Below are 55,906 nucleotides of genomic sequence, written 5' to 3' on the forward strand. Positions count from 1 at the left end.
TCCCGTGCACCGGTGCACGGGAAGCCGGCGGGACGTCAGCGAGTGATCAGCGGGTGATCAACGGCCTTGGAGGGACCTCACGTTGTCGCCGAAGCTCCAGCCCTTCGAGCCGTCCCAGTTGAGCGACCACGTCATGAGCCCCTTCAGCGAACCGCCGAACGCGTTCCACGACTGGCCGACCAGGCCCGGGTCCATGTAGCCGCCGCCCGCACCGGGCTGGGCCGGCAGGCCGGGCACCTGCTTGTCGTAGGGCACCTTGACGGTGGTGCCCTGGATGGTCAAGCCGTTGTTCAGGCAGGTGGTCTGCGCGGTGAAGCCCTGCACGGTGCCGGCCTGGTAGGAGTCGCCGGAGCAGCCGTACATGCTGCCGTTGTAGTACTGCATGTTCAGCCACCACAGTTGCCCGTTGTCGGCGTACTTCTTGATGATCGGCAGGTAGGCGCCCCAGATCGAGCCGTAGGTGACGCTTCCGCCGGTCACGTACGCGGTCTCGGGGGCCATCGTCAGGCCGAAGCCCGCGGGCATCTGGGCCAGTACGCCGTCGATGATGCGCATCAGGTTGGCCTGGGAGGCGGACAGCGTGCCGATGCTGCCGCTTCCGGACAGGCCGGTCTCGATGTCGATGTCGATCCCGTCGAAGTTGTACTTCTTGAGGATCGGGACGACGGTCGCCACGAACCGGTCGGCGACGGTGCTGGAGCTCAGGTCGATGCCTGCGGCGGCACCGCCGATCGACATCAGGATCGTCGCCCCGGCCGCCTTGGCCTGGCACATCTCGGCGGGGGTCGAGACCTTGACGTTGGCGTCCATGCCGTCCTGCCACTGGACGGTGCCGTCCGAGAGGATCACCGGGAAGGCGGCGTTGATGACGTTGTAGCCGTGTGCGGCGATCCGGCTGTCCGTGATGGGGACCCAGCCCATGCCGGGGTGGACGCCGTTCGCGGCGCCGTCCCAGTTCTCCCAGTAGCCCTGGAGGACCTTGCCCGACGGCCTGGGCTTCGTGGGGCAGGTGTCGCCCGGCGCCGGGGTGGTCGGCGGCGGGGTGGTGGGCGGAGGAGTGGTCGGCGGCGGGGTCGTCGGAGGCGGAGTGGTCGGCGGAGGAGTCGTGGGCGGCGGGGTCGTCGGAGGCGGAGTGGTCGGCGGAGGAGTCGTGGGCGGCGGGGTGGTCGGTGTGGGGCTGCTGCCGCCGGGGCCGGTGAGCGACACGTCGTCCGCGTAGTACGCGGGCTGCCCGTACCAGCCGTGCAGGTAGACGGTCACCGAGGTGGTGTTCGGCCCGGTGGTGAAGCCAACGCTGAGCTGGCTGTACGACGCACTGCTCGGCGTCCAGGTGGACGGGTCGCTGCCGGCGCCGGTGCCGGTGGCGCCCAGGTAGACGTAGCTGCCCTGGACGTAGGCGCTCAGCGTGTACTGGGAGTTGGGCTGCACACTGACGGTCTGGCTGCACTGGGCGCTGTCCGGGCCGGTCGGCGTGGCCTTGAGCGCGGCGGCGCCGGAATGGACCGGACTGCTGACGACCGCGCCGGAGCCGCCGGAGCAGGTCCAGCCGGAGAGCCCGTTCTCGAAGCCGGGGTTGGCCACCAGGTTGGGGGTGGCGGCCCCGGCCGTGACGGAGCCGGCCACGGCGATGCCGACGCCGATGACGGCGACGGCGCTCACCCCGGCGAGGGAGCGCCGCAGGACGCTCGGCCCGCGCTGGGCGCGGCTGGTCCGGTTCACCTGCGCTGCGCGTTCCACGCTCGCCCGCGGCTGCGGGCCAGGGGCCCGGAGCGGCTCGCTCCCGGTCCGGTCGCCTTCGGGGCGGCCGGGATCCGGACAGGGGCGGACCTCGCCCGACGGACGTGGAGTACGCGACCTTCGACGGAACATGCTGCGTTCCCTTCCCGCCGAGCGCCATGGACATGACCGACGCGTGGGGGCGCGACGCCCGGCTGTGGGTGAGGTGGGGACATGTGGGGCTGTGCCGGACCGGATCGTAGGAGGGGCGGCGCAGCTCGTCAATAGGTCTGGACCAATCGCGGGGTACGACCCGGCCGACCGCAGCAGAACCCGACGTCAGGCCGTACGGCCCCGCCCGCCTCACCGGGCAGGGGCTCGGGTGTGGCCGACGGGCCGTCCGGGGCGGACGGCCCGTCGGTTCGCTACGGGGCGGTCACGGGGCCAGGCTCTCCGGGCTCCGCCAGCTCACCAGGCGGGCGCCGTCCGGCGGGAGGTCCACGACCTCGTTCCCGAAGACCCGGTTGATCGAGCTGCCCCCGTTCAGCGCGATGTCGGCGCCGTAGACGTGCAGGGAGACCGCGCGACCGGTGCCGCCGTTCGACACCCGGTGGATGTCCTCGTCGGGCGGCACCAGGAGCTGCACCCGGCCGGGAGAGCAGGTGGTCCGGCCGGACGGCACCAGCACCCTGCGGCCGGTCCTGGAGGGCCGCCACAGCCGGAACGCCTCGTCCACCTCGACGCCCTCCACCACACCGGACACGCACCAGGCGACGTGGTCGTGGATCGGGGTGGACTGACCGGGCAGCCAGGTCAGGGCCACCACGGAGTGCGTCCGTCCGGCATGCAGCAGCCGCTGCGAGTAACCGTCCGTGTCACCGGCGCACAGGTCGTCGGGCACGATCAGTCCGGCCCGCAGGTACTTGCGCAGGGTGTCCGCCGTGAGCTGGGCGGTCAGGACGTCCGCGGCGGCGTAGCGCGCGAGGTCGGAGAGGAACTCGTCGAGGTTGGAGCCCGGTTCCACGCTCTACCGCCCCACTCCGGTGAGCGCGCGGACCTCAAGCTCCTCGAAGCCGCGCCCGTCCGACTCCTCGTCGCGACGGCGGCGGCTGCCGACCAGGGAGCCGAGGACCGCGGCCGCGAACCCGATCGGGATCGAGACGATGCCCGGATTCTGCAGCGGCACCGGTGCCGTGGTGGTGCAGGAGATCAGCGCCGTGGCGTTGCCGACCTGCTTGCTGGACGCCTCCACCCCGCAGTCCTTCGCCTGGGCGGCCGTCAGCTTCACGGCGTGGACCGTGCCGGTCGCGCCGCCCCAGCAGATCGGGGAGAGCAGCACCAGGCCGATCGAGCTGACCAGGCCCGCGTAGATGCCGCACTTGGCGCCGACGGTGGTGAAGCGCTTCCAGAACAGCGTCAGCAGGATCGCCGGCAGGTTGGCCGAGGCCGCGATGGCGAAGGCCAGGGCCACCAGGAACGCCACGTTGAGGTCCCTGGCGAAGATCGACAGGGCGACCGCGACCGCGCCGATGACCACGGCGGCGATCTTCGCCGTGACCAGCTCCTGCCGCTCCGTGGCCCTGCCCTTGCGGATCACGCTGGCGTACAGGTCATGGGCGAACGACGACGACGAGGTCAGGGTGAGCCCGGCGACGACCGCGAGGATGGTGGCGAACGCCACCGCCGCGATGAAGGCGAGCATCAGGGAGCCGCCGGTGGTGCCCGCGCCGCCGCCGAGGTGCTCGGCCAGCAGGGTGGCGGCGGTGTTGCCGGACGGATCCTTCTCCTTGATCGTCGCCGTGCCGACCAGCGCGGCCGCGCCGAAGCCGAGCACCAGGGTCATCAGGTAGAAGACCCCGATGATGCCGATCGCCCAGTTCACCGACTTGCGCGCGTCGCGGCCGGTCGGGACGGTGTAGAAGCGGACCAGCACATGCGGCAGCGCCGCGGTGCCCAGCACCAGGGCGACGCCGAGGCTGACCAGGTCGAGCTTCGACCAGCCGTCGGTCGCCCCGTACTTCAGGCCGGGCTGGAGAAAGGCGTCGCCCTTCTTGGAGGCCGCGGCGGCGTCCCCGAGCAGGTGGCTGAGGTCGAACCCGTACTTCGCCAGCACCCACAGGGTCATCATCGCCGCGCCGGCGATCAGCAGCACCGCCTTGACGATCTGCACCCAGGTGGTGCCCTTCATCCCGCCGACCACGACGTAGACGATCATCAGGGCGCCGACCCCGACGATGGTCCAGATCTGCGCCGAGGCGCCCTTGACGTCGAGCAGCTGCCCCACGATCGTCGCCGCGCCGACCATCTGCGCGATCAGGTAGAAGATCGAGACCACGATGGTCGACACGCCCGCGGCGGTCCGCATCGGACCGCTGCGCAGCCGCGCGGCCAGCACGTCGGCCATGGTGAACCGACCGGTGTTGCGCAGCAGTTCGGCGACCATCAGCAGCGCGACCAGCCAGGCGACCAGGAAGCCGATCGAGTAGAGGAAGCCGTCGTACCCGGAGATCGCGATGATCCCGGCGATGCCGAGGAAGGAGGCCGCGGACAGGTAGTCGCCCGAGATCGCGATCCCGTTCTGCAGCGCGGAGAACTGGCCGCCGCCGGTGTAGAAGCCGCCGGTGCCCTGGGTGCTCCGCCGCGCCCAGAGGGTGATGACGAGGGTCACCGCCACCAGGGCGACGAACAGGCCGATGGTCAGGCCCTTGTGCGATGCCGCCTGCGCCGTCGCCGCGGCGAGCGGAAGGTGCTGTGTCATGCCTGGCTCTCCGTCAGTTCCTGGTTGTCGGCGTGTCCGGCCGATGCGGCCGGACGGGACGCCGCCGTGCTCCGCAGGGCCTCGGCCAGCGGGTCCAACCGCCGGGCGGCGAACCGGCCGTAGGCCAGGGCGATGCCGAAGGTCGAGACGAACTGCAGCAGTCCGAAGACCAGGGCCACGTTGATGCTCCCGACGACCTTGGCCGCCATGAAGCCGCGGGCGTAGGCCGAGCAGAGTACGTACGCCAGGAACCAGAGCAGGAACGCCGCCGTCACCGGGAACACGAACCTGCGGTAGGCGGCGCGCAACTCGGTGAATCGCGGATCGTCGCCGATCCAGGGTGCGCCACCGCGCGACGACGCGGCTTGGTCGATCATGGGAATCCTTTTGAGCGGTGCGGAACTTGCCGAAGGCCCGACCGTAGGAATCCGTGGCAGACAAGCGATCAACGCGCGGTCGGCGACGGCCGGCCTTTGTGCGTTCCCGCTGCGCGTTCCCGGCACATCCACACCCCTGCCGGCCCGCATTCACCTCAGCTGCATTTCGGCCAACTGTGCGAAAGGTCTGTTCGCAACCACGGCACCCCCCTAGAGTGGCGGCGATCCTCCACAAGTGGCCTTTTCTTCACGCCGGTTCACTGGATCTTCACACCATTGCACCGGCCTCGGGACGTTCAGCGCAGTCTGTTCCCACCATCGAGCCGAAAGGGCCGGGTCCGTGACACAGGCGTTCCAGTCCCCCGGCTTCGCCGCCCTGGCGGCCGACCGCGCGGTCGAGACGCGACTCGTCGACGAGCGCTGGCAAGCGGTGGCCTGGGACCTGGGGACGGATCGGCGCCGGGTGGTCACCGACCGGCCGGGGGGCGTCCACCTGAGCGAGATCGAGCCGCACGGCGACGCCATCTGGTGGTTCGACGCCGACAACGCCGGGGAGGGGCGGTGGCGGCGCGAGCCGTTCGCCGGCGGCGCGGGCGGCGAGGCGCTGTACGGCGTGCCGCGCGGGCGGGCGTACGGCGTCGCTTTCGACCGGACGGGCGCGCTCGCGGCGGTGGTCGTCGGTGTCGACGGCGCCTCGCACTGCTACGTCGGACCGCCCGCGGGCGAAGCCCGGCTGATCGGTTCGGCGCCGGGGTACCTGAGCCTGGCCGACCTGTCGCCGGACGGCCGGCTCCTGGCCCTCGGCGGGCGGCCCGACGGGGACGACTCGGTCGTCCTGTGGCCGACGGGCGTTCAGACGGACGCGCAGGCGAACGTTCAGGCGGGCACGCAGGCGGACGGTCAGGCGACCGTTCAGGCGGGCGCGCAGGCGGACGGTCCGCTGCGGATCGCCGGGCACCGCCGACTGCGGCTCTGGCCGATCGAGTTCAACCCGCTCGCGGTACTCGAACCGGAGCTGCTGCTGGTGGTCGAGGAGGACGAGCAGTACACCGTCGCGACCTGGCAGGCCGGCACGGGGCTGCGCAGGTACCCGGGGCTGTCGTTCGACTCGCAGATATCGGCCGGCTGGTACCAGGGGCCGCGCGAGGTGCTGATCCAGCACGAGCGGGCCGGGCGGAGCCGACTGCTCCTCGCCGACCTCGACCCGCCGGAGGGGCAGCGGACAACGCAGCAGGGGGCCGCGGGCCGAGGACCGGCCGAACAGGCCCCGCCCGTCCGGGAGATCAGCACCCCCGGCGGCACGATCCACGACCTGTCCTGCGCTCCGGACGGCACCTTGCACTGCGTCTGGAGCCGGGAGTCGACACCGCCCCGCCCGCTGGTCCTGCGCCCCGGCACGGAGACTGCGCACCACCCCGGACAGGGCCTCGATCCGGACCAGGGCGACACCTACCGCAGCCGCCGCTGGACGCCCCGGCCGTACGGGCGGATCCACAGCTTCGTCAGCACTCCGGCCGGCCAGGGCCCGTGGCCGACCCTCTTCCTGGTCCACGGCGGCCCCGCCACCCACGACCGCGACTCCTACGACCCGCGGGTGAACGCCCTGGTCGGCCGTGGCTACGCGGTGGTGCGCACCAACTACCGCGGCTCCACCGGCTACGGCGCCCGCTGGCAGCACGAGTACGGCCACCGGGTCGGGCTGGCGCAGATCGAGGACCTGGCCGCCGTCCGCGCGGAGCTGGTCGCCGACGGTACGGCGCTCGCGGAGCGCACCGGCCTGTGCGGATTCTCGTGGGGCGGCTACCTGGCCCTGCTCGCGATGGGCGCGCAGCCGGAGTTGTGGTCGCTCGGCATGGCCGCTCAGCCGATCGCGGACTACCCCGCCGCCTACCGCACCACCACCCCCGCACTGCGCGAGCTCGATCGCCAGCTCTTCGGCGGGACCCCGGACGAGGTTCCCGAGCGCTACCGCGCGGCCGACCCGCGATCGTACGTGCACCAGGTCCGCTCGCCCGTCCTGCTGGTCGCCTCGCGGACCGACGAGCGGTGCCCACCCGACCAGGTCGCCCGGTACGCCGCGGACCTGCGCCGGCTGGCGGTGCCGCACGAGCTGCTCTGGGTGGACGGCGGCCACTACAGCCGCCGGACCGCCGACCACCGATCGGTGCTGGCCACGATGGTCCGGTTCGCCGAGCACGCCTGGCCGGCACCGCTCCCCCTGCCACCCCGGGGCGACCGCCCCGAGGTACCCGCCGAACTGGTGGAAGGAGGTGAACAGCCATGAAGCGACGCAGCATTCAGAACGACCCGATCAGCACCCCGGAGCGTGACCGGGGCGCCGTGGTGGTCCAGGCCTTCGCGCTCGACATCACCAAGGCCGCAGTGGTCGCGCCTGCCCTCAAGGGGCAGCCGAAGCCGAAGGCCGAGACCAAGGGCAAGTGATTCACCGTCGCTCCGGGGCGCCTGCGGTGCCCCGGAGCGACACCTCACCGACCGCCGGCGAACAACAGAAGTGGCCACCATGCGTATCGTCCTGCTGCACATGCCCTGGGGCGCGATCGACGTGCCGTCGCTGGCGCTCGGGATCATGCACACCGCTGCCGCACGCGCCGGCCACCAGGTCGAAGTGCGGTACGCCAACCTGGACTTCGTGGACTGGGCCGCCGAGACCGCGGGTTTCGGCGTGGACGACTACCAGTACTTCTCCGAGAAGTCCTACTTCCAGGGCGCGGGCGACTGGGCGTTCGCCGGCGCGCTGTACGGTGACGACGGCCCGGCCCCCGGCATCGAGGCCGGCATCGACGGCGACGGCGACGGCGACGGCAGCGACATCGATGACCTCGACGGCGAGTTCGCGCCCTACTTCGAGTACCTGGCCACCAGCGGTGCGAGCGAGCAGGAGATCGCACTGACCCGGGCCACCCGCGCGATCGCCCCCGCGTTCATCGCCCGACTGGTCGACGAACTCGCCGCCGACCCACCGGACTTGGTCGGCTTCACCACCACCTTCCAGCAGAACACGGCGAGCCTCGCCGCCGCGAGGCTGCTCAAGCAGCGGTGCCCGCAGGTGCGCACGGTGTTCGGCGGCGCGAACTGCGACGGTCCGCAGGGCGCCGCGCTGCACCGCAACTTCCCCTTCCTGGACTACGTGGTGCGCGGCGAGGGCGAGGCCGCCTTCCCCGCGCTCCTGGCAGGCGGCGACCTCTCCGCCGTCCCCGGGCTCTGCTGGCGGGACGACTCCGGAACGTCGACGGCCAACGAGATGACGAGGCGCCCGCTGCCGCCCGCGGCGATCCTGGCGCCCCGCTACGACGGCTTCTACGAGCGGCTCGACGCCTCCGTCGCGGCCGGCTGGGTCGATCCCAAGCTGGTCGTCGAGGGCTCCCGGGGCTGCTGGTGGGGCGAGAAGCACCACTGCACCTTCTGCGGGCTCAACGGCTCCTCGATGGAGTTCCGCTCCAAGCCGCCGACGGACTTCCTCGCCGAGGTGCTCACGCTCGCCGAACGCCACCAGCTGTTGGACGTCTACGTGGTCGACAACATCCTGGACATGGGCTACTTCGACACCGTCCTGAAGTCACTGGCCGAACTCCCGGTCGACCTGCGGCTGCACTTCGAGATCAAGGCCAACCTGCGCCGCCACCAGTTCCAGCTCCTCGGCGACTCGGGCGCGGCCCAGGTGCAGCCCGGCATCGAGAGCCTGAGCACCCGGGTCCTGCGGATCATGGACAAGGGGGTGACGGGCTGCCAGAACGTCCGCGCGCTGCGGGACGCGCAGAGCGCCGGAGTGTCGGTGAGCTGGAACTACCTCTACGGCTTCCCCGGCGAGCAGCCGGCCGACTACGAGTCGGTGATCCGCCAACTGCCCCTGCTGCACCACCTGGACCCGCCGACCGGAGCGGGACGGATCGCGATCGAACGGTTCAGCCCGTACTTCGACCGGCCCGAGCTGGGCTTCGCGATCACCCGGCCGGCCTTCCAGTACGGCGCGACCTACCGCCTGCCGCAGAGCGAACTCGCCGAACTGGCCTACGTGTTCAGCGCGCCACCACGCGGGATCGGCGGCGACCTCGCGGAGCGGCTGAGCGCGGCGGTGGACACCTGGATCGCGCGGTTCCCCGACAGCCGGCTCAGCTACCGGGACGCGGGCGGCCGGATCGCGCTCGTCAACACCCGCCCCGAGTACGACTGGCGGGTGGTCGAGCTGACCGATCCGGTGGAGCTCGCCGCCTTCCGGCTGCTGAACCAGCCCCGCTCGACCGCCGCGCTGGCCGCCAAGGTCCCCGGCGGCGCGGCGGCGGTCGAGTCGGTGCTGAAGCGCTTCACCGCGCTGGGCCTGCTGTTCCACGACGGGGACAGCTTCCTCCAGGTCGCCGTCGAGTCCGACAACCAGGTGCTGATGCGGATGCAGCACCGGCACGGCCCCGCCGCCGCCCGCCCTCGCGCCGAGGAGGTGCTCGATGCCGTCACGATCGGCTGAACGGACCGATGCCGGAATGGCCGATGCGGGAAGGGCCGTTGCCGCCTCCTGGCGCGCGGCCGGCCCGGAGGTCGAGCTCTGGCTCGACTACGACCCCGCCGCCAGGGAGTTGCCGGGCTTCGCGCTCGGTCGCCGCACCCTGTCCGGCCCGGCGGAGGCGGAGGTCACCGAACTGCACCGCGCCGGGGTCCGCTGCCTGCGGCTGACCGAGCCGGTGCGGCTCTGCGCGGACGCGCCGGCGGCCTCCGCGCGGGCGCTGATGCTGCTGCGCGAGGCGACCGGGCAGGGGCTTGCCGTGCTCTGGCAGGCCGACTGCACGGACGGCTGCGCGGCGCAGCGCCGGTTCCACCACCTGTACCCGCCCGAGCAGTTGACCGGCGGCCCCCAGGACGTCGTCGCCGACTGGCGCGCCACGTACTACCCGAGCAAGTGCGTCTTCCGGCGCGGCCCCGGCTTCGTCGAGGTGCGCGACCGCCGGTTCGGGACGCTGGAGCTGTTCACCATCGACGAGCCGGGCCACCTGGCGCAGGTCGAGGCGCTGGCCGAGGGCGTCGAGGTCGGCCGGCTGCCGGACGCCGTCCACCAGGACTTCGCCGCGGCCGGCCTGATCGCCGAACAGGCCGGCCGCGCCTGGTTCCTGCCCATGCGGGTGCGCCGCTGGCCCTTCCCGTCGCTGACCGTGTAGTTGCCGGAGTTCGAGCCCGAGGAGTGATCCATGACCACCGCGGTCGACGACGCCGCCGCGCGGATGTCCGCCTTCATCCGCGACCCCTACCCCACGCTCGCCCGGATCCGCGAGGCCGGCGCGGTCTCCGTCGTGGAGTTCGGCGAGGGCCTGCCGGTTTACCTGGTGACGCGCTACCAGGACGTCCGGGCCGCGCTGATGGACCCGCGTTTCGGGCAGGACGTCCGCCGCAGCCAGGCCATCGCGAGCGGGCGGGGCTCCGGCCTGACGCTCGGTTCGGAGGTGGTCCACATGCTCAACAGCGACCCGCCGGACCACACCCGGTTGCGCCGGCTGATCCAGGGCGTCTTCACCCGCCGGCGGGTCGACCTGATGCGGCCGCTGGTCGAGCGCATCGCCGACGGCCTGCTGGACGGGCTGCGCGGGCGGGAGACCGCCGACCTGGTGACGGACTTCGCCTTCCCGCTGCCGATCATGATCATCTGTGAGCTGCTGGGCTTCCCCCCGGAGGACATGCAGGCCTTCCGCACCTGGTCGACGGCGATCCTCACCCAGGGCGGCGACATGACCTTCGACCAGGCCACCGCCGAACTGAACGACTACCTGCGCGAGTTGATGACGGCCCGGCGGGCGTCGCCGAGCACGGACATCCTGACCGACCTGGTACAGGCCTGTGACGCCGGTGAACTCACCGAGCGGGAGGTGTTCTCGATGGTCTTCCTGCTGCTGATCGGCGGCCACGAGACCACCGTCAACCTGCTCGGCACCGCGACCCTGGCGCTGCTCCACCACCCCGACCAGCTCGCCTGGTTGCGCGCCAACCCGGCGGCGATGCCGGTCGCGATCGACGAGTTCCTGCGCTACGAGTCTCCGGTGAGCATGGCCACGCTGCGGTTCACGAACGCCGACGTGATGGTCGACGACGTGGAGATCCCGGCGGACGAGCTGGTGCTGCTCTCGCTCGGCGCGGCCAACCGGGACCCGGCCCGCTTCACCGATCCCGACCGGCTGATCCTGGACCGGGGCGATCCGGGCCACCTGGCCTTCGGGCAGGGCCTGCACCGGTGCCTCGGCTCCTTCCTCGGCAAGTTGGAGAGCGAGGTCGCACTGACCGGCCTGCTGGAGCGCTTCGGGCGGATCGAACTGGCCGCCGCGGAGGAGACCCTGCCCTGGCGCAACACGATCATGCTGCGCGGCCTGGAGTCGCTGCCGGTCTCGCTCGATGGCTAGCGGCGCGGGAGCAAGCGACACGGGGACGGACAGCACGGGGGCGGGCGGCGCAGGGGCGGGCAGCACGGGGACGGGCCGCGCAGGGGCGGGCAGCACGGGGACGGGCCGCGCAGGAGCGCGCGGCGCCGCGGGGCTGTTGCGGTTCCGCCCCCGGATCAGCGTCGCGCCCCTGCGCGCGCGGGGCTTCCGGCTGCTGGTGATCGGGCAGGGCACCTCGGAGTTCGGCAACGCGTTCCAGGTGGTCGCCCTGCCGCTGCTGGTCTACTCCCTCGCCGGAGGCGCCCGCCAGCTGAGCCTGGTGGTCGCCGCCTACGGCGCGGGACGGCTGGCCGCCACCCCGCTCGGCGGGATGCTCGCCGACCGGTTCGGCGCCCGGCGGGTGATGCTGGCGGCCGACCTCGGCCGGCTGCTCGCCACCGCTGGGCTGTGCGCGATCGCCGCCGGCGGGGCGGCGAACTTCTGGCTGATCGGCGGGCTCGCGCTGCTGGTCGGCGTCGGAGCAGGGGTGTTCCTGCCGGCCGCCTGGGCGATCACCCCGACCCTGCTGCCCGCCGAGGACCTGCACGCGGGCAATGCACTGAACAGTACGGTCACCTTCGGCGCCGGTCTGCTCGGTCCGGCGCTGGCCGGCCCGCTGGTCGCCTGGCTGAACCCGGCCGCCGCCCTGGGCCTGGATGCGGCGACCTTCGCCGTGTCGGCGGCGACGCTGCTGCTGATCGGTCGCGGCAGCCTCGTCGCAGCACCCAGCCCGATCTCCGAACGTGCCTCCGTGCCGAAGAACTTCCGGCGCCTGCTGCGGGAATCGCCGTTGCTGCGCGCGGTGCTGACGGTGACGGTGATCGCGAACCTGACGGTGGGCGGCGCCACCCGCGTCGCCCTGCCGACCCTGGCCACCCACGGCTTCGACGCCGGCGCCGTCGGGCTGGGCCTGCTGCTGGCCGCGTTCACCGGCGGTGCGCTGGTCGGCGGCCTGTTCGCGGCCGGCCTCACCGAGGTCCGCTCGCGGGGCCGCACGGCGATGCTCTCCGGACTGGTGATGGGTGTGGCGATCGGCCTGGTGCCGTTCGTCGGCCTCGTCGGCGCCGTGCTGCTGCTCTGCGTGGCCGGCGGCGCCAGCACGGTGACCAACGTCCTGGTCGTCACCGGCGTGCAGAAGAGCACCCCGCCCGCCTTGCTGGCCCGGGTCATGGCGGCCGTCACCTTCTGCGCGCTGGGAGTCTTCCCGATCTCGGTGATCGCGGCCGGCGCGGCGGTGGACGCCTTCGGGAGTCAAGGGGTGTTCGCGACGACCGGGCTCTGTCTGACGGGCGCGTTCGGGTACGCGCTGACCAGGCGTGAGATCCGCGAGCTGTGAGCGCCCAGCCGACCGCCGAGCCCGCTCCCGCCACCGGCGGGCGGGGCGGGAGGCGGGCGGCGGGCGGCGAGGCGGGTCCGGGCGGCAGCCCCGTCAGCGCAGGGTCGCGGTGACGACCGTCGCGTCCAGGTCCTCGCACCAGGCGTCGGCGGCGTCGAGACCGGCCGCGCGGGCGACGGCCAGGGCCGTCGGGGTCTGCCGTTCGCTGGTCTCGAACAGCAGCGACCCGCCCGGGGCCAGCCAGTGCGGCGCCTCGACGGCCACCCGGCGCAGCACGTCCAGACCGTCGGCGCCGCCGTCCAGCGCCGGCCGGGCCTCGTGCAGCCGGGCCTCCGGCGGCAGCAGCGCGATGTCGGCGCTGGGGACGTACGGGACGTTGGCGAGCAGGACGTCGATCCGGCCGCGCAGGGCGGCGGGCAGCGCGACGAACAGGTCGCCCTCGAAGACCGGGGCCCCGGGCCCGGTGAGGTTACGGCGGGCACAGCGGACGGCGACCGGGTCGACGTCGGCCGCGTAGAGCTCGACCGGGTGCGCGGCGGCGGCCGCCACGGCGGCGCCGAGGGCGCCGCTGCCGCAGCAGAGGTCGACGACCACGGCGCCCGGGCCGGTGAGCTCGGTGGCCGTGGCGGCCAGGAACTCGCTGCGGCGGCGCGGGACGAACACGCCCGGGTCGACGGCGATCCGCAGCCCGGCGAACTCGGCCCAGCCGACGACGTGTTCCAGCGGCCGGCCCTCGGCCCGGGCGCGGACCATCACGGCCAGGTCGGCCGGTGTGGCGGCGGCGGAGAGCAGGATCCGCGCCTCGTCCTCGGCGAACACGCAACCGGCGGCGCGCAGCCGGGTGACGACCGAGGAACGGAGAGCTGCGGAGGCAAAAACCGACAAGAGGACCCCTTGGGGGAATCGGGAGGAGGACGAACGACTCCGTCAGGGCTCCCGCAAGGGCCGGCACCGCGCCGACGCGTCCGCGCTACGCGCGCGACGCGCCCGCACGGCCGCGCTCCGGGAGCACCCGCTCGGACATACCGGTAATGGGGCTCACCTCCTTGAGTCGCGGTCATACACGGCGTCGGCCACCCTACCGCACCCCCGGCGCGGGCGATCAACTGGTCTTCCGGGCCCAGGTCCTGCCCGGCCGGCCCGCCCACCGGGGCCGGCCTGGCGGAGCTAGCCGAGCTGCTCGGCGACCAGGGCGGCGAACTCCTCCGGGGTCATGACGGGCACTCCGAGTTCCTCCGCCTTGGCACGCTTGGAGCCGGCCTTCTCGCCCGCGACGAGAAGGGTGGTGCGCTTGGACACCGAGGAGGAGGCCTTGCCGCCGGCGCGTTCGATCAGCTCGTTCATCGCGTTGCGGGAGAGCTCGGCGAGGGCTCCGGTCATGCTGCCGGTGACGACCACGCTCTGGCCGGCCAGCGGGCCCGCCGCGGTGTCGTCCGCGGCCGCCGCGCCGCCGTCCGCGGCCTGGGCGGCGGGAGCCGTCGGCTCGGTCACCGCGGTGCCGACGCCCTGCGCCACAAGCCGGTCCAACAGCGCTGCCACGTCGGTGAGTTCGGCGACGATCACGGCGGCCTTCTCGACCCCGATGCCGTCCACGCCGGCCAGCGCCTCGACATCGGCGGCACGGATCGCGGCCATGCTGCCGAAGTGCGCGGCGAGTCGGCGGGACATCGTCCGGCCGGTGCCGCGGATGCCGAGGGCGCAGAACACCCGGTTCAGCGGGCGGCTGCGGGCGGTCTCGATGGCGGCGAGCAGGTTGTCGGCGCTGGTGTCGCCCATCCGCTCCAGGGTGAGCAGCTGCTCCCGGGTGAGGGTGAACAGGTCGGCGAGGTCGCCGACCAGCCCGGCCTCGACCAGCTGGACGGCGCGGGTGCCGCCGAGGCCCTCGATGTCGAGCTGGTCGCGCCCGGCCGCGTAGACCACCGAGGCGACCGCCTGGCAGGCCCGGCCGCGCACGCAGCGCCAGCGCTGCTCGGAGGTGTCGATGGCGTCGCCGCAACGTGGACAGACCTCGGGGAAGGCGATCGGCTGCTCGGCGCCGGTGCGCTGGTCGACCAGTGGCGCCTCGACCCGCGGGATCACGTCGCCGGCCCGGTAGACGAACACCTGGTCGCCGATCATCAGCCCGCGGCGCCCGATGTCGGCCGGGTTGTGCAGGGTCGCGTAGGTGACGGTGACGCCGTCGATCACCACCGGTTCGAGGACGGCCCGGGGCGCGATGATCCCGGTGCGGCCGACGTTCCACTCGACGCCGAGCAGCCGGGTGACCTTGTGCTGCGCCGCCAGCTTGCGGGCCACCGCCCAGCGCGGCGCGCGGGAGCCGGAGCCGGCCGCCTCCTGGTCGACCACCGCGTCCGCCTTCACCACCACGCCGTCGATCCCGAAGGGCAGTGCGGCGCGCAGGCCGGCGATCTCGTCGATCCGCTGCTGCACCTCGGAGAGGGCCGCGCAGCGGCGCGGCGCGGCGTCGGTGCTGGCGGCGGTGTTGGCGCCGAGGACGGCGAGCCGGGCGAGCAGGTCGGCGTGGTCGAGGCCGGGCAGGCCGAGGGCGTCGTAGGCGAAGAAGGTGAGTTCGACACGGTAGGCGCGGTCCTTGGCGCGCAGGGTGCCGGCCGCGCCGCTGCGCGGGTGGGCGAACGGGGTGGCGCCGTGCGCGGTGCGGACGGCGTTGGCCTGCTCGAACTGCTCGTGGGTGAGCAGCACCTCGCCGCGCAGCTCGACGTCGACCGGTTCGGCGAGCCGGGCGGGCAGGCCGAGCACGGCGTCGGCGGCGGCGGTGATGTCCTCCCCCGCCAGGCCGTCGCCCCTGGTCAGCACCTGGGTGAGCCGACCGGCCCGGTAGCGGGCGGCGACGGCGAGGCCGTCCAGCTTCGGCTCGACGCACCAGGCGGCGACCGGCCGGCCGAGCCGGCGCTCCAGACCGGCCGCCCAGGACTCCAGCTCCTCGGCCGAGAAGACGTTGTCGAGGGAGAGCATCGGCGCGCTGTGCGGGACGTCGCCGACCGCCGCGCCGCCGGCTACCTTGCCGGTGGGCGACTCGGGCAGCGCCTCGTCCGGGTGCTCGTGCTCGTAGGCCTCGATCGCCCGCACCAGGGCGTCGTACTCGTCGTCGCCGAGCGGGGCGGAGCCGTCGGCGTAGTACGCGGCGGCGGCCCGCACGGCGGCGGCGACGGCGTCGGCGTAGGCCTGCGGGGAGGCCAGGGCGGCAGGGGAGGCCAGGGTGGCTGCGTCCTTCATACCGCCATCATGGCGAGCCGCACTGACATTCGGCCCGCTCGAACGCGGCTCGCACGGACCGCGCCGGGGGGTGCGACCCGCACCGGCCAGGGGTGTCGGCCAGGGCCGTCGGCGAGGGCGCCGGTCGAGGCCGCCGGCCCGGTCAGTCCGGCTGGGGCCGGGTGCGCCGGGCGTAGGCGCGGGCCGCGCGGGCGCGGTCGCCGCAGCGGGTGGAGCACCAGTGGCGCCGGCCGTGCCGGAGGAGGTACCGGGTGCACGGGGTGGAGCCGCAGGCGGTGAGGCGGGCGGCTTCGGGCCCGGTGAGCAGGTCGGCGGCGTCGGCGGCGAGGGTGGCCAGGGCGTGGTCGACGATCTCGGTGGTGGGGTGGGGGGCCGCACGGTAGGGGCCGCTGCCGTCGTCCCACCGCAGCAGCCGGGCCGTGGGCAGGCGGGTCAGGGCGTCGTTGACGGCGGCCAGGGCGGAGGGGGGTGCGGGCAGCTCCGCGACGCGGGCGGCGAACAGCGTCCTGACCTGTTCGCGCATCGAGCGCACCTGCGCCGTGCACATCTCCTGAAGGCCCGCGTCGGCCGGGGCGAGGCCGTGCTCCAGGAGCCACTGGCCGGTGGCGGCCGGCGTGCCGAGGCGGTCGACGACGCGTCCGCCGGGCAGCGTGACGGCGCTGTTGACCAGGGCGAGCGAGGGGTACTGCTGCTCGCCCGGCGCGGGTGGCACGGCGGTCTCGTCGGTGGCGGTGTCCGCGGCGTCCGTCATGAGTCTCATGGTAGCGCTTGCGCTCATCCGTGAGAACCGGCTAGCGTTCCTCACGGATAAACCGCTCTCAACCGTGAGGTGTGCTTCACCATGGCTTCTTCCGACACGACCGTCGAGCAGTTCCCCGTCCGCCTCTTCGGCGGCCCGACCGCCCTCTTCGAGTACGGAGGCCTGCGCTTCCTCACCGACCCGACCTTCGACGGCCCGGGCGACTACCTGCGGCCGGACGGCCGGTTCCTGACCAAGACCGCGCCCTCCTCCGGGAGCCCCGCCGACGCCGGCCGCGTCGACGTCGTCCTGCTCTCCCACGACGAGCACCCCGACAACCTCGACCACTCCGGCCGGGCCCTGCTGGCCGACGTCCCGCTCACCCTCACCACCCCCGGCGGCGGCCTGCGCCTCGGCGGCACGGCCCGGGGACTGGCCGACTGGGAGTCGGTCACGCTGGACCGCCCCGGCGGCGGCACCCTCACCGTGACCGCCGTGCCCGCCCTCCACGGGCCCGGGGCCCGCGAGCAGGTGGAGGCCGTCACCGGCCAGGTCGTCGGCTTCGTCCTGACCGGGGAAGGGCTGCCCACCGTCTACGTCAGCGGGGACAACGCCTCCCTCCTCGCCGTGGGGGAGATCGCCGAACGCTTCGCCCCCGTCGACACCGCGATCCTCTTCGCCGGGGCCCCCCGCTTCGCCGCCCTCTTCGACGGCGCGCCCATCGTCCTGGACAGCGCCCAGGCCGCCGAGGCCGCCGCGATCCTCGACGCCCGCCGGGTCGTCCTCGTCCACCACGACAGCTGGGCCCACTTCACGGAGGACCGCGACGACCTGGTGGCCGCCTTCACGGCCGCCGGCCTGGCGGAGCGCCTCCACACGGCGTGACCGGCCCCGGGCGGGGCGCGCCGCACGAGGCGCCCCGCCTGTCCGCCCCCGAACCGCCCGCTCAGCCCGGCAGCGGCGCCAGCGGCCTGGTCCGGTAGGCGTCGGAGGAGCCCGGGGGGACGAGGCAGGGCAGCAGCCACTCCCACAGGGCGCCGACCCGGCGGGCGCGCTCCTCACCCGGGCAGCCGTCGCCGAAGACGACCTCCAGCCCGCAGGCGGCCGCCACCACCAGGGTCTCCGGGCCGGGATCGCCCGAGCGGTCGCGCAGCTCGCCGGCACGCCGGGCACCCGTCAGCAACTCCCGGACGACACCGGCCCAGACGCCGTGGAAGCCCCGCACGCCCGCGACCGACACACCCGCGACCGGCGCGCCGGGGGCGGACGTGGCGGGAGCGAACGCGGCGGTCCTCGACTGCCAGCCGCCCTCCCGGCCGAGGCGGAACGCCGCCCGGACCACCGCGTCCGACCCCAGGGCGTCGACCAGCCAGTAGCCCACGTCGATCAGCGTCTGCAGGGGGGAGGAGGTGGCCCGCAGACCGCCGCAGGCGCCCCGCAGCGAGCGCTCGGCCCGCTGGAACACCGCCTGTGCCAGCTCCTCCTTGGACGCGAAGTGGAAGTAGAGCGCACCCTTCGTCACTCCTGCGGCACCGGCGATCTCGCCGAGCGTGGCCCCCGCATAGCCGCAGCGGTCGAACAGCACCGCCCCCGCCTGCACCAGCCGTCCGCGTGTCCGTTCCGACCTCTCCTGCACCACCCGACCCACACCCCTCACAACGACGAGCACGTTCCGACCACACACGAAGCAGCGCCCCGGCAGCGACGGCGCCTTCCGCGCGTCCTCAGCCGACCCTGGTGAACCGGGCCACCGACGCCTCCGGCGAAGCGGTCGCGGCCGCCTCGCGCTCCGGGCGCTCCGGGCCGGCCAGCAGGATGGAGCGCTGGAGCCGTCGCAGTCCGGTGGACGGCTCCATGCCCAACTCCCGTACCAGGGTGTTGCGCAGGCGCTGGTAGGCCTCCAGGGCCTCGCCCCGTCGGCCGGAGCGGTGCAGGGCGATCATGTACTGGCCGTGCAGGCTCTCGTGGGTGCGGTAGCGGTCGACCAGGACGGTGAGTTCGGCGAGCAGGACGCGGTGGCGGCCCAGCCGCAGGTCGGCCTCGATCCGCTGGTCCAGGGCGCAGAGCCGGGTCTCCTCCAACCGCTTGGCCTCGACGGCGAGTTGACCGCCGGCCGGGATGTCGGCGAAGGCCGGACCGCGCCACAGGCCGAGCGCCTCGCCGAGCATCCGGGCGGCCAGCGGGTGGTCGTCGCCGTCCATGGCCCGGTAGCCCATGCCGGCCAGGCGCTCGAACTCCCGGACGTCCGTCAACCCGCCGCCGCTGTTCAGCATGTAGCCGCCCGGCGAGGTCACCAGCACGTCCTTGGCGCAGGAGACCCCTGCCGCCGGGCCGACCTGCCCGAGCGCCCGGTCGATCATGTCGCGCAACTGCAGCACGTACGTCTGCACCGTCGTGCGTGCGCTGCGCGGCGGGCGGCCCGACCACAGCTCCTCGGCCAGCACCCCGGCCGACACCACCTGGTCGGCCCGCAGGGCCAGCAGCCCCAGCACCTGACGCGGTTTCGGCGCCGATGGCACCACCGACACCCCGCACACCCGGACGTCCAATGCCCCGAGCACCCTAATTTCCACGATGACCACCCCAATCACACGGAACGCCGCAGGCCGATCCGCCGCGGCTGGCACCCGGGTCGACACCCCTAGGGCGACTGCCACCAGTCAAAAACAGGACGCGCGGTTTGTCAATACAAAACCGAACGTGCTGTTTGTTTCTTGGGATGAGCGGCCCGCCTCGGACAGACGGGCGCGGCGGCCACGCTGCGCCACGAACCGGCCACCACGCGCAGCGGAGTGCGGGCAAACCGAAGGCGGCGTCGGACCCCCATGGATCCCGCGCCGCCACCAATTCGCCCGCACTCCGCGCCCGCCGCCAGCCGGCCGATCACCGCCCGGAAACCGCCCGGACGGCCCCGGACGCCCCCGGACGCCCCCGCGAGCAGGGGGTCGCCGAGCCCCGGTCAACTCCGCACCAGCCGCAGCGATTTCCGGCCGGTGCCGGACCGTCAGCCCACACCGACCTCGTCCGCGACCGCCCGGGCCGCCGACCGCGCCCCGTCCTGCGTCCCACCCTGCGCCCCGGCGCCCTCCGTCGCCGCGCGGGCGGCCGCCACCTCGGCGACCACCTGGGCACCGCGGTCCGGGCCCATCTGCAGCGAACCGAGCACACCCGGCACCGCGATGCTCGGCATCAGGTGCTGGAACAGCCCGGCGGCCCGCCGCTCCAAGTCCGCGCGCCCGGAGAGCTTCTGCGACTGGATCTGCACACCCGTCCACGCCGCCGTGACCAGCCACGCGGTGTCGGCCGGGACGACGTGCGGCAGCAGTTCGCCCCGCTCGCCGGCCGCGACCAGCAGCGCCTCCAGCCGGCTGATCCAGCCGGGGATCGCGCCGCCGCCGAGGTCGTCGAAGACGTCCTGCCCCAGGGAGAGCCGGGCCCCCGCGCTCAGCAGCGGATCACGCGGCATCAGATAGGCCACCACCATCCCGGTGTCCACGAACTCCTGGAGTTTGCAGACCCGTTCCGGCACACCGTCCTGGACGAACTGCTCCTCGACGACGCCCTGGGCCAGATCCCGCTTGGAGGCGAAATGGAAATACACCGCACCACGCGTCACACCGGCCCGCGCGACCACCTCGCCGATGGTGGCGCCCTCGTAGCCGAACTCGTCGAAGACCGACGCCGCCGCCTCCAGGATCAGCCGACGCGTCCGGACCGCCCGCTCCTGCCGAACCACCGCAACCACCCCACCCAGAGCTCCCGGAAAACAAAACCAAACACCCCGTATCTTAGCTACCGGTGGCCTACGGACGACAAGATGATGTCGGGGAATCGCCTCAAACGCTCCTTCCCTCCCGCCCGCATCCTCCGCATTTTGCCTACGGGCCGCCGCTTCTTCGCCGGACGATCGAAAGCGGCACCGGCGCCACACATCACACATTCGGGGAAAAACCGAACGATCGGTTTCCTCATTTGGACACCCGCGGGCCGGAAGGCGTCACGGCAGGACGGCCACCGCCTCCACCTCCACCAGCTGGTCGTGGTAGCCGAGCACCGACACCCCCAGCAGCGTGCTGGGGGCGTCGTGCTCCCCCATGTAGGCGCGGTACACGTCCCACACCGCGACCAGGTCGGCCCGATCGGCGGAGGCCACGTACACCGTCGTCCGGGCGACGTCCGTCAGCCCGGCGCCGGCGTCCTCCAGCGCGGTTATCAGGTTCCGCATCACCTGGTGCGCCTGGCCCGCGTAGTCGCCGACGGCGACCGTCCGCCCCTCGGCGTCGAGCGGGCAGGCGCCGGCGAGCCAGAGCGAACGGGCCGGGGCCTCGACCAGGGCCGCATAGGCGTAGTCGACGGCCGGGGTGAGGCGGGAGCTGCGGATCAGCTTGACTGCGCTGTTCAAGGGGCACTCCGAAGGGTCGTGGCCGAACGTTTGCGCCCATCGTTGGCCTCTCCTGAGCGACCGTCAAACCATTTACCAGCGCCGTCCCGTCCACCACAGGGCCGTTGCTTCCACGATTCACCGTTGCGGGTGATGGCGGGCCGACCCGCCCGGCCGGAATCCTGGTGCCCGCCACCCGCGCGGGTCGACACCGCGCCGACACCAGGAGGTCCCCCATGGAATCCCGACCGCCGTACCGCGACGAGGCCTCCGGGGTCCGCCGGCGCCGGATGCTGGGCCTGGCACTCGGGGCGGGGCTCGCCCCGGCCCTCACCCCGGCCGCGACGGCGACGGCGACGGCGACATCAACGGCCCGGTCGGATACCCCCGTGGTCGCGTCCGCCGCCCTGGGCCGCCGGGTCGCCGAGGTGGCCACCGCCCAGCTCGACGTGCCGTACGCCTGGGGCGGCGGCGACCGGCTGGGGGCGAGCCTCGGCTTCTGCGACGACGAGAACGGCTACCTGGACGGCGTCTGCCTGGGCGAGAGCACGGTCGGCTTCGACTGCAGCGGCCTGTCCCTCTACTGCTGGTACCGGGCCAGCCACGGCACCGTCGAGCTCGGGCACTACACCGTCGCCCAGTTCCACCGCAGCGCCCCGGTGGAGCGTGACGCCCTCGCCCCGGGCGACCTGCTGTTCTTCTCCCGCCCGGACGCGCCGCTGCACCACGTCGGCATCCACGTCGGCGACGGCGCGATGATCCACGCCGAGCGCACCGGGACGCTGGTCGCCCGGGTCGAGCACGCCCTCGACGTCCCGCGCTGGGCCGGCGAGTTCGCCGGTGCCCGCCGCCCCGGGCCGGCCGGCTGAGCGGGCCTCAGAGGCCGCGCCGCTCCCCCGACCCCGGCCCCTGGCCCTGGCCCTGGCCCTGGTGGACGCGCAGCAGCAGGCCGTGCAGCAGCTGCCGCTCCCGCGCGTCCAGCGGCGCCAGTACCTCGTCCTGCACCGCGCGCGCCCGGGCGTCCAGCTCCGCGAGCAGCGCCCGCCCGGCGTCGGTGACCGACACCGAGACCCGCCGCCGGTCCGCCGGGTCGCGGACGCGCTCGACGTACCCGGCGGCGGCCAGCTGGTCGGCGACCTTGGCGAGGTCGCTCGGGTCGATGCCCAGCCGCTGGACCAGGTCCCGCTGGGCGTGCGGCCCGAAGTCGGCGAGCGCGGCCAGCACGGCCATGTCCCAGAGCCGCAGGCCGTGTTCGGCGAGCTGCTCGGCGAGGCGCCCCCGTGCCGTCCGGCCGATCCGGGAGAGCAGGTAGGTACTGAGGTCGAGCAGCGTCGGCGGCAGGGAGGGGGCGGCCAGCGGGGGTTTGGGGAGCAGGGGTTCGGGGGCCATGGCGTCAGTCTAGGGTCCGTCCCTATAGTGGGTGTCGACCCACTAATATCGGACTGATCCGACCCGATGAATCCTCGAGCCCGGGAGCTTCGACCGTGGACGCCCTGTACCCCCGCCTGCTCGTGACCCGTTTCGCCGAGTGCTTCCGGTTCTACCGGGCGGTCCTGCCGCCCCTCACCGGCGCCGCCCTGGTCAAGGGCGGCGCCGGCGGCCCCTACGCCAACTGGGACGTCGACGGGCAGGCCGTCCTGGTGCTCTTCGACCGCGCCGCGATGGCCGCCGCCCTGGGCACCACCGGCCTGCCCGAACGCCCGGCCGCCCCCGCCCAGGACGCCGCGATGCTGGTCTTCCGGGTGGCCTCCGTGGACGACGCGTTCGCCCTCTGCCTGCGGCACGGCGGCACCCCGGTCGTCGGCCCGACCGACCGGCCGCAGTGGGGCCCCAACCTGCGCAGCGCCCACCTGCGGGACCCGGACGGCCACCTGATCGAGCTCCAGTCCTACTGACCCGCCCCGCCCGGTCGGCGCGCGGGGTCGTTCGCCCAGAGGTCGGCGCTGCACGCCGCCACCAGTGCGCCGATCCTGGCCCAGGCCTCCTCCGCGGGCAGCGGTTCGAGTCGGCGGCCGTCCCGCAGCCGCAGCGCGACCCGGTCGTCCACGGCCTCCTTGGCCCCGATCACGGCCTGGTACGGCACCAGGCGCGCCGCCCGGATCCGGGCGCCCAGGCTGCCGTGCTCGGGCCCGGCGACCTCGGCGCGCAGCCCGAGGTCGAGGCAGCGCTGCCGGAGCCGCTCGGCCTGCGGCAGTTCGCCCTCGGAGACCGGCAGCAGCACCACCTGTACCGGGGCCAACCAGGCCGGGAACGCGCCTCCGTACAGCTCGATCAGGTGGGCGACCACCCGCTCCACGCTGCCGATCACGCTGCGGTGGACCATCACCGGCCGGTGCTTCGCGCCGTCCGGGCCGATGTAGTGCAGACCGAAGCGCTCGGGCTGGTGGAAGTCGATCTGCACGGTGGAGAGGGTGAACTCGCGCCCGGCGCCGTCGGCGATCTGCACGTCGATCTTCGGCCCGTAGAAGGCGGCCTCGCCCTCTGCCGCCTCGAACGGCACGCCGGAGCGTTCCAGCACGTCGGTGAGCAGCGCGGTGGCCCGTTCCCAGAGGGCCGGATCCGCCACGTACTTGCCGCCCGCGCCGGGCAGCGAGAGCCGGTAGCGGACCGGTTCGATGCCGAGCGCGCGGTGTGCCGCGCGGATCAGCTCCAGTGCTGCGACGGCCTCGTCGGCGGCCTGCTCCGGGGTGCAGAACACGTGCGCGTCGTTCAGCTGGATCGCCCGGACCCTGGTCAGCCCGCCCAGCACGCCGGACAGTTCGGAGCGGTACATGCCGCCCAACTCGGCCATGCGCAGAGGGAGTTCCCGGTAGCTGTGGGGCCGGGAGCGGTAGATCAGGGCGTGGTGCGGGCACAGGCTCGGCCGGAGCACCATCTCCTCCGAGCCCAGTTCCATGGGTGGGAACATGTCCTCGCGGTAGTGCGCCCAGTGGCCGGAGATCTCGTACAGCTCGCGCTTGCCGAGCACCGGCGAGTACACGTGGCGGTAGCCGGCCCGCCGCTCGCGCTCGCGGATGAACTCCTCCAGGGTGTGCCGGATCGCGGCGCCGTCGGGCAGCCAGTAAGGCAGGCCGGAGCCCATCAGCGGGTCGGTGTCGAACAGGTCCAGTTCGCGGCCGAGCTTGCGGTGATCGTGCGCGGCGCGGTCGTGCATGGGGTGGTCGTGCATGGGGTGGTCTCCACTCGGGTCGGCGGGCGAGTGGTCCGGAAACGGCGAAGCCCCGGGGCACTCGCCCCGGGGCTTCGGACTAGGTCAGCAGTCAGCGCACCGGGACTCTCTCCGGCGTCGTCGTGGCGAGTGCAGCGCGCTTCATGCGATCCACGATAACAGGGCACCGACCGCCGTGGTGATCTTTATCCGCGGCCGCTCAGAACAGGACGGCGCAGCCGCGCGCGTCGAGCGCGGCGAGCAGCCGCGGCGAGGGGCGCGCCTCGTTCCACCGCAGGTCCAGCTTCTCCAGTGCGGGCAGTTCGGCCAGCCAGTGCGGCAGTTCGGTGATCCGGTTGCCCCGCAGGTCGAGCCGGCGCAGCACCGGCAGCCCGGCGAGCACCGGCGGGACCTCGGCGAGCGCGTTGTCCCGCAGTTCGAGTTCGCGCAGTGCGGTGAGGCCGCCGAAGGTGTCCGGCAGGGTGGTCAAGTCGTTCCCGCACAGCCAGAGTTCACGCAGGGCGGTCAGTTCGCCGAGGCGGTCGGGCAGCGCGGTGAGCCGGTTGCGCTGGGCGCGCAGCTCGACCAGGGCGGTCATCTCGCCGATGGCGGAGGGGAGTTCGGTGATCCGATTGTCGCCGAGGTTGAGGTAGCGCAGCGCGGTGAGGCGGCCGAGCGCGGCCGGCAGCGCGGTCAGCGCGTTGTCGTGCAGGTAGAGGAAGTCGGCGAGCCCGGTCAGCTCGCCCAGTTCGGCGGGCACGCCGGTGAGCCGGTTGTGTCCGAGGTCGAGGGTACGAAGCCGTCGCAACCTGCCCACCTCGGGCGGCAGTTCGGTCAGGCCGGTCTCGGCGAGGATGAGCACGGTCAGGTCGGTCCGGTCCCACACCTCGGCCGGCACCGCGCCGAGGGGCCGGCGCCAGAGGTTCAGCGTCACGTCTGTCACGCCCGTCATTGTCCCGTCCACGCGCCCGCCCCCGTGCCCCTCGCCCTCCCCGCCCTGCTGGACCACCGGGCAGCGCCGCACCCCGGCCGGGAGGCGCTGCTGGTACCGGGCGGCCCCGGCTCACCTGCCCGGGGCGGCGGCCGTGAAGCCGCCGAGGAAGGTGAGCGCCTCCTCAGCCGGGCTCCCGGGGGCGGCCGTGTAGACGACCAGGAGGTGGCGCGCGGCGCCGGGCGCCTGGAAGGTCTCGTAGTCGAGCGTCACGTCGCCGACCACGGGGTGCCGCAGGCGCTTGGGGCCGTGGGTCTTCTCGTGCACGTGGTGGCCGGCCCACAGCCGGCGGAAGTCGGCGCTGCCGAGTGCCAGTTCGCCGATCAGGCGCACGAGTTCGGGGTCGTGCGGGTGCCGGCCGGAGGCCATCCGCAGGATGCCGACGGTGGTGCGCGCGGCGTCCTCCCAGTCGAGGTGGACGTCCGGCGCGCCCGGGTCGAGAAAGATCCGTCGGGCCAGGTTGCGTTCGCGCGGCGGGAGTTCGGGGAAGTCGGCGATCAGCGCGGCGGCCAGCCGGTTCCACGCCAGGACGTCGTTGCGGTCGTTCATGATCAGCGCGGGGGTGGTCGGCATCGCCTCCACGACCCGCCGCAGGGCGGGGCGCAGGGCGTCGCCGTCCCGTCCGGCGCCCGCCGTCCTGGCCGCCGAGCGGCGGGGCGGGCGGGCCAGGTCGTACAGGTGGGCGCGCTCGGCGGGGCCGAGCCGCAGGGCGCGGCCGAGCGCGTCGAGCACCTCGTCGGACGGGCGCTCGGCGCGGCCCTGTTCCAGCCGGACGTAGTAGTCGGTGCTGAGGCCGACCAGTTCGGCGACCTCCTCGCGCCGCAGGCCGGGCACCCGGCGGCGTCCGGTCGGCGGCAGCCCCGCCTGCGCGGGTGACACCAGCGCCCGCCGGGTGCGCAGGTAGTCGCCGAGGCTGGCGGCGAGCGTGATCGGTTCGGCCATGCGTTCCAGTATGGGGCGCCCGGCCGGGGGTGCGGGGGCCGGAGGGTGGCCCTGTCACACCCAGGGAACGGGGCTCTCTTCATCCGGCGGCGGCGCCCGCGAACGATCGGGGCCATGACTGCTTCTCCCCGCCTCGACGACGCCCGTCCCGGCGACGCCCGTCCCGAAGGCGCCCGCCGCGCCGCGCCGCCCCGGACCGAGCACCCGGCGGGCACGGCCGCTCCCCCACCGGGTACGGACGGTGGTCCGGGCGGTTACTGGGCGACCGTCACCGCGGTCGGCTGCGCCAGCATGATGCTGCCGTTCTCGGTGACCGGGGCCGCCGTGGCGCTGCCCGGCATGACCGCGCAGCTGGGCTCCTCGGTGGGCGCCGCCCAGTGGATGCTGAACGCCTTCAACCTCACCTTCGCCGCGCTGCCGCTGGCGGCCGGCGGCCTCGCGGACCGGATCGGCCGGCGGCGCGTGCTGCTGTCGGGGATCGCGCTGGTCGGCGCGCTGTCCGCGGTGGTGGCGCTCGCGCCGTCGATGGCCGTGGCCGACGCCGCCCGGGCGGTGCAGGGGTGCGGGGCGGCCGCCGTGCTGGCGGCGGGCGCGGCGGTCCTGGCCCAGTCCACCTCCGGGCGGCGCCGACGGCTCGCCTTCGGGATCCTCGGCACCTCCTTCGGCACCGGCCTGGCGATCGGGCCGCCGGCCGCCGGCCTGCTGGTGGAGGCGGCCGGCTGGCGGTCGGTCTTCCTGCTCGTCGCCGTCCTGGCCCTGCCCGCGTGGCTGTGCGCCACCCGGGCCCCGGAGTCCCGCAACCCGGACCACCCCGGGATCGACCTGCCCGGGGTGGTCTGCTTCACCGGCGGGCTCGCCGCGCTGTCGTACGCGCTCGTGCAGGCCGGCACCGCCGGCTGGACGGCGCCGGACACGCTGCTGCCGCTGGCGGGCGCGGTGCTGCTGCTGGTCCTGTTCGCCGCAGTGGAGGTCCGCCGGGCCGGGCGCGCCATGGTCGACGTCCGGCTGTTCCGCAGGCCCGAGTTCCTCACCGTGGTGTGCCAGCCGTTCACCGTCACCCTGGGGTTCGTCGTGCTGCTGGTCTACCTTCCGGCCTACCTCCAGGGTGTGGGTGGCAGGAGCGTCCTGACCAGCGGTCTGCTCCTGCTGCCGATGACGGCGCCCGTCCTCCTGCTGCCGTTGGTGGCCGGGCGCCTCGCCGCCGCCGTCTCCGTCCGGGCGGTGCTGACCGCGGCCTCCGCGCTGATCGCGGCGGGCTCCCTGCTGCTGGTGACGGTGCGCGGCGACGGGTCGTGGCTCGCGCTGGCGGTGCCGCTGCTGCCGTTCGGGGCCGGGGTCGGGCTGGCCTTCGGGGTGATGGACGACGCGGCCGTCGGAACCGTCCCCGCCGAGCACGCCGGGGCCGCCGCGGGCGTCTTCAACACGATGCGGATCACCGGGGAGTCCGTGGCCGTCTCCGGGGCCGCCGCGCTGCTCAGCACGCTGACCGCCGCGCACCTGGGCGGCAGCGGCCTCGCCGCCGACGAGGCGGCGCAGCTCGCGGGGCAGGCCGTCCAGGGCAGGGTGGCCGCGGCGCACCAGGCCGCCCTGGCCGCCGGGTTCACCGACGCCCTGCACGTCCTCGGGCTGGTCCTCGCCGCCCTGTCCGCCCTCGGCGCGGTGCTCACCTACCTCGCCCTGGCACCGGACGGGTCGGCCTGATCCGCCGTCGGAGCCGGGGCCCGGGGCCCGGGACCGCCTCCGCCGCCGGAGCCAGGACCGGGGCCGCCGGAAAGCGGCAGGGCCCGCCCGGGAGGTCGGGCGGGCCCTGCCGTCATGCGGTGCGCGTCACATGTTGATCATGTGGCCGGCGAGGCCGTGGATGGCCTCCTTGACCGCCTCGCCGAGGGTGGGGTGGGCGTGCACGTTGCGGGCGACCTCGTGGACGGTGAGGTCCCACTGCTGGGCCAGGGTCAGCTCGGGCAGCAGCTCGGTGACCTCGGGGCCGATCAGGTGGGCGCCGAGCAGCTCGCCGTACTTGGCGTCGCTGATGACCTTGACGAAGCCGATCGGGTGGCCGAGGCCGTGCGCCTTGCCGTTGGCGGTGAACGGGAACTTGGCGACCTTGACGTCGTGGCCCAGCTCGCGGGCCTGCGCCTCGGTGTAGCCGAAGGAGGCGATCTGCGGCTGGCAGTAGGTGGCGCGCGGGATCATGGCGAAGTCGACCTCCATGGTCTCCGCCCCGCCGATGGTCTCGGCGGCGATCACGGCCATCGTCTCGGCGGCGTGCGCGAGCATCAGCTTGGCCGTCACGTCGCCGATCGCGAAGATGTGCCCGGCGCTGGTGCGGCCGCGGCCGTCCACCGCGATGGCGCCGCGGTCGGTCAGCTTGACGCCGGCGTTCTCCAGGCCGTAGCCGTTGACGCGCGGCGCGAAGCCGATCGCCTGGAGCACCTTGTCGGCCTCCAGCACCTGCTGCCGACCGTCCCTGGTGACGGTGACCTTGACCTTGGCGTTCGGGTCGCTGTCGTCGATCGACTCGACCCGGGTGGAGGTGAGCACCTCGATGCCGAGCTTGCGGTACTGCTTGGCCAGTTCGGTGGAGACCTCGACATCCTCCAGCGGCACCACGCGGTCCAGGAACTCGACGATGGTGACCTTCACGCCGTAGTTGTGCAGCACGTACGCGAACTCGACGCCGATCGCGCCGGCGCCCGCGATGATGATGCTCTCCGGCAGCTGCTCGGTGAGGATCTGCTCCTCGTAGGTGACCACCCGGTCGCTCAGGCTGGTGCCGGGCAGCAGCCGGGTGGTGGCACCGGCGGCGATGACGCAGTGGTCGAAGGTGACGACGTCGAAGCCGCCGCCGCTGAGCGCGACCTGGAGGGTGTGGTCGTCGACGAAGGTGCCCCAGCCGTCGTACTCGGTGATGCCGTTCTTCTTCATCAGGTAGTGGACGCCCTTGACCCGGCCGTCGGCCACCGACCGGCTGCGGCGGAAGGCCTCGCCGAAGTCGAAGGTCACCTGGCCCTCGACCTTGATGCCGAAGGTCTTGGCCTCCTTGGTGAAGATGTGGGCGAGCTCGGCGTTGCGCAGCAGGGCCTTGGAGGGGATGCAGCCGACGTTCAGGCAGACGCCGCCCCAGTACTTGGCCTCGATGACGGCGGTCTTCAGGCCCAGCTGAGCGGAGCGGACGGCGGCGGTGTAGCCGCCGGGGCCGGCGCCGAGGACGACGACGTCGTAGTGCGTGCTCATGTTGCTGACTCCTCCGAGGGTGTCACGGTCTCGTGATCTCGGTCCCATGGTGTCAGGACCGGGTTCGACGCACCCACCGGGTCTCGGCGGATGCGCTCCGCGCGGCACCGTACCCGGCCCGGGGCCGAATTGTCAGTGCCCTCGGCTACGGTGCTCGCAACCTCGCCGGGCAGGGGCGAGGCCCGGGCTGAGGTCCGGGGTGAGGTCCGGGGGTGCGAGCGGGAGGAGGGGCCGAATGGCGGACGAGCGCGGCGGAGCCGGCGGGTGGGGCGGGTGGGCCCGCCGCCCGAGGACGGCAGCGGGCCCACCCGGGCATCAGGCCGTCACCTCGTGGGCGTGGCCCCCGCTCATACCGCCGCCGCCACCCGCCTGGCCGGCGGGGTGCTGCGGCGGCACGGGCCGGTTCAGCGAGGAGAGGTCCCAGGCGTAGGTGCCGACGGCATGCGCGATCACATCGATGTTGACGTCGAAGGCGTCCATGTCGATGTTCTTCAAGCCGTCGCAGGCCTTGTGGTAGCAGGCGTCGAAGGCCACGCCCGCCGTGCCGCCGTAACGCTCCTCCTGCGCCGGCGACTTGACCACCTCGGCGCCGGTGTCGGTGCCGCCGGCCGGGATGCCCGCGTCGATGAACGGGCCGTAGTCGGAGCGGCCGTTGAAGGCGGTCGGCTCGTGCGGCAGGCCCCGGCCGTCCAGGTACCCGGTGAGGTCCCGCTCGATCTGCGCCGAGCCCTCGGGGCCGGCGCCGCCGCCGGTGCTGCCCGAGCCGTCGTAGACGAACTGCGCGTAGTTGGGAGAGGCGATCATGTCGAAGTTGAGGTAGAGCCTGACCTTCTTCCGGTCCGCCTCGGAGAGCGACTTCACGTACGCCTCCGAGCCCTTGAGGCCGAACTCCTCGGCGGACCACCAGGCGAACCTGACCTTGTTCTTCACCGGGTGGACGGTCAGGTTGCGCGCGACCTCCAGGATACCCGCCGCACCGGAGCCGTTGTCGTTGATGCCGGGCCCGGCCGGGACGGAGTCCAGGTGCGCCCCGACCATCACGGTGTCGGCCGGGTCGCCGCCCCTGGTCTCGGCGATGACGTTCCAGGTCTTGCGCGGCTCCATGAAGGTGCGGATGTCGAGGTTCAGCCGCACCTGGCCGGCGGCGGCCTTCGCGGCCAGCGCCTCCCCGGCGGCCCGGGTGATCCCGCCGACGGGGATCCTGCCGGCCGCAGGGTCCCCGAGGGTGCCGTTGAGGTCGCCGTCGGTGTTGTTGTAGATGATCGCGCCCACCGCGCCGGCCGTCGCGGCCGCGGCCTGCTTGACGGCGAAGCCGCAGCCGCCGCGCTGGATCAGCGCGATCCGACCGGTGAACGCGCCGACCGGGTAGTCGGTGGGCGCGCAGCCGGTCGCGGCGCTGACCGGGACGACCGCCAGGTCGGCGTTCAGGCCGGCATCCGGGCCGCCGGGCGAGTACGTCATGGCGATCAGCGGGATGCTCTCGGCCTGCGGGGACAGCACCTGCAGCCGCTCCGAGCGGGCCTCGAAGAAGGTGTACTCGAACTCCTGCCGGGACACCTTCAACCCGGCCCGGCGGGCCTGCTCGTAGACGTAGCGCGCGGACTCGTCGTGCCCCTTCGAACCGGCCACCCGGGTGCCGCCGTTGCGGTCGGCGATCCGCTGGAGCGCGGCCAGGGTGTCGTGGGCGCTCTCGGCGTCGGCGGCCTCGACCAGGCGCGCGGCGAGCCGCTCGCCTCTGCGCGCCGGGTCCGGGTCGGCGGCCGCGCCGCCGGCCCCGGCCAGCAGCAGCGGGGCGGCCAGAGCGGCGACGGTCAGGGCGGCGCCCGCGCTCCGGACGGTCGCGGTGCGCGGGCGCTGGTCCCGGCGCTGCTGGTGCGGTATCGGGGTGGACTGGTCGAGCGGGCTGGTCGGGCGGAGGGGCAGGGAGATCGGGCGGCGGGCTCGTGGCTTCAAGGCGACTCCTTCCGGCGGTCCGTGAACTCCCGATTTGACATGACCGGCATCACGTTGCCAAGGCCGCCGCGCGGCTGCGGGATGCGGACGGCGGCGGAGGCGGTGATCCTGGAGGGGTGGGGCCGTCTCTTCCAGGAGCGTGACCAGATGTCCATGTTGGATAAGCTCAAGGGCCTGTTGAAGGGCCACGAGGACCAGGCCGACAGGGCCGTCGACAAGGCGGGGGACGCCGTCGACGAGCGCACCCAGGGCAAGTACAGCAGCCAGGTGGACGCCGCCCAGGAGCAGGCGAAGAACCAGTTCCGCGACCAGCCGCCGCAGCAGTAGCAGCCCGAACCCCGCCGTACGCCTGCGGCCCCGGTCAGGCCCGCCCGGCCGCACCGGGGCCCAGCTGTTCCGGGCCGGGGCCCAGCTGTTCCGGGCCAGGGTTCAGGCGTTCCGGGCCGGCGTTCAGCCGTTCCGAGCCGGGGCCGAGCCGTCCTGGACCTGCGGTCAGCCGTCCTGCTCCGGCGCGGCCTCGGCCTTCGCCGCGGGCTGCCGGGCCCCCGCCTCGCCGTCCGCGCTCCCGGCCCCGCAGTTCTCGCACGGTTGCGGCCCGGGCCGCTCGCGCAGGCGCCCGCACTCCGGGCACACCCGGTCCAGCCAGCAGGCCGCCTCTCCGCCTTCGTCCATGCCCCCGATTCTGCCCGGAGCGCCCGCGCCGACGCGAGTAGACACTGTCTACAGCGGCCTGGTAGACAAGGCCCATGACCGATCAGGAGAAGGACCTGCGCGCGCGCCTGGTGGCCGCCGGCATCGAACTGGTGACCAGGGAGGGCGTCCACGCCCTCGGCCTGCGCGAGATCGCCCGGCAGGCGGGGGTCTCGCACGGAGCCCCCCGCCGCCACTTCCCCACCCACCGCGAGCTGCTCGCCGCCATCGCGCGACACGGGTTCGGCAGACTCACCGACACCCTGGCCGGCGCCGACGCACTGGCCGCCACCACCGGCGCGGCCCCCCGCACCCGGCTCGACGCGCTCGCCCGTGCCTATCTCGGCTTCGCGGCGGCCAACCCCGGCATGTTCGAGCTGATGTTCCGTCACGACCTGCTGGAGGGCAGTGGAGCCGAGCTGCGGCACACCACCCTGCCGATGTTCCACACCGTCGCCCGCCTGGTCGGCGAGGCCCGCCCGGAGTCCACCGATCCCGGACCGGCGGCCGCCGCACTGTGGGCGAACCTGCACGGCCTGGCCCAACTGCGCGCCTGGGGCAGCCTGCGGCTCATCACCGGCGGCGAGGACGTCGAACCGCTGCTGCGCGCCGCCCTGGACGCCCACCTCGGTCCGGCTCCCGGGGCCGTCCCCCAGGGAGCCGTCACACGCCCGTGAGGCCGTCGATGCTCTCCCGGAGCAGGTCCGCGTGGCCGTTGTGGCGGGCGTACTCCTCGATCAGGTGCACCAGGATCCAGCGCAGCGAGACGGTCTCCGAGCCGAACACGGCCGCCGCCCGCTCGGAGAGGCGTCCGGTGTCCTCCAGCGCCGCCGCGGCGGTCAGTTCGCGGCCCTGCTCGACCTCCGCCCGCCAGTCGGCCAGCGCCTCGGGCATCCCCCGCTCCGGGGTGAGCGCGTAGCCGCCCTCGCCGTCCGCGCCGTACAGCGGCGGCGCCTCCCGGCCGGCCAGCACCCGCTGGTACCAGGTGCGTTCGACCTCGGCGAGGTGCTGGACCAGGCCGAGCAGCGTCATCGTCGACGGCGGGACGGCCGCCAGCCGGACCTGCTGGTCGTCGAGCCCGGCGACCTTCTGCACGAGAGTCGCCCGGTGGAACTCCAACCAGCCTTCCAGCATGGCGCGTTCGTCCGCGTGCGGGGACGGCAGCGGCCGCCCGTCGAGTGTCGGTCCCATGGGCTCCACTGTGGCACAGCCGGGCGACCGGAGGCGATCATCCGACCGGCTCCAGGGCCCGGTCGCCCTGGTCCGCCAACGGCGCGGGCCGCCTGGCCCGGCGCCGGGCCAGGAGCAGCAGCAGGCCGAGCTGCACGGCCGCGCCCACGGCCGGCCCCACCCACACCCCGGTCACCCCGAGCGGCCCCGACAGGGTCGCGGAGACGGCGAGTTGGGCGCCCAGTCCGAGCAGCACGGAGAGCACCAGCGGCCGACCGGCGCCCGCCGCCTGGTGCACCCCGCCGAGGGCGACCACCAGCGCGTACGGGAGCAGGTAGAACGCCGCCATCCGCAGGAAGCCGACGGACTGCCCGGCCACCGCCGGGTCGTCGGTGAACAGCGCGGTCAGCGGGGCGGCGAGCGTCGCGGACAGCACCGCCGCGACGGCGCCGAGGAGCGCGGCGAGGCGTCCGGTGGCGCGGTGCAGCGCGCCCAACTCGGTGGCACGGCCCGCGCCGCAGAGGCGGGCGGCCTCGATCGCGGCGGCTTGCCGGAGCGCGTAGAACGCCATGGTGACGACCAGCAAGGCCCGGTAGCCGATGCCGCACCCGGCCACCGCCGCGACGCCGAAGCCTGCGACCAGGGCGAGTTGGGCCGTGCCGACGGCCATCCGGGCGGTGAAGTCCAGGCCAAACGGCGCTCCCGCGCGGACGATCCGGCCAGCCGCCGCGCCGGTTCCCCCGGGGGGTGCGGGCAGCCGCGGCCGCAACCGCAGGGTGACGGCGAGGGCGACCGCCCGCGAGCCGGCCAGGGCCAGCGCGGCGCCCGTCACCCCGAGCGCGGGCACCGGGCCGGCGCCGAGGACGAGCAGCGGGTCGAGGGCGAGCAGCAGCGCGTTCGACAGCAGGGCCATCCGCATCGGGGTGCGGGTGTCGCCCGCGCCCTTGAACAGTTCGTCGGCGACGCGCTGGCCGGAGAACAGGGCGAACGCCGGGAAGGCGACGGTGAAGTAGTCGGCGGCGAGGGCGGCGGCGGCGCCGTCCAGGAAGGCGCCGGCCAGGCGGTCGCGCAGCAGGAAGCCGGGGACTGCGAGCGCGAGGCTGCCCACCGCGCAGAGCCGCCAGGCTGCGCGGGTGGTGCGGGCGGCGTCGTCCCGGTCGCCGGCGCCGAGCGCGCGGGAGAGCCGCACGCTGGTGCCGGAGCCGACCACCAGGACGAGCCCGAGCAGCAGGTTCTCCACGGTGCCGGCCAGGGTGACGGCGGCGACGGCCGCCCCGCCGAGGCCCGCCACCCAGAAGGTGCCGATCACCGAGGCGATCACGTTGGACAGCAGTTCGACGTAGACCGGTCCGGCCAGTACGGCCAGTCGTCGCGACGGACGCCCGTGCATGCTTCCTCCCCGTTCCGCCACCGCCTGCCGGTGGCTCACCTCGAAATAGAGATACCTCGTATCGAGGCACATCGACAAGAGGTAACATGGGGCGCGCCACAGGGCGCACTCCGACGAAAGGGCTTCGACCGTGCTGACCCTCGCGATCCTCGGCTTCCTGTACGACCAGCCGCTGCACGGCTACCAGCTCAAGTCCCGGATCACCGGCCTCACCGGCCACGTCCGGCCGGTCAGCGACGGCGCGCTCTACCCCGCCATCGCCAGGCTGGAGAAGGCCGGACTGCTGCGCCGCCGCGCCGAGCCGGGCAGCGGGGCCGCGCCGCGCCAGACGCTGGAGCTCACCGAGGAGGGCCGGACCGAACTGCGGCGCCGGCTGGCCGACCCGGAGCAGGCCGAGATCACGGACCAGATCCGCTTCTTCGCGCACGCCGCCTTCCTGCACCACCTGGCCGACCCGCCCGCGCAGGCCACCGTGCTCCGGCGCCGGCTGGCGTTCCTGGACGAGCCGAGCAGCTTCTTCCACGACGGCGAGGGCCGCGCGGTCACCGCCGAGCTGGAGCCGAACCCCTTCCGGCGCGGCATGCTGCTGGTCGCCCGGGCATCCACGGCGGCCGAGCGGGCCTGGCTGACGGAGACCATCACCGAGCTGGACGGCCAGGCGCACTGACCCGTGAGGCCGGGGACGCGACCCGGCGCGCGCGTTCGCACAGCAGCGCGAACGCGCGAAATCGCACCGTTGCGAACCGGCTCCCGGTCGGCCTCCGCGTCGCTATGATGATCGGCCTCACGTCCACGGCATCCCCTCCGCGGCGTGAACCCGCCACCGCGCCCCGCCCGCCCTCCTGGAGGCCGCCGTGCCCACCGCCGAGACCACAGCCACCCGCCCCGCGCCACTGACCCGGGACGACATCCCCGGCTGGTTCTTCCGTCTCGACCGGGCGGCCTTCGGCCACCTGCTGGCGGCCCAGACCACGGCGGGCGCCACCGGCGACATCCTCGAACTCGGCAGCTACCTCGGCCGCAGCGCCGTCCTGCTCGGCGACCACCTCCAGACCGGCGAACGGCTGACCGTCTGCGACCTGTTCGACTCCGAGGCGGGCGACGCGGACAACGCCGCCGAGATGGCGATGTCCTACCGCAAGACCCTCACCCGGAGCGCCTTCGAGGCCAACTACCTCGCCTTCCACGGCGAGTTGCCGGAGATCGTGCAGGCGCCCACCTCGGTGCTGGCCGACGGCCGGATCCCGGCCAGGAGCTGCCGGTTCGTCCACGTCGACGCCTCCCACCTGTACGAGCACGTCGCCGGGGACATCGCGGTGACCAGGGCGGCGCTCGCCGACAACGGCGTCGTGGCGCTGGACGACTACCGCTCGGAGCACACCCCCGGCGTGTCGGCGGCGGTCTGGGAGGCGGTCTTCACCGGCGGCCTGCGGCCGGTGCTGCTCACCCCGATGAAGTTCTACGGCACCTGGGGCGACGCCGCGGCCGTCCGGCAGGTCCTGCTCGCCCGCGACTGGCGGGCCGAGGGCTACACGGTGGACGACGACACCATCGCCGGGGAGCCGGTGCTGCGGCTCAACTACCAGGTCAAGGCCCCCGTCCAGCAGTCCACCTCGCGCCGGCTGGCGCTGGACCTGCTGCCGCCGGTCGCCACCCGGGCGACCCGCCGGGTGCTCCGGACGCTGCGCGAGCGCCGCGCCGTCCGCCCCGTTCCGGCGTCCTGACGCACCGGCGCGCCGACGCGCGCCCGCAACTCCCCCCGCCACGGCTACGGCTACGTGCTCATCGCCGAGGTCGCGGGATTCTCCGGCGACCGGGCCGACCGGACCAGGGCGGTGGCGTGGATTTTCCACGCCACCGCCCTTTTCATATGTCTGACATATATTCAATTCCACGCCTCACTCGAATGAGTGAATCTCTCTTAAAGATTTGCCCACGGAACGTTAAAGGCCACATAGTGATGGCACCTCAGTTTGGTCTAGGGAAGACCAAGTTCAGGCAAAGCCACCGCGAGTGAGGAGAAGGCCATGTTCCACGGAACCACGGCGTCGGGCCACGGGCAGCGGCTCCGCGAGGAGATCGCGAGCCCGGGAGCCACGCCCCTCATCGGCGTCTACGACATGTACTCGGCCTCCATCGCGGCCGAGCACTACAACGGCATGTTCGTCTCCGGATTCGGCTTCGCCGCCTCCTACTACGGCCTGCCCGACATCGGATTCATCGCCTGGCCGGACATGGTCGGCTTCGTCGAACGGTTGCGCGGCGCCTTCCCCCGGCACCATCTCCTGGTCGACATCGACGACGGCTACGTCGATCCCGAGGTCGCCTGCCACGTCGTGCGCAGGCTCGAACGCATCGGCGCTTCCGGCGTCATCCTGGAGGACCAGAAACGGCCGCGCCGCTGCGGCCACGCCGACGGCAAACAGGTCCTCCCGCTGGAGGAGTACCTGGAGAAGCTGGACCTCGTCCTCGCCAACCGGACGGACCTCCTGGTGGTCGCCCGCACCGACGCCACCGAGGAGGAGGACATCCTGCGCCGCGCCCGGGCCCTCGCCGCCACCGACGCCGACGTGGTGCTGGTCGACGGGGTGCGCAGCGAGGACTGGATCCGGCGGATCCGGGGGGTCGTCGGCGACAAGCCGCTGCTGTTCAACCAGATCGCCGGCGGCAAGTCCCCCCGGCTGTCGCTCTCCGAGCTGACCGAGCTGGGGGTGGACGTCGCCATCTACAGCACGCCCTGCCTGTTCGCGGCCCACCGGGCGATGGACGAGGCGCTGGCCGGGCTGAAGGTGGCCGACGGGCGGCTGCCGGCCGACGCCGGGGAGAGCCGGCAGATCGGCGTGCGGGAGTCCACCGAACTGCTGGAGCGGAACATCGCGCGCTCCCGCCCGTTCGCGGGGGTGACGGCGTGATGGCCGGGCTGCGCGGTCCCGCCCCGCCCCCGGCGGCCGCCGTCCTGCGGGCCACCGCGCTGGGGCTGGCCGGGGCGTGCGGCCTGCTCGCCGGCGCGGCGGCGCCTGCGGCGGCGGGCGGGGGGCTGATCACGCTCGTCGACAACTCCAACGCCGACTCCTGGGTGGAGATCGATCGCACCGCCAACGTCCAGAACGGCAGCGGCTCGGCGGGCAGCGACCACGACGGCGCCGGGTCCCTGGTGGGCGGCCTGCTCGGGTCCGGCCCGGGCGGGGCGGCGATCGGGGGTGGCCGATGACCGACGACACCGCCCGCCGGGGCCGGTGGCGCGGGCTGTGGCCGCGCCGGCTCGACCCGTACCTGGCCGCGCTCGCCGGGGCGGTCGGCCTGGCCGCCCTGTTTCCGGCCACCGGGGGATCGGCGCGGGTGGCGGCAGTGGCCTGCAACCTGGCGGTGGCGCTGCTGTTCTTCCTCTACGGCGCCCGGCTCTCCGCCCGCGAGACGCTGGCCGGGCTGCGCCACCTGCGGCTGCACGGGCTGGTGCTCGCCGCCACCTTCGGCCTCTTCCCGCTGCTCGGGGCGGCCACCGCGCTGCTCACCCCCGTCCCGCTCAGCGGGCAGTTGCAGACCGGGGTGCTGTTCCTCTGCCTGCTCCCGTCGACGGTGCAGTCCTCGGTGGCGCTGACCGGCGCCGCCGGGGGCGACGTCCCGGCGGCGATCTGCGCCGGGACGTACTCCAGCCTGGCCGGGCTGCTGCTGACGCCGCTGCTGGCGGCCTGGCTCCTGGACGTGCACACCGCGCTGTCGGCCGAGGGGCTGCTGCGGATCGGGGCCCAGTTGCTCGCGCCGTTCCTGCTCGGGCAGGTGCTGCGGCCGTGGATCGGCGCCTTCCTCACCCGGCACAGACGGGTGCTGACGCCGGTGGACCGGGGCTCGATCCTGCTCGTCGTCTACACCGCGTTCAGCGCGGCGACGGCCCAGGGCAGCTGGGGCCTGGCCACCCCGGGCGCCCTGCTCGGTCTGCTCGCGGTGCTGCTCGCCCTGCTGGCCGCCGCGCTCGCGGTCACCGGGCTCGGTGCACGACTGCTGGGGCTCGACCGGCCGGCCACCATCGCGGCGGTGCTGTGCGGCTCGCAGAAGAGCCTGGCGAGCGGCCTGCCGATGGCCACCGTGCTCTTCGGGCCCCAGGCCGGGCTGCTGGTCCTGCCGTTGATGGCGTATCACCAGCTCCAGCTGGTGGTCGGCACCGTGCTCGCCGGACGCTGGGCCCGCGCGCCGGATGCCACGCCCGCCGGGCAGGCCCCGCCCGCCGATCGGGTACCGGCCGCGCTCACGGGGCCGGGCGGGCCGCCCGTTCCCGGGTGAGCCGGCGCCTGGGGCCAGCGTCTGCGGCCCGGCGTCTGGGGCCGGACGGCGGCACTCGGCCGCGGTGTCCAGCCGGGCGCCGCGGCCGGCAGCCGCTACCCGTTCCCGCAGGTCCGTACCGCTGCGGCGCGCGCGTAGTAGTCGGCGGCGTCGGCGGTGAAGCCGTCCTGTTCCGCGAGACGGCCCGCGCGGTCGAAGTGGTGCCACGCCTCGCCGTTGCGGTCCAGGGTGGACAGGGCCCTCCCGCAGATGTCCAGGAGCATCGCGCGGCGCGCCACGACCTGGTCCTCCGGGGCGAGGTCGAGCGCGCACCGCGCGAGGGTGAGCGCCTTCGCCGGGCGCTCGTTCAGCAGGTGGTACCGGGCCAGGTAGTAGGTCGTGAGCATCTCGGTCTGCGGGCTGCCGGCCCTGCGGGCGAGCTGTGCGGCCCGCTCGTAGCCGAGGCCGGCCAGGTTCGTGTCGCCGAGTGCCTCCCGGGCCTGGGCCAGGTTGGCGGTGGCGATCGCCTCACCCTCGGTGTCGTCGGCGCGCCGGGCCAGGTCGGGTGCGCGCAGCAGGTGCGGCAAGGCCTCCTCGTACCGGCCGTTCTGCCCGAGGACCCAGCCGAGCAGGCTCCTGACGCGGGATTCCGCGTCGGCCTCGGCCAGTTCGACGGCGGAGCCGAGGGCGTGGCCGAGCGGAGCCTCCCAGTCGGCTCCGGGCTGCTGGACGACCAGGGGCCACAGCAGCAGGGCGAGTCGCCACGCCCGGTGGTGGTGCCGGCCGGCGGCGGCCGCCGCGGTGGCGGCGACGAGGTTGCGCCGTTCCCTGGCGTACCAGGCCATGGCCTCCTCCCGGTCGGCGAAGACGGGCGTCGACACCGGCGTCCGGAAGTCCTCCGGGAGCCGGCAGCAGGGTTGGCTGCCCGCCACCGCCGCGCTCGCGGCGGCCAGGGCGGCGTACAGGTAGTGGTCGAGGAGCGGAAGGAGGCGGTCGCCCCCGGGGGCGGGGCCGAGCGAGCGGGCGAACAGCCGGATGAGTCCGTGCAGGGCGTAGCGGTCGTGCCCCCGCTCCTCCACCAGGTTGGCGGCGACGAGGCGTTCCAGCACCGCGCGGCTGCCGGCCGGGCTGTCGTCCGCCAGCGCGGCGACCGCCGCCACGTCGATGTCGGGGCCGAAGTGGTGGGCCAGCAGCCGGAGGACGGCGACCGCGTCCGGCGGGAGGTGGTCCACGCTGACGCGCAGGACGGAGGCGAAGTCGATGCCGTCCACCGCGAGGAAGGAGATCCGCCGCTGCCCGTCGCGGAGTTCCTCGACCGCGTCGCCGAGCGAGCGCTCGGGTCGCACCGCCAGCCGGGCCGCCGCCAGTCGCAGGGCCAGCGGCAGCCCGTCGCACAGCCGCACCAGGCGCCCGGCGGCGCCCGGTTCCGCTCCGACCCGGTCCGGGCCGAGGATGCGGGCGAACAGTGCCTCGCCCTCCCCCGGCCCGAGCCGGTCCAGCAGCAGGGGGCGGGCGCAGTCGCCGGCGACCAGGCTCTCCAGCCGGTTGCGGCTGGTGACGACGGTGGCGCAGCCGTGGGCGCCGGGGAGCAGCGGGCGGACCTGGTCGTAGCTCAGCGCGTCGTCGAGGATGACCAGGAGGCGGCGGTTGCGGAGCAGCGAGCGGTAGAGCGCCTCGGCTGCGGCGGTGTTCTGCGGGATGTCGTCGGGCTGGATGCCGAGCGCGCCGAGGAAGTCCCGGATGACGAAGGCGGGGTCGGCGATCGGGGCGGTGTCGATGAAGCCGCCGAGCCGGGCGAAGAGCACGCCGTCCGGGAAGTCCGCCGCGGCCTGTTGGGCCCAGTGGGCCACCAGCGCGCTCTTGCCGATCCCGGCCGGCCCGGTGACCAGGCAGATGGGCGAGTCGTGTGCGGTGTGCCGCACGGCCGCGTCGAGGGCGGCGAGTTCACGCTTGCGCCCGGTGAAGCCGGCCGGTCGGCGGGGCAGCAGGAGCGGTCGCCGCAGGTCGTTCGCGCCCGGCTGTCCCGCATGTCCCGCGCCGCGGTGCGCGTCGGCCTGGCGGTGCGCGGCCTGCTGCCCGTGGGGGTCCCCGGGCCGGTGCGTGTCCTCCCGTCGGCGTGCGGCGCGTGGCGGGCTGAGGATCCGGTCGTAGGCCTCGACCATCGCGGGGCCCGGGTCGACGCCCAGTTCGTCACCGAGCAGTCGGGCCGTCCGGTGGTAGAGCTCGATGGCCTCGGCCTGCCGGTTCGTCGCCAGCAGGGCGTCGAGCAGGAGCGCCACCAGGGATTCGCGCAGCGGATGCCGGTCCGCCGGGCCGCGCAGCACCGCGACGGCCTCTTCGGCGCGCCGGCCCGCGGTCAGCGCCTGGCCGAGCTCCTCCACCGCGCCGAGCCGCGCCTCCTCCAGTTCCGCTGCTGCGGCGACGACCGGGGGTGTGCCGCAGAGTCCGGCGAGCGCCGGGCCGCGCCAGAGCGCGAGGGCCTTGCGCAGCGCCGGGATCCCGGCCGGTGCGCCGTCGCCGGTGCGCGCTTCGGCGACGGCGGCGCGGAACCGCTCGCCGTCGATGTGGCCGGACGGCGCCTGGAGGAGGTAGCCGTCACAGGCGGTGGCGATGGTGACCGGGCCCACGGGGTGCAGCAGCCGGCGGAGTTGGGAGACGTGCCCCTGGATCACGGTCTTGGCGTGTCTGGGCGGCTGCTCGCCCCACAGGGCGTCGGTGAGGCGGTCGTTCGTGACCAGCGCGTCGTTGGCGAGGAGGAGCATCGCCAGCAAGGTCCGGCGTTTCGGTGGCCCGATCTCGACAAACTGCCCGTTGCACCGGACTTCCACCGGTCCGAGCAGCCGGAATTCCAACAAGGGTCCCTCCCCACTGCCGATCACCTGCGCAATGGGTAAGGCTACCCTTGTCAGTGGACACTCACGCGCACACCCCCGGCTGCGGAGGAGCGGTCAGGGGTGCACACGAGAACGGCGTCCACGGTCCGCCGCCCGCCCACTCAGGTGGTGTCGACCCTGACCGTAACCCGCCCTCGACTGATGGGCGTCACCGGACGTAGTAGGCGCGGTTGTGGGCGGCGACCGGCGGGGACTGGTAGGTCCAGACCCCGGCGGCCGGGGCGTCGGCGATCAGGTGGGCGAGGTCGCGGGCGGACTCCTCCGCGGGGTTGCCGAGGTCGAGCCGGACACGGTCGGCGGTGCGGTCGTCCAGGGCGTAGTAGCGGTAGGGGTGGTAGACGTTGAGCGGGCCGGCGAGCAGCTTGCCCTCGTCATCGGTGCCGTAGCCGGTGATCGGGGTGTTGTTGACGGATTCGGCGGTGAGGCCGATCAGGTTCACGTCGAGGGCGAGGAGTTGCTCGTCGTGGCGGCGCAGCCCGTCCTCCCCGAGGGTGGCCCGGCGGCAGGAGACGGACCAGCGCTCGCGCACGGCGGGGGCGTTGAGCGAGGGCAGCGCGGTCTCGAACCAGCCGGGGTGCTTGGGCTCGGCGTACAGGCGGCGCCCGGCGTCGATGGCGAGCGGGTTGTCGCACAGGACGTGCAGGCGGGCGATGCCGAGCAGCTTGGTCTGGTCGTAACCCCGGGCGTACTGGCCGTAGTTGAGGACCGGGAGGCGGTCCCCGGCGAACACCGGGTGGGCGACCAGGTTGATCTCCAGCTCCTCGGTGATGCCACCGCCGTTCGGGTACTGGGCGAAGTACAGCTGGTAGTTGAGGGACACGCAGGCCCCGCCGTCGAACACGGCGGCGGTCAGGCCGGGGTGGCGCTTGCCGAGCAGTTCGCGCGCCCGCTCGGGCTCGACCAGGTAGTCGACGCCGATGTTGTGCAGCGCGCCGTAGTGGAAGGGCAGGTGGTACGGCTCCGGTACGGGCGGGAGCGGCAGGCCGGTCATGGTGTCTCCGGAAGGGCGGGCGAACGGGTGGCGGGCGAAGGAGCGACGGACGAAGGGGTACCGGCGACGGACACCGGGTGGTGCAGGTCCAGCAGGTCCTGGTGGATCCGGTCGGCGCTGCGCAGGGCGAGGGCGGCCATGGTGAGCGAGGGGTTGGAGGTGCCGAGCGAGGGCATCGAACCGCACCCGACGGCGTACAGGTTGGGGTGGTCCCAGCAGCGCTGCCAGTGGTCGACGACGGAGGTGGCGGGCGAGTCGCCCATGACGTGGGTGCCGCCGGCGTGGCCCGCGCCCCGGTACCCGTAGGCGGTTCCCAGGTGTTCGAGGCGGCCCGGCCACTGCGGACCGGCCGGGTAGGCGGTGTGGTCCTCGGCGCCGAGCAGGGCGAACAGCTGGTCGGAGACGGCCCGGGCCGAGACCATGCCCGCGCGGACGTACTCGTCGAGGTCGTAGCGGACGGCCGGGCCGGGGAGGCCGAGCGGATCGCGCCGGTCCGGGTCGAGGGTGACCCGGTTGGCCGGGTCGGCGGGCTGCTCCAGCTCGAACTGGAGCGAGAACTGACGGCCGAGCCGGTCCCCGAGGCGTGCCCGCAGCTCCTTGCCGCGCAGCCCGGCGGCCAGCAGTGCGGCCGTCTCGGCCTCGGGGGAGCCACCGGCCCAGGACCAGCCCCAGTTGCCGATCTCGATCCGGAACGGGGCCCGGCGGGCGCGGGCCGGGCCGAAGCGGAAGGCCTCCAGGCCGCTGGTGGAGCCGGGCCCCCGGTAGGGGCCGACCTGGCCGGGCATGAGCCCCCAGGTGAGCAGCGCCGGGTGGTCCATCAGGTTGCGGCCCACCTGGTCGCTGCGGTTGGCCAGGCCGGACAGGAGCAGCAGCCGGGCGTTCTCGACGGCGTGCGCGGCGAGGACGACCAGGTCCGCGTCCACCCGGTGGGCCGCGCCGCCGGCCAGGTACTCCACCCCGGTGGCGCGCCCGGTCACCGAGTCGGCGAGCACCCTGGCCACCACGGCCCCGGTGCGCAGTTCGACGCAGGGCGCCCAGCGGGCCTGGGTGCGCAGCGGCGTGTACTTGGCGCCGGTCGGGCAGACCGGGACGCAGCTGGCGCTGCCCGCGCAGGGCGGGCCGAAGCTGTCGCCGGGCCGGGTGGGCAGGCCGTTGCGGGCGTGCGGGGTGCCGGTGACGGCGAGCCGGGCGGGGCCGGACATGGCGGGGTCGCGGACGGTCCGGCCGTCGAGGGCGTGGGCGAGCCGGCGGTCGAGGTGGCTGGCCGGGATGGCCCGCATGGGGAAGGCGTAGTCGTCCGGGATCGGCAGTCCGACGGCGCGGCGCTGCTCCCCGGCGTCGGCGGCGACGCCGAGTTCGTGTTCGGCGGCGCGGTAGTACGGCTCCAGGTCGTGGTAGCCGATCGGCCAGTTGCGGCCTCGGCCGAGGTCGCCGGTGCGGAAGTCCTCGGGGTGCATGCGCGGGGTGAGGCCGGTCCAGAGCAGTCCGGTGCCGCCGTTGGCGCGCAGGTAGCCGCTGGCGTAGGGCAGCGGGCCGTCCTGCCGGAGGTGTCCGGTGGCGGTGAAGCCGCCGCCGGGGAGCCCGGTGAGGTCGGTGACGTCGAGGGACGGAGCGTCGGGGTGGTGCGGGTAGGGCGAGGTGGGCGGGCCGCCGCCGGCCGCGCGGAAGGCGGCGGCGGTCTCGGGCCCGGAGGGCGCGGCCCGGCCGGCTTCGAGGACGAGGACCCGCCGGCCCTGCACGCCGAGGCGGTGGGCGACCAGCGTTCCGGCGAAGCCGGCACCGACCACGACGACGTCCCAGCGGGCGGTCACCGTTCCTCGCCCCCTCGGGGTGCCTCGGCCCAGCTGCCGTGGCCGGGGGCGGCGGCGCCGGGCGGGTCGGCGCGGAAGGTCCGCCAGGCCAGGCCCTGGTCGTAGGCGCGGGCGGAGCTGGGGGTCTCGCCCGGCCAGGCGCCGACGTACCAGAGGTGGACCAGGGCGTGGTCGTCGCGGACCCGGTGGGCCAGGGCGGTGCGGTGGTGCTCGTGCGCCATGCCGGTGGCGCGCAGCTCGGGCTCGTCGAAGCCGGTCAGTTCGGCGCAGACGCGCAGGAACTCGTCGAAGTCGGCGAGGTCGTCGGACGCCCCGAACTCGGCGAGGCAGTCAACGGCAGGATGGTCGTCTGGCACGGACAAGCGGGCACCCCCACGGTCGTCGACGGTGGCCAAGACATGACAGACCGTTGGGTGGGTGAAGTCGGCGGCCCGTCACGGTCTGCCAGCGCGATCCTGCCGCCCGCCGTCGTCACCGGGAACCCGTTGCCCGAATGTGCCCGGTCTTGGCCGTCTCCTGCCCGATCGGCCGCCCACCGCGTTCGGTCGGCGGCTGTTTCCGGTCGGGGAGCGGGGGCTGGCGAGGGTACGGCGAGAGGCCCGGCGGGGCCGGGCGGAGGTCCGACGAGGGGTACGGCGGGGGTCAGCCGAGGGCGCGGACGGCCGCCAGGACGTCGAGGCCCAGCTCCGGGTCCGCCTCCTCCGGCAGGCTGACGGACAGCCGGTCGACGAGGCCCGCGTACCGGCGGGTCAGCTCGCGGGCGACGTCCTCGACCGGACCGGACACCGCGAAGGTGTCGAACACCTCGTCGTCGATCAGTGCGGCCATCTCCGCCCAGCGGCCGCGCACCGAGTGGGTGTGCAGTTCCTCCTGGAGCCCCTCCCACCCGTGCTGGGCCAGCACCGGACGGTAGGCCGGGGTGGAGGCGTAGAACGCCAGCCGCTCCCGCACCCCGGCCCGGTTGGCCGCCAGTTCCTCCTCCGTCCGGCCGGTGGCGGTCAGCACGCTGCCGGCGACCTCGAACGGCCGCGCCGTCCACGGGGCGCCCTCGGCCTCGGCCTGCGCCCGGGCCCCGGTCAGACCGGGCAGCACCTGCTCGGCCAGGTAGGCGGGCGACGAGAACGGGTGACTGAGGAACCCGTCGGCCACCGCCCCGGCCGTACGGGTCATCAGCGGCCCGACGCCGGCCAACAGGATCCTCGGCACCCCGGCGGGGACGGGGTCGGGCGAGAAGACCGGCGTCATCATCGTGTGGGTGTAGAACTCGCCCCGGAAGCGCAGCCGTTCGCCGGTCTGCCAGCTGTGCCAGATCGCCCGCACCGCGTGCACGTACTCGCGCATCCGCGCGGCCGGCCGGTCCCAGGGCATCCCGAAACGCTTCTCGATGTGCGGCTTGACCTGCGAGCCCAGCCCGATGACGGCCCGTCCGCCGGAGGCCGCGTGCAGCCCCCAGGCCTGGTAGGCGAGCGTCATCGGGGTGCGGGCGAAGGCCACCGCGATGCCGGTGGCCAGCTCGATCCGCTCGGTCCGGTCGGCGGCGCGGGCCAGCTGGAGGAACGGGTCGTACGCGGTTTCGGCGACCACCAGGCGGTCCATGCCCCGGCGTTCGGCCCGCTCGGCGGCGTCGAGGATCCCCGCCGGGTGCCCGGAGGCGGTGGCGTCGAGACGGAAGGCGGGGGGTCGGTGCATGGCGGTGCTCCTGGGCGCGGGCTGCGGCGGTACCCGGGTAGCCTCCCACGCCGCCGCCCGGGCCCACCTCCGCAGCCTGCCCTCAGCGTTTGAAGAACTCCACCTCGGCCAGCGCGATGGGGATTCCGGGCCCCGTCCCGGCGGCGGCGCGGACGACCATCGTCACCTTCACGACGTCGCTGACGCCGGTCAGCACCGTCTGCGGGCCCGGCTTGTCGTTCAGCGTCACCTTCTGCTCGTGCACCTTGCCGTCCGAGGTCGTCATCCGCAGGTCCAGGGCGGTGGGCCTGGCCTGCTGCTGGAACTGCTGCGGCTCGGTGGAGGAGCCGGTGTGGATGATGACGTCCACCAGCCGGAACGGGCGGGCGAAGGGGAAGCTGATCGAGTCCCCGACGTTCGGCGCCCCCCAGTAGGTGTTGCTCAGCCCGTCGACGGTCAGCTTCGCGGGATGGCCCTCGACCTCCGCGCTCGCCGCCGCCCCCGTGGGGGAGATCGCCGAGGCGTCGCGGAGCTTGTCCAGCACGTCCTCGTAGATGTTCCGCCCCGCCGGGTAGAACAGCACCCCCGCGACCACCAGCGCCGCCAGCACGAGCAGCGCGATCATCCGGCGCAGGGTGCGGCCGGAGCCGCCGATGCGCACGCGGCGCCGGAACGGCCAGCGGGTGCGCCACCACGGCAGGGCCGCCACGAGTTCGGTGGGGGTCAGCGGTTCCGCGCACCGCCGGCAGAACTTCCGGTCGGGCCGGTTGGGCGTGCCGCACCGGGGGCAGGGTGGGCCGACCTGGGCCTCGTCGGCCGCGGCCGGGCGGACGGTCGGGCGGGGCGCGACCGGCTTGGCGGGCTGCACCGCCACCGGGTCCGCCGCCGCCGGCTGCCGGGCGGCCGTGGGCTGCGGCGGCACCGCACCGGGGCGGACCGGCGGCACCTCGGAGGCGGGTGCGGGTGTAGCAGCGGGCGCGGCGGCGGGCGGCCTCGCCGGCTCGGCGGGCCGGGCGGCAGGCGGTTCGACGGGCGCCGCGGACGGCCGCACGGGCGGTTCCTCGCGCGCCGCGCCGGCGGGCGGAGCAGCGGGCGCAGCAGCGGCAGCAGGCGGGGCGGCGGCGGGCGGAGCGGCGGCAGCAGGCGGCGTGGCGGCAGAGCCGGGAGCCGCGGAGGTGGCGGCAGCCGCCCCCGACCAGCCGAGGTAGGCACCGCAGTTACCGCAGAAGTCGTCCCCGTCCTCGTTGGCCACTCCGCACTCGGGACACGTACGCATTGCTCAGCTCTCTTCCGCACCGAGTGGACCGAGTGGACCGGATGAACCAGGTGAACCAGGTGGACCGGACGGACCAGGCGGCCCGGACAGGACCTCCACCCGGCAGGTCAGGTGGACCGGGCAGGACGCCCGGACGACAGCCAGCACCTGCTCCTCGTCCACCGCCGGGGTGCGCTCGGGCCAGACCCGTACCAGCAGTTCCCCGGAGGGCGCGGGCGGCAACTCCGCGCCCGCGGTGGTGGACCAGGCCACGCCGCCGCCGTCCACGATCTGCGCGCCGACGCCGAGGATCAGCCGCAGCCGTTCCCGGAGCCCGCGCCGGGTGCCCCGCCACCGGTGCAGTTCGACCGCGCGGCCGACCACGGCCCGGCGGACCTCCTCCGGCCAGGCCGGGTCGGTCTCGACGGCGACCCAGTCCGCCAGCCACTCGACGAAGTCGGCCGGGGCCAGGCGCGGTTGGAAGTAGGCGGGCAGGTTGTCCAGGGTGGCGAAGACCGGGGCGAGGACGGTGTCCAGGCCTGCGGTGAACCGCTGGGCGAAGTCGTCCTCGGCGTAGAGCGCGGGCAGGAGTTCACCGATCGGATGCGGGCTGGGCAGCCCGGGGACGGCCGCTCTGCTCATCGCTGACCGTCCGCCGGGAGCGCGGCGACCACGACCTGGTGCTGGTGCGAGAAGACCAGCGCGTCCGGGGCGACGTCGACCCGTTCGGCTGGCGCGCCCCGGCGCCCGGTGATCGGATCCGCCGGGAAGAGCCGCAGTTCCTCGACCGCCGTGACCCCGGCCACCTGCTGGAGCACCGCGAACACCTCCCCGTACTGCACGGCCCGGCCGAACGGCCAGCCACTTCCGTCGGCGCCGCCGCGCAGCGGGTTGAGGTGCCGGAACAGGGCCGCGAGCGCCGCCTCCCGGACCCGGTCGCCGTCCGGGGAGCGGGTCGCGAGCCGGGCGACCACCGTCACCCCCTGGTAGTCGGGCGGTTGGACGACGAGCCGGGTGCCGACGAGCCGCCGCTCGTCCAGGGCCGACGCGATGGCCGACAGCACCTGCTCGCCGGGGATCAGCTGCTCGAACCGCAGGCGGTCGCCCTCGTCCGCGACCGCGTCGGGGACCACCAGCACCCGCACCGCGCCCGCCTCCCCGGCGACGGCCGGCGCGCAGCGCACCCGGGCCGCCGAGGGGGCGGCCTGCCGGGCGATCAGCTCGAAGTCCCCGGCGGTGACGGCCCGTTCCTGGAGCCGCAGCAGGTGGGGGGCGCGCACCTTGGCGTTCTCCACCGTCTCGCCGTCGACCCCGCCCCTGGCCGCCTCGCGGTTGTCGACCCTGGCCACGTACGGGACGGAGCTGCGCAGCACCGTGATCGTCGCCCGGGCGACGTTCCCGGCGGTGCCGCCGCCCGTGCGGTAGTGCGGTACCCGCAGGTGCGCGCCCTTGGGCGGCACCGCGCCGAAGGCGTGCAGGCCGCCGTCGGGTTCCCGGACGGCGGGCGGGAACGCGAACTCGCCCGTGGTCGCGTCGATCACCACGTGCCGGTCGGTCGGCGCCGAGTCGCCGAAGTGTTCGACGGCCGTCCACCGCTCCCAGCCGTCGCCGGCCGCGACCTCGACCACCGGGGGCCCGCCGTCGAGCAGGACGGGCGGCCTGGCGAGCCGGAAGCGCTGGCCCGCGACGCCCTCCGAGGTGCCGAGCGGCGCGTCGGTCACGGTCTGGGCGTGCACGACGGTCGCGGTGCCGCCGACCGTGAACACCTCCGCGCGGCGGATCGTCGGGGACTCCGCGTAGAACGGCTGGCCCGGCTCCGGCGCGGACACCCGGCAGCGCAGCCAGCCCGCCCGGCGCCCGGCGACCACCGAGGCGACCTGCCCGGCGGGCACGAACACCACCACCTCGCCGGGCCGGTTGAGGCCGCCGGTGGTGTCGGAGCCGGTCTCGCAGGCGATCCACCGCGCGCCGTCCCACACCTCCCACGCCAGCGGGGGCTGGCGCGGGTCGACGCCGACGCCCTCGACCCGGCTGTCCAGCCGGACGACGAGGATGCAGCGCGGCACGACGGCGGGCAGCGCGAACAGCATGGCGTCCCCGACCTGGGGGTGCGGCTGGAAGCACGGCACGTCCACGCCGTCGGCCAGCCGCGCCGTGGCGTCGGTCTGCTCCCCCGCGGCGGAGACGGTGACCAGCCGGTCGAGGGAGCTGGGGACGACGGGCAGGTCCTCGGCGGTGGAGAACACCACCGCCTCCTCGGTCTCGGTCCGCAGCGTGGACACCTCGGTGCCCGCCCGCAGCAGCACCGTCTCGGGCTGCGGGGCCGACAGCCAGAAGTCGACCTCGGCGGTCGCCGCGGCCGGCGGGAAGAGCCGGACGCCCAGCAGGTCGAGGAAGGCCGAGTAGTTCTTCTCCGGCACCCGGTTCAGCCGGTAGAGCAGCTGGTCCACCATGTACGCGAAGGTCTCGATCAGGGTGACCCCGGGGTCGGACACGTTGTGGTCGGTCCACTCCGGGGCCCGCTGCTGGACGAACCGCTTGGCCTCGTCGACGAGTTGCTGGAACCGGCGGTCGTCCAGGTTCGGGGAGGGCAGCGCCATCAGCTCACTCCCCCGGTCACGGCGCCCAGGGCACCCGGGACGTCCGGGGCGTCCGGGGCGTCCGGCGAGCTCGGGATGGTGTAGAAGGGAAAGACCAGGTTGCGGCGGTCGTTGGTGGACCGCACGGTGTAGTGGACGTCGATGTAGAGCGTGCCGTCGTCGACGGTGTCGAAGGCGATCACGACGTCGTCCACCTCGATCCGCGGCTCCCAGCGTTCCAGCGCGGTGCGCACCTCGCGCGCGATCCGGCCCGCCGTGCCGCCGTCGCTCGGCGCGAACACGTACTCGTGGATGCCGCAGCCGAACTCCGGGCGCATCGGCCGCTCCCCGGGGGCGGTGCCGAGGATCAGCCGGATGGCCTCCTCGATCTCCCGGTCCCGGTCCACCATGCCGATGCCGCCGGTGGCGTTCACCCGCAGCGGGAAGGCCCAGCCTCGCCCGATGAAGCCGCTCACGCGACGCCCCCGATCAGCACGTTGAGGGCGCCGGTGACGATCTTCGCGCCGCAGGCCGTCTGGTCGCCCATCCGCGCCGCGGGCAGCCCCCCGATCAGGACCAGGCCCCCGGCCGCCGCCTTGGGGCTGGGCATGACGACGTTGCCGGGCCCGAGTTCCACGTGCGGCACGCACACGTGCAGGCTGCCGGTGACGGCGGCCGGGCGGCCGCCGATCAGCACGGTCGCCGCCGCGAGGGCGCCTGGTGGCGGGGTGGTGATGGCACCGCCGTCGCTGGTGGTGTCACCCATCCGGGCTGCGGGGGGCATCTGCGTTCTCCAATCGGGTGGTTCGAGGGGCCGGAGGGTTCGGGCCGAACTGACGGTAATTCAGCTGACGGCGATTCAGTTGATGCGCACGAGGGCCGCCTTGAGCACAGCCAGCGCGCCGCCGTCCACGGTGACCCCCGTACGGCCGGTGACGTTCACCGATCCCCCGCGCAGGTTCACCGCCCCGGCGCCGGCGTCGATGGTGATGCCGGTGGAGGACAGCCGCACCGAACTCGCCGCCGCCGCACCGGCCGCGCCGAAGACGGTCAGGACGATCTCGCCGCGCTGCTCGTCCAGCCGCACCTCCAGCTTCCGGTCCCCGCTGGCCAGCCGGACGCCGGACTGGCCGCCCGGCACGTCCAGCAGTTCCAGGCGGTGGCCCGAACGGGAGACCAGCGAGCGGCGGTTGACCTTCCCGCCGGCCGGGTCGACCAGCGGCACCTCGTGCGGCGAGGGTTTGTCGACGCCGTTGTAGAGGCCGCCCAGCACGTACGGGCTGTCCAGGCTGCCCTGCTCGAAGCCGACCAGCACCTCGTCGTTCACCTCGGGGCTGAACACCCCGCCGCCGCCCTGCCCGCCCCACTGGACGGTGCGCACCCAGTCGGAGACGTAGGTGTCGTCCAGCCACGGGAACTTCAGCCGCACCCAGCCGCGTTGCGCGCCCCCCGGCTCCCGGACGTCGGTGACCACGGCGACGGCGAGGCCGGGCATCCGGGGCCCGCGCGGCACCGCGCCGCTCCCGGCGACGAGCCCCGCGAGGGAGCGGTCCGGCGCCGCGCTGACCACGACGGTCGTCCGGTAGCCGCGGAAGGGCTCCAGCAGGTGGCGCACCGCGGTGGCCGTGTAGCGGCCCGAGAAGGCGGCGCCGACGTTGCCCAGGGCGACCGGAACGCCCGCCCGCAGCTTCGGATTGCCCTCGACGACCACCTCCAGCTCGCCGAACCCGGCGGCCACCGAGGCGGCGACCGACCCGGCCGCGGCCGCCGTCTCCGCCTGCGTGCGGTACGGGGTGTCGGTGACGGTCATCCGCGCCTGCCCGGCGAAGGCGGCGGCCGCCGTCGACGGGCTCATCCCGGGCCGCACCGTCTCGCTGGCCACCGACGGCTCCGTGGCGACCAGGGCCTTCTTGGTGAGGACGTTCCAGCCGCGCACCTCGACGGTGTCCGCCCCGCCGCCGCCCGTCAGCACGCCGCGCAGCTCCAGCAGGTTGCGGCCGTACTCCAGGACCAGCGGATTCTGCGGAGCGGGCGTCGAGGGGGCCGGGGCCGAGGAGGCCTGCTCGGGCTTGACGAACTCCAGCAGCCCCTCGTCGTCCGCCCGCACCTGCGCACCGCTCTCCTGCGCCAGGTACTGGAGGAACTCCCAGTCCGAGACGTTGGCCTGCGACAGCTGCTCGTGGACGACGGGGAACGCGTCGACCCGGCCGCAGCCGAGCCCGGCGCCCGCGGCGACCTGACGGACGATGTCCGCCGTCGACATGTTGCGGAACGCCTTCACCCGGCGCCCGCGCATCAGCCGGTGGGTGATGGCGGACGCCCGCACCACGGTGAACGAGCCGGTGGTGTCCACGTCCAGCTCCAGCGCCGTCACCTCGCCGGTGAACAGCCGCACCTGCGCGTTGCCCTGCACCGTCATCACGGAGACCCGCAGCCGGGTGCCGATGGTGACCCCGGTCGCGGAGAGGAAGGTGTGGTCCGCGTCGCGGAACATCAGCACGGCCGTGTCGGGCAGGCCCGTGCTCTCCTCGATGTCGCAGGAGACCAGCTGGGCCGCCCAGACCGGCGGCAGCGGGCCGGGCGCCTCGACGATCGGATCCGCGGCGAAGGAGCGGCCGCCGCGTGCCTCGGGAGTGGTCATGACCGCCCTCCTCGGGTGGGCTCGTCGATCCCCGGCACGATCAGTTCCACCCCGGGGACGAGCACCATCGGGTCGTCGATGTCGTTGGCCTCGGCGATGGTGCGCCAGGCCGTCGCGTCGCCGTACTCGCGCCAGGCGAGCAGCGGCAGGCTGTCGCCCGCGATCACCCGGTGGGTGCTGCGCGCCTCCATCGAGCCGGAGGTCGGGTTCTGGCCCGGCGTGTCGACACTGGCCTCGTCGATGGTGAACGAGCAGGTGGCCCGCAGCGGCTTGCCGTCGACGTCGAACAGCGAGTAGGTGACCTGAAGGCCGGTCAGCACGCCGTTGAACGACGTCGTCGACGACGTGCCCCAGTCCAGCCGGATCCACGGGCTCGCCGGCTTCTTGCGCGCCAGGCTGGCCGGGGTCGGCACACAGGCCGTCATCAGCTGCTCCACCGCCTTTTCCACGGAGTCGTCATGGGTCGCCGTCGCATCGAGGAACACCTCCATGGACAGCGAGCGGGGCCCGCTGCCGACGAACTCGGGCAGCGCGGACTCGGCGGCCATCCGGGACGGGGTGCGGCGCCACTCCGAGGACTTCCGCAGCACCAGGCTCGACGGGTTGAACTGAAGCGGGAGCCGCGCGATCACCCCGCCGGGCTGGGCGCCGACCGTCGCCGGCGGCTCCATGATGGCCAGTTGGGCCCGGGTGACACTCGCGGGGACGTCTGACATCCCGCACCTCCTTCCGTTCGTCGTCCGATGGATGGCCTGCGCCGGGTGCGGCGCGCCGTCACGATGACGGGCGCAGCCCGGCGTGGGCGATCTCCAGGGACTCCATCGCCGCCTGCGAGTTCGCCGGGTCGAACGACGGGCCCTGCCAGCGGACGGGCACGATGCCGAGCACCTGCCAGCTGACGATGGGGCTCAAGTCTGGCCGCAGGGCCACGATTTCACCGTTCTTGGGCTGGACCCGCCGCACGGTCTCGTCCAGCCAGCGGGCGATCTTGACGGTGTCCGCGGTGACCGCGCGGGTGAGCGTGATGTTCGACCAGGTGATCCGGCCCGGCAACTGCCAGGAGAAGCCGTTGTTACCGCCCTCGGCGTACTGGTGGATCTCGACCTCGGCGCCCAGCCCCGAGCACGTCGTGAACTCGCCCAGATCATTGCCGCCGATCGTGAGCTTGAAGAACACGCTCGTCGCGAAGATGTTGTCGGTCATTCCTGCCTCCGTCGCCCTGCCCGCCTGCCACCTGCCACTGCCCGTCTGCCCGCCGCGCCCCGAGCGCTCAGCGACGGCCGTCGTACGGCCGCCCGGCGCGCTCCCTCCCCCTGCGCAACTCCGCGCGCAGCAGCCGTCCGACGGGCTCGATCAGGCGCCGGGCCAGTTCGTCGAGGTCGGCCCCCGACGTGGGCCCGGTCGACGATCCGCCGCCCGGCTGAGCGGGCGGGGCCGCGGTCGGCGGCGGGGACGAGGCGGTGGTCTGGACGGTCACCGGAGTGCGGGCCGGTACGGCGGTCAACGGCACCCCGTGCAACCCCGCCTGCTCCGCCACCCGTTGCAGCACCCGGGCGGTATCCGTCGAAGGCCGCGCCGGCCCGGACGGCCCTGAGGACGAGCCCGCGCCGTCCCGGGACGGCGCGGTCCACGACCACGACCCGGTGCGCAGCGCCGACTCCCCACCCGCCCCCGGTCCGCCGAAGCCGCCCCCCGCGACGCCCGGCGCCCAGGCGCCACCGCCCGGCAGCGGCGGCGCCGCGGACGCGGGGACGGGAGGGCCGGCGGGTCCGGCGACCGGCAGCCGCTGGACCATCGCGGGGACCGCCGGGGACGCCGAGGCGCTCGGCGGGGCGCTCGGCGGGGTGAGTCGCACCAACGGCACGCTCGGAACACGGCCACCGGAGGGGGCAACGGACGCGGACGCAGGACGCCCCCCGCGAGCGGCGGGGACGGCGGGGACGGCGGGGGCTGCGGCAGGCGTCGACGCATCGGCGGAGAACACCGGTCGCACGGTCGGCTCGACCGGGCCGGGGGCGAGGGCAGAGCCGGCAGCAGCGGCAGCGGCAGGGCCCGCAGACACCGAGCGCTGCACGCTCGCAGCGCGCCCGGCACGGGAGGCGCCCACAGCCGCCGGGCCGGCATCGGCCACGACGACCGGGGGTGCTGGACGCTCCCCGCGCCGCACCCGACCGGCGGGAACCACGACAGGCACCGCAGCACCTCGCGGCTCCGCCGACCGGACACCCGGCTCGACAGAGCTCGGACCGCCGGAGACCGACCGCTGCACCGCCGGACCACGGCCGCCACGCTCCACAGCCACCGGCGGCACGGGAGTCTCCCCGCGCCGCACCCGCCCGGCCGGGGCGATGGCGGGCGCTACGGGCTGCCCGTCCGGCGCCTCCGGGCGAGATCCCCCGGCCGTCGTCGAACGCTGCACACCCGCCCGCCCCGCAGGAAGAGCGCCGCGCTCCGACCGGCGCGCATCCGCCTCCATCGGGCCAGTACCGGGGCCGGCAGCCACCGGACCGGAACCACCAGTCGCCGGACCCCGCACACCTGCCCGCCCCGAGGGGGCACCACCGCGCCCTGACAGCCGCGGCCCCTGCGCCGCCGAGCCGGCCGACGCCGACGAGCGCGCGTCCGCCTTCACCGGGCCGGCGCCGCCGGCCACCGAACGCTGCACGCTCGGACGCCTCACGGCAGCAGAACGCCCCACCGCGCCCGAGCCGGCAGAGTCCGCAGAGCTGCCGGACGCCGATCCCCGCGCACCCGCACGCGCCAGCACGGCACCCCGCGCACCCGGCACCGCCGGGCCGGTCCCTTCCGGGTCCGACGGGGATTCCGGGGACGCCGGGCGCGCAGCGTCGGGTCGGCTCGCCTGTGCCCGTCGGGGCAGGCGCAGGACGGCGGCGGCCCGGTGCCGCCAGCTCGCGGGTGCCGCCGGCTCCGGGAGGACCGGCGGCACCTGGGTGCGCGCGGGCGGCTCCTGCGGCCAGGCGGCCCTGACGACGGGCGGGGCGGGCGCGGGCGCCGGCGCTCGGCCGGACACCGGTGCGGGCGCCGTCGCCGGTGCGGCGAGCGTGGACGCCATGCGGCGCTCGCCGAGCAGGCCGAGCGTGCGGTGGCCCGGCCCGGCCGCCGGACGTGCGGCGGTGCCGCCGATCGGCGAGCGGGCCACGACCAGCGGGCCGGGCTCGCCCGGCGAAGCGGTCGGCCGCACGTCCCGGGCGCCAGCGGTACCACTGCTACCACCGCTGCGCCGGGCCCGGCGGGCCGCGTCCTGCGGTGCCGTCCCAGGGGGAGACTGCGGCCCGGCCGCGGGGCCGGGCTCGGTGGAGCCGCCCTGCCCGCTCGTG

The 55,906-nt window shown here is 74.4% G+C and carries 51 protein-coding genes; 17 read left to right on the forward strand and 34 right to left on the reverse strand.

Features of this window, described 5'->3' with window-relative positions; translation table 11 throughout:
* Nucleotides 1–57: 57 nt before the first annotated feature.
* The 4 genes from ACFWPT_RS22610 to ACFWPT_RS22625 all read right to left on the reverse strand — a co-directional run bounded on the left by ACFWPT_RS22610 (nt 58) and on the right by ACFWPT_RS22625 (nt 4,851).
* On the reverse strand, nt 58–1,659 hold the full coding sequence (locus tag ACFWPT_RS22610; RefSeq protein WP_380483830.1) for a carbohydrate binding domain-containing protein: 1,602 nt from the start codon (nt 1,657–1,659) through the stop codon (nt 58–60).
* Nucleotides 1,660–2,152: 493 nt separating this feature from the next.
* On the reverse strand, nt 2,153–2,740 hold the full coding sequence (locus ACFWPT_RS22615; protein ID WP_063345975.1) for a cysteine dioxygenase family protein: 588 nt from the start codon (nt 2,738–2,740) through the stop codon (nt 2,153–2,155).
* Nucleotides 2,741–2,743: 3 nt separating this feature from the next.
* Entirely contained in the window at nt 2,744–4,474 is a 1,731-nt protein-coding gene (locus tag ACFWPT_RS22620; RefSeq protein ID WP_380483759.1) for a cation acetate symporter, read from the reverse strand.
* Complete coding sequence (locus tag ACFWPT_RS22625) at nt 4,471–4,851, reverse strand: DUF485 domain-containing protein (protein ID WP_380380773.1); 381 nt, start codon at nt 4,849–4,851, stop codon at nt 4,471–4,473. The genes ACFWPT_RS22620 and ACFWPT_RS22625 overlap by 4 nt, the downstream gene beginning before the upstream one ends.
* A 340-nt stretch (nt 4,852–5,191) precedes the next feature.
* On the opposite strand from ACFWPT_RS22625, the gene ACFWPT_RS22630 reads away from it, so the two are divergent.
* From ACFWPT_RS22630 to ACFWPT_RS22655, 6 genes are all read left to right on the forward strand, one after another.
* Nucleotides 5,192–7,135 (forward strand): alpha/beta hydrolase family protein, encoded by a 1,944-nt coding sequence (locus tag ACFWPT_RS22630; RefSeq protein WP_380483761.1) that lies wholly within the window; start codon nt 5,192–5,194, stop codon nt 7,133–7,135.
* On the forward strand, nt 7,132–7,293 hold the full coding sequence (locus tag ACFWPT_RS22635; protein ID WP_159398304.1) for a hypothetical protein: 162 nt from the start codon (nt 7,132–7,134) through the stop codon (nt 7,291–7,293). The genes ACFWPT_RS22630 and ACFWPT_RS22635 overlap by 4 nt, the downstream gene beginning before the upstream one ends.
* Before the next feature lie 79 nt (nt 7,294–7,372).
* The gene (locus tag ACFWPT_RS22640; RefSeq protein WP_380377744.1) at nt 7,373–9,331 is read left to right on the forward strand and encodes a RiPP maturation radical SAM C-methyltransferase; all 1,959 of its coding nucleotides are present in this window, start codon (nt 7,373–7,375) and stop codon (nt 9,329–9,331) included.
* Nucleotides 9,332–9,347: 16 nt separating this feature from the next.
* Nucleotides 9,348–10,016 (forward strand): DUF5825 family protein, encoded by a 669-nt coding sequence (locus ACFWPT_RS22645; protein WP_380377743.1) that lies wholly within the window; start codon nt 9,348–9,350, stop codon nt 10,014–10,016.
* Nucleotides 10,017–10,046: 30 nt separating this feature from the next.
* Complete coding sequence (locus ACFWPT_RS22650; protein ID WP_063345980.1) at nt 10,047–11,246, forward strand: cytochrome P450; 1,200 nt, start codon at nt 10,047–10,049, stop codon at nt 11,244–11,246.
* A gap of 136 nt (nt 11,247–11,382) precedes the next feature.
* On the forward strand, nt 11,383–12,600 hold the full coding sequence (locus ACFWPT_RS22655; protein WP_363378646.1) for an MFS transporter: 1,218 nt from the start codon (nt 11,383–11,385) through the stop codon (nt 12,598–12,600).
* Between the two features lie 93 nt (nt 12,601–12,693).
* On the opposite strand, the gene ACFWPT_RS22660 is transcribed toward ACFWPT_RS22655, so the two are convergent.
* The 3 genes from ACFWPT_RS22660 to ACFWPT_RS22670 all read right to left on the reverse strand — a co-directional run bounded on the left by ACFWPT_RS22660 (nt 12,694) and on the right by ACFWPT_RS22670 (nt 16,594).
* Nucleotides 12,694–13,485 carry a putative protein N(5)-glutamine methyltransferase gene (locus ACFWPT_RS22660; protein ID WP_380377741.1) on the reverse strand — a complete coding sequence of 264 codons (792 nt, stop codon included), beginning with the start codon at nt 13,483–13,485 and terminating at the stop codon, nt 12,694–12,696.
* Between the two features lie 282 nt (nt 13,486–13,767).
* Nucleotides 13,768–15,834 (reverse strand): NAD-dependent DNA ligase LigA, encoded by a 2,067-nt coding sequence (ligA, locus tag ACFWPT_RS22665; protein ID WP_380483764.1) that lies wholly within the window; start codon nt 15,832–15,834, stop codon nt 13,768–13,770.
* Between the two features lie 142 nt (nt 15,835–15,976).
* On the reverse strand, nt 15,977–16,594 hold the full coding sequence (locus ACFWPT_RS22670) for a CGNR zinc finger domain-containing protein (RefSeq protein ID WP_380483766.1): 618 nt from the start codon (nt 16,592–16,594) through the stop codon (nt 15,977–15,979).
* Nucleotides 16,595–16,675: 81 nt separating this feature from the next.
* Between ACFWPT_RS22670 and ACFWPT_RS22675 the strand changes: the two genes are divergently transcribed.
* Nucleotides 16,676–17,458: an MBL fold metallo-hydrolase gene (locus tag ACFWPT_RS22675; protein ID WP_380377736.1), complete on the forward strand. Its 783-nt coding sequence runs from the start codon at nt 16,676–16,678 to the stop codon at nt 17,456–17,458.
* 61 nt (nt 17,459–17,519) lie between these two features.
* Here the strand turns inward: ACFWPT_RS22675 and ACFWPT_RS22680 are convergent, their stop codons facing one another.
* The 4 genes from ACFWPT_RS22680 to ACFWPT_RS22695 all read right to left on the reverse strand — a co-directional run bounded on the left by ACFWPT_RS22680 (nt 17,520) and on the right by ACFWPT_RS22695 (nt 20,975).
* Nucleotides 17,520–18,212 (reverse strand): ScbR family autoregulator-binding transcription factor, encoded by a 693-nt coding sequence (locus tag ACFWPT_RS22680; RefSeq protein WP_380483768.1) that lies wholly within the window; start codon nt 18,210–18,212, stop codon nt 17,520–17,522.
* A gap of 85 nt (nt 18,213–18,297) precedes the next feature.
* Nucleotides 18,298–19,146: a BTAD domain-containing putative transcriptional regulator gene (locus ACFWPT_RS22685; protein ID WP_380377732.1), complete on the reverse strand. Its 849-nt coding sequence runs from the start codon at nt 19,144–19,146 to the stop codon at nt 18,298–18,300.
* Between the two features lie 431 nt (nt 19,147–19,577).
* A complete protein-coding gene (locus tag ACFWPT_RS22690; protein WP_380425218.1) occupies nt 19,578–20,309 on the reverse strand; it encodes a ScbR family autoregulator-binding transcription factor in 732 nt (243 codons plus the stop codon).
* Between the two features lie 261 nt (nt 20,310–20,570).
* Nucleotides 20,571–20,975 (reverse strand): RidA family protein, encoded by a 405-nt coding sequence (locus ACFWPT_RS22695; protein WP_380483770.1) that lies wholly within the window; start codon nt 20,973–20,975, stop codon nt 20,571–20,573.
* Nucleotides 20,976–21,190: 215 nt separating this feature from the next.
* On the opposite strand from ACFWPT_RS22695, the gene ACFWPT_RS22700 reads away from it, so the two are divergent.
* The gene (locus ACFWPT_RS22700) at nt 21,191–21,823 is read left to right on the forward strand and encodes a C40 family peptidase (RefSeq protein WP_380483772.1); all 633 of its coding nucleotides are present in this window, start codon (nt 21,191–21,193) and stop codon (nt 21,821–21,823) included.
* Nucleotides 21,824–21,830: 7 nt separating this feature from the next.
* Here the strand turns inward: ACFWPT_RS22700 and ACFWPT_RS22705 are convergent, their stop codons facing one another.
* On the reverse strand, nt 21,831–22,343 hold the full coding sequence (locus ACFWPT_RS22705; RefSeq protein WP_380483774.1) for a MarR family winged helix-turn-helix transcriptional regulator: 513 nt from the start codon (nt 22,341–22,343) through the stop codon (nt 21,831–21,833).
* Between the two features lie 95 nt (nt 22,344–22,438).
* On the opposite strand from ACFWPT_RS22705, the gene ACFWPT_RS22710 reads away from it, so the two are divergent.
* On the forward strand, nt 22,439–22,849 hold the full coding sequence (locus tag ACFWPT_RS22710) for a VOC family protein (protein ID WP_063345987.1): 411 nt from the start codon (nt 22,439–22,441) through the stop codon (nt 22,847–22,849).
* Here the strand turns inward: ACFWPT_RS22710 and thrS are convergent.
* The 3 genes from thrS to ACFWPT_RS22725 form a co-directional block, all read right to left on the reverse strand.
* On the reverse strand, nt 22,843–24,123 hold the full coding sequence (gene thrS / locus ACFWPT_RS22715) for a threonine--tRNA ligase (protein WP_380483777.1): 1,281 nt from the start codon (nt 24,121–24,123) through the stop codon (nt 22,843–22,845). The genes ACFWPT_RS22710 and thrS overlap by 7 nt on opposite strands.
* Before the next feature lie 199 nt (nt 24,124–24,322).
* Nucleotides 24,323–25,045 (reverse strand): leucine-rich repeat domain-containing protein, encoded by a 723-nt coding sequence (locus ACFWPT_RS22720; protein WP_380483779.1) that lies wholly within the window; start codon nt 25,043–25,045, stop codon nt 24,323–24,325.
* 120 nt (nt 25,046–25,165) lie between these two features.
* A complete protein-coding gene (locus ACFWPT_RS22725) occupies nt 25,166–26,035 on the reverse strand; it encodes a helix-turn-helix transcriptional regulator (RefSeq protein WP_380377716.1) in 870 nt (289 codons plus the stop codon).
* Nucleotides 26,036–26,149: 114 nt separating this feature from the next.
* Between ACFWPT_RS22725 and ACFWPT_RS22730 the strand changes: the two genes are divergently transcribed.
* Complete coding sequence (locus ACFWPT_RS22730; RefSeq protein WP_380483781.1) at nt 26,150–27,736, forward strand: MFS transporter; 1,587 nt, start codon at nt 26,150–26,152, stop codon at nt 27,734–27,736.
* A gap of 126 nt (nt 27,737–27,862) precedes the next feature.
* Here ACFWPT_RS22730 and lpdA read toward each other — a convergent pair whose 3' ends face one another.
* Both lpdA and ACFWPT_RS22740 read right to left on the reverse strand, forming a co-directional pair.
* Nucleotides 27,863–29,269: a dihydrolipoyl dehydrogenase gene (gene lpdA / locus ACFWPT_RS22735; protein WP_380377712.1), complete on the reverse strand. Its 1,407-nt coding sequence runs from the start codon at nt 29,267–29,269 to the stop codon at nt 27,863–27,865.
* Between the two features lie 315 nt (nt 29,270–29,584).
* Nucleotides 29,585–31,084, reverse strand: a complete 1,500-nt coding sequence (locus ACFWPT_RS22740; RefSeq protein ID WP_380483832.1) for a M28 family peptidase — start codon at nt 31,082–31,084, stop codon at nt 29,585–29,587.
* A gap of 285 nt (nt 31,085–31,369) precedes the next feature.
* Here ACFWPT_RS22740 and ACFWPT_RS22745 point away from each other — a divergent pair, with 285 nt between their 5' ends.
* A complete protein-coding gene (locus tag ACFWPT_RS22745; RefSeq protein WP_063350839.1) occupies nt 31,370–31,549 on the forward strand; it encodes an antitoxin in 180 nt (59 codons plus the stop codon).
* A gap of 165 nt (nt 31,550–31,714) precedes the next feature.
* Here the strand turns inward: ACFWPT_RS22745 and ACFWPT_RS22750 are convergent, their stop codons facing one another.
* A complete protein-coding gene (locus ACFWPT_RS22750) occupies nt 31,715–31,894 on the reverse strand; it encodes a hypothetical protein (protein WP_380429912.1) in 180 nt (59 codons plus the stop codon).
* Nucleotides 31,895–31,968: 74 nt separating this feature from the next.
* On the opposite strand from ACFWPT_RS22750, the gene ACFWPT_RS22755 reads away from it, so the two are divergent.
* Nucleotides 31,969–32,589 carry a TetR/AcrR family transcriptional regulator gene (locus tag ACFWPT_RS22755; RefSeq protein ID WP_380483784.1) on the forward strand — a complete coding sequence of 207 codons (621 nt, stop codon included), beginning with the start codon at nt 31,969–31,971 and terminating at the stop codon, nt 32,587–32,589.
* Here ACFWPT_RS22755 and ACFWPT_RS22760 read toward each other — a convergent pair.
* Both ACFWPT_RS22760 and ACFWPT_RS22765 read right to left on the reverse strand, forming a co-directional pair.
* Nucleotides 32,576–33,103, reverse strand: a complete 528-nt coding sequence (locus tag ACFWPT_RS22760) for a DinB family protein (protein ID WP_107452797.1) — start codon at nt 33,101–33,103, stop codon at nt 32,576–32,578. The genes ACFWPT_RS22755 and ACFWPT_RS22760 overlap by 14 nt on opposite strands.
* Before the next feature lie 37 nt (nt 33,104–33,140).
* The gene (locus tag ACFWPT_RS22765) at nt 33,141–34,472 is read right to left on the reverse strand and encodes an MATE family efflux transporter (protein WP_380483786.1); all 1,332 of its coding nucleotides are present in this window, start codon (nt 34,470–34,472) and stop codon (nt 33,141–33,143) included.
* Nucleotides 34,473–34,602: 130 nt separating this feature from the next.
* On the opposite strand from ACFWPT_RS22765, the gene ACFWPT_RS22770 reads away from it, so the two are divergent.
* From ACFWPT_RS22770 to ACFWPT_RS22790, 5 genes are all read left to right on the forward strand, one after another.
* Nucleotides 34,603–35,139 carry a PadR family transcriptional regulator gene (locus ACFWPT_RS22770; RefSeq protein ID WP_380483788.1) on the forward strand — a complete coding sequence of 179 codons (537 nt, stop codon included), beginning with the start codon at nt 34,603–34,605 and terminating at the stop codon, nt 35,137–35,139.
* Between the two features lie 187 nt (nt 35,140–35,326).
* Nucleotides 35,327–36,196 (forward strand): class I SAM-dependent methyltransferase, encoded by an 870-nt coding sequence (locus tag ACFWPT_RS22775; RefSeq protein ID WP_380483790.1) that lies wholly within the window; start codon nt 35,327–35,329, stop codon nt 36,194–36,196.
* A 303-nt stretch (nt 36,197–36,499) separates the two neighbouring features.
* Nucleotides 36,500–37,384 (forward strand): oxaloacetate decarboxylase, encoded by an 885-nt coding sequence (locus ACFWPT_RS22780; RefSeq protein ID WP_380377699.1) that lies wholly within the window; start codon nt 36,500–36,502, stop codon nt 37,382–37,384.
* Nucleotides 37,384–37,683, forward strand: a complete 300-nt coding sequence (locus ACFWPT_RS22785; protein ID WP_208869031.1) for a hypothetical protein — start codon at nt 37,384–37,386, stop codon at nt 37,681–37,683. The genes ACFWPT_RS22780 and ACFWPT_RS22785 overlap by 1 nt, the downstream gene beginning before the upstream one ends.
* Nucleotides 37,680–38,750: a bile acid:sodium symporter family protein gene (locus tag ACFWPT_RS22790; RefSeq protein ID WP_063345997.1), complete on the forward strand. Its 1,071-nt coding sequence runs from the start codon at nt 37,680–37,682 to the stop codon at nt 38,748–38,750. Before ACFWPT_RS22785 ends, ACFWPT_RS22790 begins: the two co-directional genes overlap by 4 nt.
* A 95-nt stretch (nt 38,751–38,845) precedes the next feature.
* Here ACFWPT_RS22790 and ACFWPT_RS22795 read toward each other — a convergent pair whose 3' ends face one another.
* From ACFWPT_RS22795 to ACFWPT_RS22860, 14 genes are all read right to left on the reverse strand, one after another.
* Nucleotides 38,846–41,608: a BTAD domain-containing putative transcriptional regulator gene (locus ACFWPT_RS22795; RefSeq protein WP_380483792.1), complete on the reverse strand. Its 2,763-nt coding sequence runs from the start codon at nt 41,606–41,608 to the stop codon at nt 38,846–38,848.
* 163 nt (nt 41,609–41,771) lie between these two features.
* Nucleotides 41,772–42,614 carry a hypothetical protein gene (locus ACFWPT_RS22800; protein ID WP_063345999.1) on the reverse strand — a complete coding sequence of 281 codons (843 nt, stop codon included), beginning with the start codon at nt 42,612–42,614 and terminating at the stop codon, nt 41,772–41,774.
* Nucleotides 42,611–44,425, reverse strand: a complete 1,815-nt coding sequence (locus tag ACFWPT_RS22805; RefSeq protein WP_380483794.1) for a GMC family oxidoreductase — start codon at nt 44,423–44,425, stop codon at nt 42,611–42,613. Before ACFWPT_RS22805 ends, ACFWPT_RS22800 begins: the two co-directional genes overlap by 4 nt.
* Nucleotides 44,422–44,781, reverse strand: coding sequence for a hypothetical protein (locus ACFWPT_RS22810; protein ID WP_380377694.1), 360 nt, complete (start codon nt 44,779–44,781; stop codon nt 44,422–44,424). The genes ACFWPT_RS22805 and ACFWPT_RS22810 overlap by 4 nt, the downstream gene beginning before the upstream one ends.
* Nucleotides 44,782–45,067: 286 nt before the next feature.
* Nucleotides 45,068–46,114, reverse strand: coding sequence for a TIGR03617 family F420-dependent LLM class oxidoreductase (locus tag ACFWPT_RS22815; RefSeq protein ID WP_363373142.1), 1,047 nt, complete (start codon nt 46,112–46,114; stop codon nt 45,068–45,070).
* 82 nt (nt 46,115–46,196) lie between these two features.
* The gene (locus ACFWPT_RS22820) at nt 46,197–47,369 is read right to left on the reverse strand and encodes an NADase-type glycan-binding domain-containing protein (RefSeq protein WP_380483796.1); all 1,173 of its coding nucleotides are present in this window, start codon (nt 47,367–47,369) and stop codon (nt 46,197–46,199) included.
* Nucleotides 47,370–47,372: 3 nt separating this feature from the next.
* Nucleotides 47,373–47,990 (reverse strand): phage tail protein, encoded by a 618-nt coding sequence (locus ACFWPT_RS22825; RefSeq protein WP_380429348.1) that lies wholly within the window; start codon nt 47,988–47,990, stop codon nt 47,373–47,375.
* On the reverse strand, nt 47,987–49,948 hold the full coding sequence (locus ACFWPT_RS22830; RefSeq protein WP_380483799.1) for a putative baseplate assembly protein: 1,962 nt from the start codon (nt 49,946–49,948) through the stop codon (nt 47,987–47,989). The genes ACFWPT_RS22825 and ACFWPT_RS22830 overlap by 4 nt, the downstream gene beginning before the upstream one ends.
* Entirely contained in the window at nt 49,948–50,403 is a 456-nt protein-coding gene (locus ACFWPT_RS22835) for a GPW/gp25 family protein (protein ID WP_380483801.1), read from the reverse strand. The genes ACFWPT_RS22830 and ACFWPT_RS22835 overlap by 1 nt, the downstream gene beginning before the upstream one ends.
* Nucleotides 50,400–50,711, reverse strand: coding sequence for a PAAR domain-containing protein (locus ACFWPT_RS22840; RefSeq protein WP_063346007.1), 312 nt, complete (start codon nt 50,709–50,711; stop codon nt 50,400–50,402). Before ACFWPT_RS22840 ends, ACFWPT_RS22835 begins: the two co-directional genes overlap by 4 nt.
* 75 nt (nt 50,712–50,786) lie before the next feature.
* Nucleotides 50,787–52,568, reverse strand: a complete 1,782-nt coding sequence (locus ACFWPT_RS22845; RefSeq protein ID WP_380371025.1) for a VgrG-related protein — start codon at nt 52,566–52,568, stop codon at nt 50,787–50,789.
* A complete protein-coding gene (locus ACFWPT_RS22850; RefSeq protein ID WP_063346009.1) occupies nt 52,565–53,284 on the reverse strand; it encodes a LysM peptidoglycan-binding domain-containing protein in 720 nt (239 codons plus the stop codon). The genes ACFWPT_RS22845 and ACFWPT_RS22850 overlap by 4 nt, the downstream gene beginning before the upstream one ends.
* Nucleotides 53,285–53,342: 58 nt before the next feature.
* The gene (locus ACFWPT_RS22855; RefSeq protein ID WP_063346010.1) at nt 53,343–53,771 is read right to left on the reverse strand and encodes a phage tail protein; all 429 of its coding nucleotides are present in this window, start codon (nt 53,769–53,771) and stop codon (nt 53,343–53,345) included.
* A gap of 67 nt (nt 53,772–53,838) precedes the next feature.
* Entirely contained in the window at nt 53,839–54,423 is a 585-nt protein-coding gene (locus ACFWPT_RS22860) for a hypothetical protein (RefSeq protein ID WP_380483803.1), read from the reverse strand.
* Nucleotides 54,424–55,906 lie beyond the last annotated feature (1,483 nt).

The organism is Kitasatospora sp. NPDC058478 (assembly GCF_042720345.1).
In the GTDB taxonomy this organism is placed as follows: Bacteria; Actinomycetota; Actinomycetes; order Streptomycetales; family Streptomycetaceae; genus Kitasatospora.

Excerpts from the sequence above, each read along its gene's own strand:
- ACFWPT_RS22620 (WP_380483759.1), bottom strand. The coding sequence starts at position 4,474 with ATGACACAGCACCTTCCGCTCGCCGCGGCGACGGCGCAGGCGGCATCG.
- ACFWPT_RS22625 (WP_380380773.1), bottom strand. The coding sequence starts at position 4,851 with ATGATCGACCAAGCCGCGTCGTCGCGCGGTGGCGCACCCTGGATCGGC.
- ACFWPT_RS22635 (WP_159398304.1), top strand. The coding sequence starts at position 7,132 with ATGAAGCGACGCAGCATTCAGAACGACCCGATCAGCACCCCGGAGCGT.
- ACFWPT_RS22640 (WP_380377744.1), top strand. The coding sequence starts at position 7,373 with ATGCGTATCGTCCTGCTGCACATGCCCTGGGGCGCGATCGACGTGCCG.
- ACFWPT_RS22645 (WP_380377743.1), top strand. The coding sequence starts at position 9,348 with ATGGCCGATGCGGGAAGGGCCGTTGCCGCCTCCTGGCGCGCGGCCGGC.
- ACFWPT_RS22650 (WP_063345980.1), top strand. The coding sequence starts at position 10,047 with ATGACCACCGCGGTCGACGACGCCGCCGCGCGGATGTCCGCCTTCATC.
- ligA (WP_380483764.1), bottom strand. The coding sequence starts at position 15,834 with ATGAAGGACGCAGCCACCCTGGCCTCCCCTGCCGCCCTGGCCTCCCCG.
- ACFWPT_RS22670 (WP_380483766.1), bottom strand. The coding sequence starts at position 16,594 with ATGAGACTCATGACGGACGCCGCGGACACCGCCACCGACGAGACCGCC.
- ACFWPT_RS22675 (WP_380377736.1), top strand. The coding sequence starts at position 16,676 with ATGGCTTCTTCCGACACGACCGTCGAGCAGTTCCCCGTCCGCCTCTTC.
- ACFWPT_RS22700 (WP_380483772.1), top strand. The coding sequence starts at position 21,191 with ATGGAATCCCGACCGCCGTACCGCGACGAGGCCTCCGGGGTCCGCCGG.
- ACFWPT_RS22705 (WP_380483774.1), bottom strand. The coding sequence starts at position 22,343 with ATGGCCCCCGAACCCCTGCTCCCCAAACCCCCGCTGGCCGCCCCCTCC.
- thrS (WP_380483777.1), bottom strand. The coding sequence starts at position 24,123 with ATGCACGACCACCCCATGCACGACCGCGCCGCGCACGATCACCGCAAG.
- ACFWPT_RS22725 (WP_380377716.1), bottom strand. The coding sequence starts at position 26,035 with ATGGCCGAACCGATCACGCTCGCCGCCAGCCTCGGCGACTACCTGCGC.
- ACFWPT_RS22730 (WP_380483781.1), top strand. The coding sequence starts at position 26,150 with ATGACTGCTTCTCCCCGCCTCGACGACGCCCGTCCCGGCGACGCCCGT.
- lpdA (WP_380377712.1), bottom strand. The coding sequence starts at position 29,269 with ATGAGCACGCACTACGACGTCGTCGTCCTCGGCGCCGGCCCCGGCGGC.
- ACFWPT_RS22745 (WP_063350839.1), top strand. The coding sequence starts at position 31,370 with ATGTCCATGTTGGATAAGCTCAAGGGCCTGTTGAAGGGCCACGAGGAC.
- ACFWPT_RS22750 (WP_380429912.1), bottom strand. The coding sequence starts at position 31,894 with ATGGACGAAGGCGGAGAGGCGGCCTGCTGGCTGGACCGGGTGTGCCCG.
- ACFWPT_RS22755 (WP_380483784.1), top strand. The coding sequence starts at position 31,969 with ATGACCGATCAGGAGAAGGACCTGCGCGCGCGCCTGGTGGCCGCCGGC.
- ACFWPT_RS22760 (WP_107452797.1), bottom strand. The coding sequence starts at position 33,103 with ATGGGACCGACACTCGACGGGCGGCCGCTGCCGTCCCCGCACGCGGAC.
- ACFWPT_RS22765 (WP_380483786.1), bottom strand. The coding sequence starts at position 34,472 with ATGCACGGGCGTCCGTCGCGACGACTGGCCGTACTGGCCGGACCGGTC.
- ACFWPT_RS22780 (WP_380377699.1), top strand. The coding sequence starts at position 36,500 with ATGTTCCACGGAACCACGGCGTCGGGCCACGGGCAGCGGCTCCGCGAG.
- ACFWPT_RS22785 (WP_208869031.1), top strand. The coding sequence starts at position 37,384 with ATGGCCGGGCTGCGCGGTCCCGCCCCGCCCCCGGCGGCCGCCGTCCTG.
- ACFWPT_RS22790 (WP_063345997.1), top strand. The coding sequence starts at position 37,680 with ATGACCGACGACACCGCCCGCCGGGGCCGGTGGCGCGGGCTGTGGCCG.
- ACFWPT_RS22800 (WP_063345999.1), bottom strand. The coding sequence starts at position 42,614 with ATGACCGGCCTGCCGCTCCCGCCCGTACCGGAGCCGTACCACCTGCCC.
- ACFWPT_RS22815 (WP_363373142.1), bottom strand. The coding sequence starts at position 46,114 with ATGCACCGACCCCCCGCCTTCCGTCTCGACGCCACCGCCTCCGGGCAC.
- ACFWPT_RS22820 (WP_380483796.1), bottom strand. The coding sequence starts at position 47,369 with ATGCGTACGTGTCCCGAGTGCGGAGTGGCCAACGAGGACGGGGACGAC.
- ACFWPT_RS22825 (WP_380429348.1), bottom strand. The coding sequence starts at position 47,990 with ATGAGCAGAGCGGCCGTCCCCGGGCTGCCCAGCCCGCATCCGATCGGT.
- ACFWPT_RS22830 (WP_380483799.1), bottom strand. The coding sequence starts at position 49,948 with ATGGCGCTGCCCTCCCCGAACCTGGACGACCGCCGGTTCCAGCAACTC.
- ACFWPT_RS22840 (WP_063346007.1), bottom strand. The coding sequence starts at position 50,711 with ATGCCCCCCGCAGCCCGGATGGGTGACACCACCAGCGACGGCGGTGCC.
- ACFWPT_RS22845 (WP_380371025.1), bottom strand. The coding sequence starts at position 52,568 with ATGACCACTCCCGAGGCACGCGGCGGCCGCTCCTTCGCCGCGGATCCG.
- ACFWPT_RS22850 (WP_063346009.1), bottom strand. The coding sequence starts at position 53,284 with ATGTCAGACGTCCCCGCGAGTGTCACCCGGGCCCAACTGGCCATCATG.
- ACFWPT_RS22855 (WP_063346010.1), bottom strand. The coding sequence starts at position 53,771 with ATGACCGACAACATCTTCGCGACGAGCGTGTTCTTCAAGCTCACGATC.